This window comes from Streptomyces griseus subsp. griseus (genome assembly GCF_003610995.1).
Classification (GTDB): domain Bacteria; phylum Actinomycetota; class Actinomycetes; order Streptomycetales; family Streptomycetaceae; genus Streptomyces.
This window is the reverse complement of record NZ_CP032543.1, coordinates 5,783,077-5,840,102: the sequence shown is the minus strand read 5'-3', so window position 1 is coordinate 5,840,102 and position 57,026 is coordinate 5,783,077. Positions and strand designations below refer to the sequence as shown.

Here is a 57,026-nt window from a genome sequence, read left to right as displayed (position 1 = left end):
TTGATGGCCCGGGAGCGGAACATGTGGCGGCGTTTGGCCTGGTCGCGCTCGTCGGCGAGCAGGCGGTTCCAGTGCCGCACCATGCCGATCTGGCTCAGGGTGAAGGCGACGAACACCCCGACGATGTAGAGCTGGATGAGGTGGGTGGAGTCGGCGTCGTAGACCCAGACCAGTGCGATGGCGGCTCCGGCCAGCAGCAGGATGCCGTTGGAGAAGGCGAGGCGGTCGCCGCGGGTGTGCAGCTGGCGTGGCAGGAAGCGGTCCTGGGCGAGGATCGATCCGAGCAGCGGGAAGCCGTTGTACGCGGTGTTCGCGGCCAGGAAGAGGACCAGCGCGGTGGCCGCGGCGAGGATCATGAAGAGGAACGAGCCGTGGCCGAAGACGGCCTCGGCGACCTGGGCGATGACCGGGTCCTGGGTGTAGGTCGGGCCGACCGGTACGCCGTCGCGGATCAGGTCGACGGCCGGGTTCTCGGCCATCTTGACGTTGGTGGCCATGGCCAGGCCGATGATCCCGCAGAACATGGTGACCGCGAGGAGGCCCATCAGGGCGAGGGTGGTCGCGGCGTTCTTACTCTTCGGCTTCCGGAAGGCCGGCACGCCGTTGCTGATCGCCTCGACACCGGTCAGGGCGGCGCAGCCGGAGGAGAAGGCGCGGAGCAGGAGGAAGACGAGGGCGAAACCGGCGAGGCCCGGGTGCTCGGGCTTGATCTCGAGGTCGGCGGTGGGGGCGTTCATGGTGTCGCCGAGGATCAGCCCGCGGAACGCGCCCCAGAGGATCATCAGGAAGACACCCACCACGAAGAGGTAGGTGGGGATGGCGAAGAGCTTCCCGGACTCCTTGACTCCTCGCAGGTTCATCAGGGTGAGCAGGACGATGGCGCCGATGGCCATGGGGATCTTGTGCTCGATGACGAACGGGATCGCGGAGCCGAGGTTCTCGATGCCCGAGGAGATCGACACGGCGACGGTGAGGACGTAGTCGACGAGCAGGGCGCTCGCGACGGTCAGTCCGGCCTTGGGGCCGAGGTTGGTCGCCGTGACCTCGTAGTCACCGCCACCGCTCGGGTAGGCGCGGACGTTCTGCCGGTTGGAGGCGACCACCGTGAACATGAGGATGGCGACGGCGAGCGCGATCCACGGGCTGAAGTGGTACGCCGACACGCCCGCGATGGACAGCACCAGGAGAACTTCTCCTGGTGCGTACGCCACCGAGGACAGCGGGTCGGATGCGAAGACGGGGAGCGCGATGCGCTTGGGGAGGAGCGTCTCCCCCAGCTTGTCGCTGCGCAGCGCCCGGCCGATCAGAATCCTTTTGGGCACGTCGGTCAGTTTGGACACGTCGAGGATCGTAAGCGGCCACCGTGCCGGTCACGCGCGCCTGATCGGCGTGACACCCCTGTTCTCCTGCGGTAGGAGCAGAACCCGACCGTAATCCTTAACGCAATCCTTGCGACTGGCGCAGCGCTTTTACTCCCCCTTTGCCCATGTGTCCGGGGCAACGCACACTCGGAGGAAACAGCCGTCCCCCAGCGGCATAAGCTCATCCCCGGGCAGCGCCGAAGTCGTTGCCCCGTTGTTTGCCCGGCAAGCTGAGAGAGAAGTGTGAGCAGCGTGTTTTCGCAGGTCGGCCGGATGACCAGGACGGCGAGGTAGGCGAGCGGTGCACATCGTCATCATGGGTTGCGGGCGCGTCGGAGCCGCTCTCGCGCAGACCCTGGAGCAGCAGGGCCACACGGTCGCGGTGATCGACCAGGACCCGACGGCCTTCCGCCGTCTCGGATCCGGGTTCGGCGGTCGCCGGGTCACCGGGGTCGGCTTCGACCAGGACACCCTCCGCGAGGCGGGCATCGAGGAGGCCGGGGCGTTCGCCGCGGTCAGCAGCGGTGACAACTCCAACATCATCGCGGCCCGGGTGGCCCGCGAGATGTTCTCCATCGAGAACGTCGCGGCCCGTATCTACGACCCGAAGCGGGCCGAGGTGTACCAGCGGCTCGGCATCCCCACCGTGGCCACGGTCCGCTGGACGGCGGACCAGATGCTGCGACGGCTGCTGCCCTCGGGCGCGGAGCCGCTGTGGCGCGATCCGAGCGGAGGTGTGCAGCTCGCCGAGGTGCACACGACACCGTCGTGGATCGGCCACCGGATCAGCACGCTCCAGGAGCAGACCGGCGTGCGCGTGGCCTTCCTCACCCGGTTGGGCGAGGCCATTCTGCCGACGTCGCAGACCGTCCTGCAGGAGGGCGACCTGGTCCACGTGATGATGCGTACGGACGAGATCGCCAAGGTCGAAGAGGCCTTCGCCGAGGGTCCCGAGGAGGACGGTCACTGATGCGTGTGTCGATTGCCGGGGCCGGCGCGGTGGGCCGTTCCATCGCCGCCGAGCTGCTGGAGAACGGGCACGAGGTGCTGCTCATCGACAAGGCGCCCAGCGCCATCTCGGTGGAGCGGGTGCCGTCGGCCGAGTGGCTGCTCGCGGACGCCTGCGAGATCACCTCGCTGGACGAGGCGGCGCTCCAGCGCTGCAACGTGGTGATCGCGGCGACGGGCGACGACAAGGTGAACCTGGTCGTCTCGCTGCTCGCGAAGACCGAGTACGGCGTGCCGCGGGTGGTGGCGCGGGTCAACCACCCGAAGAACGAGTGGCTGTTCAACGAGTCCTGGGGCGTCGATGTCGCGGTCTCGACCCCGCGGCTGATGTCGGCCCTGGTGGAGGAGGCGGTGAGCGTCGGCGATCTGGTCCGGCTGCTGCGCTTCAGCCACGGCGACGCCAACCTGGTGGAGCTGACGCTGCCGCCGGAGTCGGCGCTGGCCGGCACCCGGGTCGGTGATGTGGCGTGGCCCGAGGACACCTCGCTGGTCACCATCATCCGCGGGACGCGGGTGCTGACGCCGAGCCCCGAGGAGTCCCTGGAGGCCGGTGACGAGCTGCTGTTCGTGGCGGCCCAGGCGCGCGAGGAGCAGTTGGAGGACCTGTTGTCGGTCCGCCGCGATCCGTCGTCCGACAGCTGACGCGTAAACGGCCCGACAGCTGACGCGTGAACACAGGAAGGGCCCGTCACCGCGGGACAGCGGCGACGGGCCCTTCCTGTACGTGTCCTACGCCTCCGGGTTGCGGAGGGCTCCTGCGGCCTGCTCGGCCTTGCGGTCCTTCTCGGCCTGCTCCGCGGCCTTCTCCTCGGCCTCCATCTCGGCGAAGACGTCGATGGGCGGCGGCGCCTTCGCGAGGAAGACCCAGGTCAGATAGACCGCGAGCAGGAACGGCGGGATCTTCAGCGCGACCAGCACCCAGCCGAACTGGGTGGTGTCGCCCCACCAGTACAGCGGGAAGAGGATCGCGCACTTGGCGAGGAGGATGAGGCCCCAGGCGTAACTCGCCTTGGTGTACGCCTTCTTGCGGCCGGGGTTACGCGTCCGCCAGGAGAGGTTCTCCTTGAAGACCGGGCCCAGGATCAGCCCGATCAGCGGCACCCCCGCGGCGGCGGTGACGAGGTAGGCCGTGGCCAGCCCCAGGGTGTAGAGCATGCCCGGCAGGTAGAAGTCCTTGGCGTTGCCCGTCATCATCGCGAAGACGACACCGAAGGCGACCCCGAAGACGCCGCTGAAGGCGTGCTTCACGGTGTCCCGGCGGATCAGCCGTACGGCGACCAGGGCCAGGGAGACCGCCAGGGCCGCGATGGCCGAGATGTGCAGGTTCTTGTTGATGGTGAAGATCGTGACGAAGAGCAGCCCGGGCAGGACTGTCTCCACCATGCCGCGCACACCGCCGAAGGCCTCGAAGAGGGCGGCTTCGGTGACCGCCTTCGACGCGGCGTCCTGCTGGGCGGCGTGCCTTCCGCCGGCGCTCTGCCGGTCGGTGGGGTGGGGCTGGTCCGTTTCGGACGTCGGCTTGTCGAGAGACGTCACCGGCTACTCCTTGCCGAGCGGTCGGAGTTCGTATGTGGGGTTGAACAGCACCCGGCGCCCGTGGCTCATGGCGACCCGGCCCGAGGCGATGATCCTGCGGCCCGGCTCTATGCCGACGATGGAGCGACGGCCCAGCCAGACCACGTCCAGCGGCTCGGTGCCGTCGAAGAGCTCCGCCTCCAGGGCGGGCACTCCGGCCCGGGGACGGAGGGTGACGGTCCGCAACGTACCAGCCACCTTGACTATCTGGCGGTCGGAGCACTCGGATATCCGCGTGCATCCGGTGGCCTGGGTGTCCTCCCGCAGCTCCTGGGACTCCAGGTCCTCCTGGGAGCTGGAGAGCCGGTCGAGCATACGGCGGAAGCGCCCGGAAGGCCTCTCCGCCCTGCCGGCCTTCTCGTGTCGGGGAACAGCACTCATACCCGAAGGGTACCGGTCCCGCGGGCTCCGTACGGAGCCGTGGGCGGACCACTCGAAAGGGTGAGCCGGCGGGCTGCGTACGAGGGGTTCACGGGGGTCAGCCGCGCTCGAAGCGGTAGCCCATCCCGGGCTCGGTGACGAAGTGGCGGGGGTGTGAGGGGTCCGCCTCCAGCTTGCGCCGGAGCTGGGCCATGTAGACCCGCAGATAGTTGGTCTCGGTGCCGTAGGAGGGCCCCCAGACCTCCTGGAGGAGCTGTTTCTGGCTGACCAGGCGGCCGCCGTTGCGGACGAGGACCTCCAGCAGGTGCCACTCGGTGGGGGTGAGCCGTACGTCGCGGCCGTCGCGGTGCACCTTCTTGGCCGCCAGGTCGACGGTGAAGCCGGCCGTCTCCACGATCGCGAGGTCCTCGCCGATGTCCTGGCCGACCGGTTCCGAGCGGCGTACGGAGGCGCGCAGGCGGGCCAGCAGCTCGTCCATGCCGAACGGCTTGGTGACGTAGTCGTCGGCTCCCGCGTCCAGCGCCTCCACCTTCTCGTCGGAGGTGTGGCGCGCGGAGAGGACGAGGATCGGGACCCGGGTCCAGCCGCGCAGGCCCTTGATCACCTCGACCCCGTCCATGTCGGGCAGCCCGAGGTCCAGGAGCACGACGTCGGGGTGGCGGGCGGCGGCGAGCTGGAGGGCGGTCGCCCCGTCGGGGGCGGCGTCGACCTCGTACTTGCGGGCCTTCAGGTTGATCACGAGGGCGCGTACGATCTGCGGCTCGTCGTCGACCACAAGCACCCGGGTCATCGCGGACCTGCCTTTCTGCGGGAGGGGCTGTACGGGGAGGGGGGCGGGCTTCACACGGGCGGGACGCCCCGGGGGCGCGGGACCCTCGTGAGGGGCGGGGTCGTGCGCGGCGGGTCCGTCATGAGGTGGTCCCGGCCGGGAGCACCGTCCGGTCCCGGGCCTGCTCCCGGCCCGGTGCGGCCGTCAGGGTCAGGACCATGGTGAGCCCGCCGCCCGGCGTGTCCTCGGCGTCCAGGGTGCCGCCCATGGCCTCGGCGAAGCCCCGGGAGACCGCGAGGCCGAGGCCCACCCCGGCGCCGCGCGGGGCGTCACCGTACCGCTGGAAGGGCTCGAAGATCCGCTCCTTGGCCTCGTCGGGGACGCCGCGTCCCCGGTCGACGACCCGGAGCTCGACGCGTTCGCCGTGCGCGCTGGCGGCCACCGCGATGGGCTCACTGCCGGGGCTGTACTTGACGGCGTTCTCGACGACGTTGGCGACGACCCGCTCCAGCAGCCCCGGGTCGACGGCGACCATGGGCAGCGTCTCGGGGATGTCCAGGTCGACGCTGCCCTCGGGGACCCCGCCGAGCGCCATCGGCACCACCTCGTCGAGGTCGATCTCGCGGATCAGCGGCGTCACGGTGCCGGTCTGGAGTCGGGACATGTCCAGCAGGTTGCCCACCAGGTGGTCGAGGCGGTCGGCGCCGTTCTCGATGCCTTCGAGGAGCTCGGCCTCGTCCTCCGGCGACCAGGCGACGTCGTCGGAGCGCAGCGAGCTGACGGCGGCCTTGATCCCGGCGAGCGGGGTGCGCAGGTCGTGGCTGACGGCGGCGAGCAGCGCGGTCCTGATCCGGTTGCCCTCGGCGAGCCTGCGGGCCCGGTCGGCCTCCGAGACCAGGCGCTGGCGGTCCAGGACGACGGCCGCCTGGGCGGCGAAGGCGCCGAGCACCCGGCGGTCCTCGGCGGGCAGCACCCGGCCCGACAGCGCGAGCGCCATGTTGTCGCCGACCGGCATGTCCACGTCCGCGTCGTCGGGCCGGGCGACCGGGGCGGGCCCGACGAATCCGGCGCAGGTCCACGGGTCGACGTCGCTGGCCCGCTCCAGCAGGGCGACGGACTCCATCGCGAAGGTCTCGCGGACCCGCTCCAGCAGCGCGTCCAGGGCGGTCTCCCCGCGCAGCACGCTGCCCGCCAGGAAGGAGAGGATCTCCGACTCGGCGCGCAGCCGGGCGGCCTGGTGGGTACGGCGGGCCGCCAGGTCCACCACCGAGGAGACCGCCACCGCCACCGCGAAGAAGATCACGATGGCGACGAAGTTCTCCGGGTCCTGCACGGTGAGGGTCTGGGTCGGCGGGGTGAACCAGTAGTTCAGGAGCATCACGCCGACGGCGGCCGAGGCGAGGGCGGGCCGCAACCCGCCGAGCAGGGCCGCGGCGACGGTCAGGAAGAGGAAGAGCAGGACGTCGTTGGCGAGGCCGGGGCCGTTCTCCAGGCTCCGCAGCAGGAGCGAGAGCAGGAGCGGACCGGCGACGCCGACCAGCCAGCCCGAGATGATCCTGGCCCGCCCGAGCCGGGCGCCGCGCGCGATGGGCAGACCGCGGCCCTTGGCGACCTCCTCGTGGGTGACGATGTGGACGTCCAGGTCGGGTCCGGACTCCCGGGCGACGGTGGCGCCGACCCCGGGGCCGTAGATGTACTGCCAGGTCTTGCGGCGGCTGGAGCCCAGCACGATCTGGGTGGCGTTGACCCCGCGGGCGAACTCCAGGAGGGCGGCGGGGATGTCGTCGCCGATGACGTGGTGGAACGTTCCGCCGACGTCCTCGACCAGGGTGCGCTGGACGGCGAGCTCCTTGGGCGACGCGGAGGTCAGTCCGTCGCTGCGCGCGATGTAGACGGCGAGGATCTCGCTGCCGGAGCCCTTGGCGGCCATCCGGGAGGCGCGGCGGATGAGCGTGCGGCCCTCGGGGCCGCCGGTGAGGCCGACGACGATACGTTCGCGGGCCTGCCAGGGGGTGCGGATGTTGTGCTCGCCCCGGTACTGCTGGAGGTACTCGTCGACCCGGTCGGCGGTCCACAGGAGGGCCAGCTCGCGCAGGGCGGTCAGGTTGCCGGGGCGGAAGTAGTTCGAGAGGGCGGCGTCCAGCTTGTCGGGCTGGTAGATGTTGCCGTGCGCCATCCGGCGGCGCAGCGCCTGGGGCGACATGTCGACCAGCTCGATCTGGTCGGCCCGGCGCACCACCTCGTCCGGGACGGTCTCCTGCTGGCGTACGCCGGTGATCGACTCCACGACGTCGCCCAGCGACTCCAGGTGCTGGATGTTGACCGTGGATATGACGTCGATCCCGGCCCTGAGCAGCTCCTCGACGTCCTGCCAGCGCTTGGCGTTGCGGGAGCCGGGCACGTTGGTGTGGGCCAGTTCGTCCACCAGGGCGACGGCGGGCGCGCGCTCCAGGACGGCGTCGACGTCCATCTCGGTGAAGACGGCGGAGCGGTAGTCGATCTCCGAACGCGGGATCTGCTCCAGGCCGTGCAGCATCACCTCGGTGCGCGGCCGGTCGTGGTGCTCCACGAGGGCCACCACGCAATCGGTGCCGCGCTCGACCCTGCGGTGGCCCTCGGCCAGCATCGCGTACGTCTTGCCGACGCCCGGTGCCGCGCCGAGGTAGATCCGGAGTGTGCCGCGTCCCATGGCCCCATTGTCTTCTTCCTGCGGCCGTCCGTGCCGGTGGCCGATGGCGCCGGGTGCGGCTGCCGCTCACGACGCTACTCCGCGAATCCGTGGCTCCGGCACCTGGGAGCGCAGGTGAGGGCCGTATTGACGCAACCCTGATGGCGTCGGCGCAACGCTGAGGGCGTTGACGGAACCCGGACGGCGTTGCGCAGCCCCGATGGCGTCGACGCGCCCCTGACGCGGACCTGCCCCTCTCGGGGAGGTCCGCGTCAGGGGCCGGATCAGCGGGCGTCCGTCAGCTCCCGCAGGGCGATGTTGAGCCGCAGGACGTTCACCCGGGGCTCTCCGACGAAGCCCAGCGTCCGCCCCTCGGTGTGGTGCGCGACCAGCTCGGTCACCTGGTCGGGGTCCAGGTGGTTGCGTGCGGCGACCCGGCGGACCTGGAGCTCGGCGTAGGCCGGGGAGATGTGCGGGTCGAGACCGGACCCGGAGGAGGTGACGGCGTCCGGAGGGACGTCCTGGGGGCGGACACGGTGGCCCGGTACGGAGTTGTCGGCGACCACGGCCTCCTTGGCGGCCTTCACCCGGCCGATCAGCTCCTCGTTGTCGCCGGAGAGGTTGGTGGCCCCGGAGACGAGGAGGTCGTAGCGGGTGTTGACGCTGTTGGTGGCGAGCCCGGCGGAGGGGCGGGGCTGGAACCAGCGCAGGTCGGGTGCGGGCGCCTCGCCGGTCCTGTCCGCCGGAAGGTCGTAGCGCCGGCCGATGAGCTCCGAGCCGACGGTCCGGCCGCCGGCGGTGATCTCCGAGCCGTTGGCCCGGCCGGGAAAGAGCGCCTGGGCCGCTCCGGTGACGGCCAGCGGGTAGAGGGCGCCGCAGACCAGGGTGAGGACGAGCAGGGCGCGCAGCCCGGCTCCGAGCAGCCGGGTGGTGGTGCCGGCGTGGGTGTGGGTCATGGCGGATCAGCCGATTCCAGGGATGAGGGAGATGAGCAGGTCGAGGAGTTTGATGCCGATGAACGGGGCGATCAGGCCGCCGAGCCCGTACAGGCCGAGGTTGCGCCGCAGCATCGTGTCGGCGGAAGCGGGCCGGTAACGGACGCCCTTCAGGGCCAGCGGTACGAGCACCATGATGATCAGCGCGTTGAAGACGACGGCCGAGAGGATCGCGGACTCCGGAGAGGCCAGGCGCATGATGTTGAGCCGGTCCAGCGAGGGGTAGGCCACGGCGAACATGGCCGGGATGATCGCGAAGTACTTCGCGACGTCGTTGGCGATGGAGAACGTGGTCAGGGCGCCCCGGGTGATCAGGAGCTGCTTGCCGATCCGGACGATCTCGATGAGCTTGGTGGGGTCGGAGTCCAGGTCGACCATGTTCCCGGCCTCCTTGGCGGCGGAGGTGCCGGTGTTCATCGCGACGCCGACGTCGGCCTGGGCGAGCGCGGGGGCGTCGTTGGTGCCGTCGCCGGTCATGGCGACCAGCCGTCCGCCGGCCTGCTCCCGCTTGATGAGGGCCATCTTGTCCTCGGGGGTGGCCTCGGCCAGGAAGTCGTCGACGCCCGCCTCATCGGCGACGGCCCGCGCGGTCAGCGGGTTGTCGCCGGTGATCATGACCGTACGGATGCCCATCCGGCGCAGTTCGGCGAACCGTTCCGGCATCCCTTCCTTCACCACGTCCTTGAGGTGGACGACGCCCAGGACCCGGGGCCCGCGCGCGTCCTCGACGGCCACCAGCAGCGGCGTACCGCCCGCCGCCGCGATCCGGTCCGCGATCTCGCCCGCGTCACCGGGCACCTCGCCGCCCCGCTCCCGTACCCAGGCGGTCACGGACCGGGCGGCGCCCTTGCGGACCCGGTGGCCGTCCAGGTCCACCCCGGACATCCGGGTCCGCGCGGTGAAGGTGATCCACTCCGCACCGTCGGCCGCCGCCTCCCGCCCGTACGGCCCGTGGCGCGCCTCCGCGAGGGCGACGACCGACCGGCCCTCCGGGGTCTCGTCGGCGAGCGAGGACAGGCGTGCGGCCCCGGCGAGCTCCTCCTCGCCCACCCCCGCCACCGGGACGAACGCGGCCGCCTGCCGGTTGCCGAGGGTGATGGTGCCGGTCTTGTCGAGGAGCAGCGTCGACACGTCGCCCGCCGCCTCGACCGCGCGGCCCGACATGGCCAGCACGTTGCGCTGGACGAGTCGGTCCATGCCCGCGATGCCGATGGCGGAGAGCAGTGCGCCGATGGTGGTGGGGATCAGGCAGACCAGCAGGGCCGTCAGCACGATCATCGACTGCTCGGCGCCCGCGTACACGGCGAAGGGCTGGAGCGAGACGACGGCCAGGAGGAAGACGATCGAGAGGGACGCCAGCAGGATGTTCAGGGCGATCTCGTTGGGCGTCCGCTGCCGTGCCGCGCCTTCCACCAGGCCGATCATCCGGTCGATGAACGTCTCCCCCGGCTTGGTGGTGATCTTGATGACGACGCGGTCCGAGAGCACCTTCGTGCCGCCGGTGACGGCCGAGCGGTCGCCGCCGGACTCCCGGATGACCGGTGCCGATTCGCCGGTGATGGCGGATTCGTCGACGGAGGCGACGCCTTCGACCACGTCGCCGTCCCCGGGGACGGTGTCCCCGGCCTCGCAGACCACCAGGTCCCCGATGCGCAGCTCCGTTCCGGCGACCCGTTCCTCACCCGAGCCGGAGCCGGAGCCGGAACCGGAACGGGTGCCGGTGACGCGGCGGGCGACGGTGTCGGTCCTGGCCCGGCGCAGGGTCTCGGCCTGCGCCCTCCCCCGCCCCTCCGCGACCGCCTCCGCCAGATTGGCGAAGAGCGTGGTGAGCCAGAGCCAGCCGGTGATCGCCCAGCCGAACCAGTCGTCCGGGTCCAGCGCCGCGAGCACGGTGGTGAGCACCGAGCCGATCAGGACGACGAACATCACCGGGGACTTCACCATCACCCGGGGGTCCAGTTTCCGTACCGCGTCGGGCAGGGACCGGAGCATAAGCCGGGCGTCGAGGGTCCCGGAGCCGACGCGGGTCCCGGCGGGCCCGTGATCGGCCGGCGGTGCCTGTCGCGCCGCACGGGGGTCGGTGAGCGTGCTCATGACGCGAGCCCTTCAGCCAGCGGGCCCAGTGCCAGGGCCGGGAAGTAGGTGAGTCCGGTGACGATGAGGATCGTGGCGAGGAGCACCCCGCTGAAGAGCGGCTTATGGGTGCTGAGGGTGCCGGTGGTGGCGGGGACGGACCTCTGTTCGGCCAGTGAGCCGGCCAGGGCCAGGACGAGGACGATCGGCAGGAAGCGGCCGAGCAGCATCGCGATGCCGAGGGTGGTGTTGAACCACGGGGTGTCGGCGGCCAGCCCGGCGAAGGCGGAGCCGTTGTTGTTGGCGGCCGAGGTGTAGGCGTAGAGGATCTCGGAGAAGCCGTGCGGTCCCGTGTTCGTCATCGAGTCACGCGGGGTGGGCAGGGCCATGGCCGCGGCGGTGAGGCCGAGGACGAGCGCCGGGGTGACGAGCAGATAGCAGGCGGCGAGCTTGATCTCCCGGATGCCGATCTTCTTGCCCAGGTACTCCGGGGTCCGGCCGACCATGAGTCCGGCGATGAACACCGCGATGACCGCCATGATCAGGATGCCGTAGAGACCGGAGCCGACCCCTCCGGGGGCGATCTCGCCGAGCTGCATGCCCAGCATCGTGATGCCGCCGCCGAATCCGGTGTACGAGGAGTGGAAGGAGTTCACCGCTCCGGTCGAGGTCAGCGTCGTGGCGACCGCGAAGAGCGCCGAGCCGGCGATCCCGAAGCGGGTCTCCTTGCCCTCCATGGCGCCGCCCGCGATCTCGAAGGCCGGCCCCCGGTGGGCGGACTCGGTCCAGAGCATCAGCGCCGTGAAACCGATCCAGAGGACCGCCATCGTGGCGAGGAGCGCGTACCCCTGCTTCACCGAGCCCGTCATCCGGCCGAAGGTGCGGGTCAGCGCGGTCGGGATGAGCAGGATGAGGAAGACCTGGAACAGGTTGGAGAGCGGTGTGGGGTTCTCGAAGGGGTGGGCGGAGTTGGCGTTGAAGTAGCCGCCGCCGTTGGTGCCCAGCTCCTTGATGACCTCCTGCGAGGCGACCGCGCCGCCGTTCCCCTGCTGGGGCGGACCGAGGAACTGGCCGACGCCGTGGATGCCGGAGAAGTTCTGGATGACCCCGCAGGCGACCAGGACCAGGGCGCCGGCCACGGATATCGGCAGCAGGACGCGCACGGTGCCGCGCACCAGGTCGGTCCAGAAGTTGCCGAGCTCCCCGGTGCGGGTCCGGGCGAAGCCGCGGACAAGGGCCACGGCGACGGCCATGCCGACGGCGGCGGAGACGAAGTTCTGCACGGCCAGGCCGCCGGTCTGCACGAGGTGGCCCATGGCCTGTTCACCGGCGTACGACTGCCAGTTGGTGTTGGTGACGAAGGAGGCGGCGGTGTTGAACGCCTGGTCGGGGTCGATCGAGGCGAAGCCCAGGGAGCCGGGCAGGACCCCCTGCGCCCGCTGGAGCGCGTAGAGGAACAGAACGCCGACGAAGGAGAAGGCGAGGACCGCGCGCAGATAGGCGGGCCAGCGCATCTCGACGGACGGGTCGGCGCCGATGGCCCGGTAGATCCACCTCTCGGCCCGCAGGTGGCGGGTGGAGGTGTAGACCCGGGCCATGTGGTCGCCGAGGGGACGGTAGGCCAGACCCAGTGCCGCGACGAGGGCGAGCAGCTGGAGCAGACCGGCGAGGAAGGGGCTCATCTCGGGCTCAGAACCTCTCCGGGTGGAGGAGGGCGAGGACGAGGTAGCCCAGCAGGGCGACGGCCACGATCAGGCCGGTGATGTTCTCGGCGGTCACAGCCTGCCCACCGCTCGGGCGATGAGGGCCACCAGCGCGAAGACCGCGATCGTGGTGGCGACGAAGGCCAGATCGGCCATCGTGTGCTCCTAGGGAGGTTCGGTTTCTCGGACCCCCCGAGCAAACCGTCGAGAACGGCTCCCACCAGCGGCGTTGACAGACTCCTTACGGCAGCGGCCCGGCTCTTGATGTTCCTCGTACGTGCCCGATACGCGCCCCATACGCGCCCTCGGCGGGCGGGCCCGGGCGGCGGACGCGGAAAGGCCGGTGGGCCGCACCCCGGGAAGGGGTGCGGCCCACCGGCCGTGACGCTGTGGTGACGTACCGCGGCGGATCCGGTCAGGATCCGCCCGACGGGCCTGGGGCCTGTCGGCAGACGGCAGTTCGCCGACCGGCCCTAGCGGACCTCGGTGATCTCCGGTCCGCGCTGGAGCTGGCCCATGCCGCCGGAGAACTTCGAGCCCTCCTGCTCCTCCTGCTGGATGCCCTCGGGCACCATCTGGGCGTCGTTGGGGAGCTTGAGGACGATCGGGTCGCGGGGGGCCATCGGGCCCTCGCCGCGGACCACCACGGTGTCCCGGAAGATCGTCTCCAGCAGACCCGCCGCCTCCGGCTGGACCGCGCCCTGGCCGGAGATGACCCCGCGCAGGAACCAGCGGGGGCCGTCGACGCCGACGAAGCGCACGAGCTGCACCCCGTTGGTGCCGTCCGGGAGCTGTACGGGGACCTGCGCGCGCAGCTCCCAGCCCAGCGGGCCCTCGACCTCGTCGATGACGCCGCCCTGCTGGGTGATGCCGGAGGCGATCTCCTCGCGGACCTCGCCCCAGATGCCCTGCCGCTTGGGGGCCGCGAAGGCCTGCAGCTGGACCGCGCTGTCGCGGAGCACGACGGTGGCGGCGACGATCGCGTCCCCGGCCACCTCTACGCGCAGCTCCATGCCCTCGACCCCGGGCACGAAGATGCCGCCCAGGTCGACCCGGCCCTCGCCGGGCTGGGAGACCTCGGTGAGGTCCCAGGGTCCGTCGGGCCGGGGGGCCGGCGGAAGGTTCGACCGGCGGGTGCCTGCGGCGGCCCCGTCGGTGCCCTCGTCGGCGACCTGCTCGGTCTCGCGCACCTCGTCCGCCTCGTCCTCGGCGGAACCACTCTTCTTGCGACGTCCGAACACGTCACTGTCCTTCCCGGTCGGATACGACCGAAGCGTAGCTGTTCCCACCGTGGGTGATCCCGCCCTCGGCGACGTCCACCGACGCATGACCGCCGGTGGACCCGAAGCCCCCTTCGGCCCGCGCCGAGCCGGGAAGTTCCGCCACCTCGTGGAAGCGCACCTTCTCGACCTGCTGGACGACCAGTTGGGCAATCCGGTCGAACCGTTCGAATCGCACGCTCTCGCGCGGATCGAGGTTGACCACGATCACCTTGATCTCCCCACGGTACCCGGCATCCACCGTCCCTGGGGCATTCACGAGGGCCACTCCGCAGCGGGCCGCGAGGCCGGAGCGGGGGTGCACGAAGGCGGCGTACCCGTCGGGCAGGGCGATCGAGACGCCGGTGGGGAGCACCACGCGCTCGCCGGGGGCGAGTTCGGCGGCCTCGGTGGTCACCAGGTCGGCCCCGGCGTCCCCCGGGTGTCCGTACGCCGGAATCGGTACGTCCGGGTCGAGGAGGCGGATCAGTACGTCGACGGGGCTGCGCATCAGGGGTTCACCTCGAAGGCTCGGGCACGCTTGACCTGGTCCGGGTCGGCCATGGCGGCCTGGATCTCGGCGGGCCGCCCGTTCTCGATGAAGTGGTCCACCTTGACCTCGATGAAGAGGGCGTCGGCCCGGACCGCGACGGGGCCCTCGGGGCCGCCGATCCGGCCGGTGGCCGTGGAGTAGATCTTCCGGCCGTGCACGGCGGTGATGCGGGCGTCCAGGTGCAGCACGGTGTCCACCGGCACGGGGCGCACGAAGTCGGTCTCCAGCCGGCCGGTCACCGCGATCGTGCGCAGCAGCCAGTTCAGCGAGCCGAGGGTCTCGTCCAGCGCGGTGGCGAGCACGCCGCCGTGGGCGAGGCCGGGGGCGCCCTGGTGGGCGGGCTTGACGGTGAACTCGGCGGTCACACTCACGCCTTCACCGGCCCGGGCCTGGAGGTGCAGGCCGTGGGGCTGTCCCTCACCGCAGCCGAAACAGTGCTCGTAGTGTGCGCCGAGGAGTTCCCCGGGGGCGGGGGCGTCAGGGTGCCGGACCGGCGCGACGGCGTCGGCCGGGGGTGTCAGAGCTGCTGATGTTCCACTCACAGGCGCTGACCTTACCCGCGCGGCGGTGTGGCGGTCGCGCCGTGCCAAGCTTGGCCCCATGCAGCCTTCCGCACCGCCCTTCGACGAACGTCTCACCGCGCCCCGTTCCTGGTGGTTCATCGCCTTCGGGGTCGGTGTCGCCTGTGCGCTGATGCTTCTGCCGCTCGGCACCCTGCCGCTCCTCGCCGGGCTGGTCGGCGGTACGGCGGCGGCCGCGGCCGCGGTGAGCAGTTACGGCTCCGCCCGGATCCGGGTGGTGGCCGGGGCACTGGTGGCCGGTGACGCCCGCATCCCGCTCTCCGCGCTCGGGGAGCCCGAGGTGCTGGACGTCGAGGAGGCGCGCGCCTGGCGCACGCACAAGGCGGACGCGCGCGCCTTCATGCTGCTGCGCAGCTATGTGGGGACGGCGGTGCGGGTGGAGGTCACGGACCCCGAGGACCCGACTCCGTACGTCTTCCTCTCCACCCGGGACCCGAAGGGCTGGCGGCGGCGCTGACGGCCGTACCGGCGGCCTGAGGCGCTCCGCAGGGGACGGCCGGGGGCTTCAGGCGCCCTCGATCTCCTTGGGCAGCACGACCGGTACGGCGGGCCGCTCCAGCGGGGGCAGCTCGGCGAGGCGGTCCCAGGGGATCTGCTGCTTGCGCAGGTCGCTCCTGATGCGGTCGGCGAGCTTGCGGGTGTCGCGGCGGTTCATCGTGGCGCCGACGGCGGCGCCGATCATGAACGGGATCAGGTTGGGCAGATTGCGGGCCATGCGCTTGGTGATCTGCTGGCGCAGCTCGCGCTTCATCTGGCCGCCCAGGGCCGCGTTGAGCGTGGTGGGCCGGGTGACGTCGATACCGCGCTCCTCGGTCCACGACGTCAGATACGCGGTGGAGCGCTGGGCGAGATGGCCCGGCGGGCGGAGGCCGTAGACCTCGTGGAGCTCGGCGACGAGCTTCATCTCCACCGCGGCGACGCCGGTGACCTCGGCCGCCAGCTCGGCGAGCATGGCGGGCGGTACGGGCAGCATGGCGGCCGCTCCGATGCCCGCGCCGACGGTGGCGGTGGCCCGGCTCGCGCCCGCCACGAGCTTGTCGGCGAGCTCCTCGGGACCGAGGCCCGGGAACTGCTCGCGCAGGGTGGCGAGATCGCGCACCGGGACGCGGGAGCTGTTTCGATGATCCGGTCGGCCAGCTGGCCGGCCAGGGCACGGGCGCTCTCCCCGCTCCTGCGCACCCCCCGTTTCACTGCGTGCAGGCGGCCTGCCCCGGTCGTGGGCTCCGCCTGGTCCTGCTCCGTGCTCCGGTCCGGCGGACCCGCCGCCCCCGCCACTTCGAGCGAGGCCGGACGGCCCCGCTCGTCGTCGGAGATGCCGGAAACACCGGAGGGGTCCGGCAGAGCGGCGGACCGCTCGGCAGACGGGCTGACGCCTGCCGCCGGGCCTGTGCCGCCCTCGTTCGCCTCCGGTCCGTGCCGACGCCAGGGGCGCCGCTTCCGGAACGGTGTGTCGCCTGCCACGGCCGACCCGGCCTCAGTCGCAGTCGCGGCAGATGGGCTGGCCGTTCTTCTCGCGGGCCAGCTGGCTGCGGTGGTGCACCAGGAAGCAGCTCATGCAGGTGAACTCGTCGGCCTGCTTGGGCAGGACCCGGACGGCCAACTCCTCGTTGGAGAGGTCCGCGCCGGGCAGTTCGAGGCCTTCGGCGGCGTCGAACTCGTCGACGTCGACCGCGGAGGCCGTCTTGTCGCTCCGACGAGCCTTGAGCTCTTCGAGGCTGTCCTGGTCCACGTCGTCGTCGGTCTTGCGTGGGGTGTCGTAATCCGTTGCCATGTCGCTCTCCCCCTCTTGGGTTTCTGCGGGTGTCTCAGCGCACGTAACGCGTGAGAGGCCGGACTTGTGCCCGACCTGAGGCGGAGATTTTGCCTCACATCAAGGTCTGTTACTCAATCGACACCCAACCGGCCGCCTCGGCGAGGCTCGGCTTGGGTGGCGATGGGGACCGTACACGGTCCCGACTGCGCAGTTCACAGGCGCCACCCCGTGTACTTCCCGTGATAACCCCCTCCGAAAACCCGGACGATTACCGGCTTTCCGAACGACGTGCGATCACGGAGCGTAGATGGCCCGAAAACGGGCGCTGTGATCGATCACACACGACTCGCCCGGGAACGGGTCCTGAAAATTCCGCCCAAAGCGAACATGAAGATTCGGTGCAGAGTCACACCGCGCAGCCTCTCAGACCGGCAGGGTGACGCGCATCACGAGACCGCCGCCTTCGCGGGGCTCCGCGATGATACGGCCTCCGTGGGCCCGCGCGACGGACCGTGCGATCGACAGGCCGAGTCCGACCCCCTTGTCGCTGCCCGTGCGCTCCGTACGCAGCCGCCGGAACGGCTCGAAGAGGTTGTCGATCTCGTACGCCGGCACCACAGGACCTGTGTTCGAGACCACCAGCAGGGCCTGGCCGGGCTGGAGGGAGGTGGTGACCTCCACCCAGCCGTCCTCGGCCACGTTGTACCGCACGGCGTTCTGTACGAGGTTCAGCGCGATCCGCTCCAGCAGGACCCCGTTGCCCTGGACGACGGCACCGGCGCGCTCACCGCGGATCTCCACGTTCCGCTCCACCGCCTCCGCGTGGGCCTGGTCGATGGCGCGGTCGGCGACCTCGGCGAGGTCGACCGGTTTGCGCTCCACGATCTGGTTGTCGCTGCGGGCCAGCAGCAGCAGCCCCTCGACCAGCTGCTCACTGCGCTCGTTGGTGGCCAGCAGCGTCTTGCCGAGCTGCTGGAGCTCCGGTGGCGCCTGTGGATCGGAGAGATGGACCTCCAGCAGCGTGCGGTTGATCGCCAGCGGGGTGCGCAGCTCGTGCGAGGCGTTGCCGACGAACCGCTGCTGCGCGGTGAACGCCAGCTCCAGCCGGTCCAGCATGTCGTCGAAGGTGTCCGACAGCTCCTTCAGCTCGTCGTCCGGGCCGTCCAGCTCGATCCGCCGGGTGAGGTCCGTGCCCGCGACCCGGCGCGCGGTCCGGGTGATCCGGCCGAGTGGGGACAGGACGCGCCCCGCCATGGCGTAGCCGAAGGCGAACGCGATGATGCTGAGCCCGACCAGAGCCAGCAGGGAGCGGTTGAGCAGCGTCTCCAGCGCCTCCTTGCGCTGGTTGTTGACGCAGGCGTTCATCGCCGCGTTGAAGGCCTCCGGGGAGGGCGTCGTCGGCAGGTCGCAGATCTCGCTGGCGACCCGTCCGCTGACGATCTCGAAGGGCAGCTTGCTGCCCACGCCGAGGGCCTGCGCGGCCAGCATGTAGATGATCGAGAGCAGCAGGATGCCCGCGATCAGGAACATCCCGCCGTACAGCAGCGTGAGCCTTATCCGGATGGTCGGGCGCAGCCAGGGGTACGGGGGGTCCTGCTGCTTGGGCTCCCAGGTGGGCTTCGGAGGTGCCGTGGGGGGCGGTGGGGTGGCGGCCATGGTCCTCAGATCCGGTATCCGGAGCCCGGCACGGTGACGATGACGGGCGGTTCGCCGAGCTTGCGGCGGAGCGTCATGACCGTGACCCGCACCACGTTGGTGAAGGGGTCGGTGTTCTCGTCCCAGGCCTTCTCCAGGAGCTGTTCGGCCGAGACGACGGCGCCCTCGCTGCGCATGAGGACCTCCAGCACCGCGAACTCCTTCGGGGCGAGCTGGATCTCCACCTCGTCCCGGAAGACCTCACGGCGGTTCGGGTCGAGTTTGATGCCGGCCCGTTCCAGGACGGGCGGCAGCGCCACCGTCGTACGGCGGCCCAGCGCCCGGACCCGGGCGGTCAGCTCGCTGAAGGCGAAGGGTTTGGGGAGGTAGTCGTCGGCGCCCAGCTCCAGGCCCTCGACGCGGTCGCTGACGTCGCCGGAGGCGGTGAGCATGAGCACCCGGGTAGGCATGCCGAGCTCCACGATCTTGCGGCAGACGTCGTCGCCGTGCACCAGCGGGAGGTCCCGGTCCAGCACGACGACGTCGTAGTCGTTGACCCCGATGCGCTCCAGCGCCGCGGCACCGTCGTAGACGACGTCGACGGCCATGGCCTCCCGGCGCAGTCCGGTGGCCACCGCATCGGCGAGCAGCTGCTCGTCCTCGACGACGAGTACGCGCACAGCGCAGTCCTTCCCTAGGTCCATCTACGGGTTCACACAGCGAACGGCCCCCAGGGGAGGCCGACTGTGTGCGTCCATCCTGCCCGCAACGCGTATAAACCGGCGGTAAGACGGCGCTCTGGGTGACCGGGCCCCGGGAAGGCGGCGGAATTACCGGTCAGTTGAGGTTTCTCTGAGACTGCGCATGGGGATGAGGGGTTCACACCCGCGATCACGCCCGGCCCGTGGCATTCCACGGCCCCTCTCCGTCCACCCCGGAGAAGCGGCGAGATCACCCGCCCCTCCGGCTCCCCGCCGGAGGAATCCCGGGCACACCCCCGTGCCACCGACCCACGATGAGGGGGCGCATCATGGACGCTTTCACCGCAGGTCTGCTGCAACGCATCAAGAGCACCGAGTCCGACCTCACGCGGGCTCGCGAGGACGGAGACGACTTCCTGGCGGATGTCGAGCAGGGCGAGCTGGACGACCTGCACCGCCTCGCGGCCGAGCACGGCGTGGAAATCGGCGCCACAAGCGTCTGAGCCGTAGGACAGAGGGCCCCGGATGCCTCACCGGCATCCGGGGCCCTCTGCTGTGTCCTGCGGCCCCACAGCTCCCACCAGGGCCTTCGGCGTCAGTCGTGCCAGGCACCCAGCTCGTCGAGGGCGGCCTGCAGCGGCTCGAAGACGCCGGGGGGCGCGGCCACCGCGAGGTCGCCGTCGGCCGGCAGCCCGGGGCGGCCGCCGGTCAGCGCGCCCGCCTCCCGGGCGATCAGGTCGCCCGCGGCCAGGTCCCAGGGGTGCAGCCCGCGCTCGTAGTAGCCGTCCAGCCGCCCCGCCGCCACATCGCAGAGGTCGACGGCCGCCGAACCGCTGCGCCGGATGTCCCGGAGCCTGGGGATCAGCCGCTGGACGACGTCCGCCTGGTGGCTGCGGACCTTGCTGACGTAGTTGAAGCCGGTCGAGACGAGGGCCTGGTCCAGCGGCGGCGCGGGGCGGCAGCGCAGCGCCGTGCCGTTCGCGTACGCACCGCCGCCCAGGACCGCCTGGTACGTCTCCCGGCGCATGGGGGCCTCGACGACGCCCACGACCCGCTCGCCGTCGCGCTCGGCCGCGATGGAGACCGCCCAGGTCGGCAGGCCGTAGAGGTAGTTCACGGTGCCGTCCAGCGGGTCGATCACCCAGCGGATGCCGGTGGAGCCCGGAGAGCTGGCCCCCTCCTCGCCGAGGAAGCCGTCGTCGGGGCGGAAGTCGGAGAGGTAGCCGGTGATCAGCTTCTCGGCGGCGATGTCCATCTCGGTGACCACATCGATGGGGCTGGACTTGGTCGCGGCCACCCCCAGGTCGGCGGGGCGGCCGTCGCGCAGCAGGGCTCCGGCGCGCCGGGCGGCCTCCAGGGCGAGGTCCAGCAGCTCGGACAGGGCGGGGTCGGTCACGGGGGCTCCCAGGGGACTCGACGAGAACAGGGCTTTACGCGTACGGGCAGGGGTTCTGCGCGTACGGCAGCGGCTTTACGCGTACGGGCTGTCGGCGCCCGCCGCCGCGGGCTTGGGGGCCCTGGCCGGGCAGCAGCCGACCGGGCAGAGGTCGTGGGACGGACCGAGGGATCCCAGCGCGCAGGGCTTCACCTCACGCCCCCGCTCATGCGCCGCGCGCTCCAGGAGCAGGTCCCGTACGGCGGCGGCGAAGCGCGGGTCGTCGCCCACCGTCGCGGACCGGCGGACCGGCAGCCCCAGCTCGGCGGCGCTCGCGGTGGCCTCGGTGTCGAGGTCGTACAGGACCTCCATGTGGTCGGAGACGAAGCCGATCGGCGCCATCACGACCGCGGGGACACCCTCGCCGTGCAGGGTCTCCAGGTGGTCGCAGATGTCGGGCTCCAGCCACGGGATGTGCGGGGCGCCGCTGCGGGACTGGTAGACGAGCTGCCAGGGGTGGTCGACGCCGGTCGCCTCACGCACCGCCGCCACGATCAGCCGGGCGACGTCCAGGTGCTCGGCGACGTACGCCCCGCCCTCGCCGTGCGCCTCCACGGGCCCCGAGGCGTCGGCGGCCGAGGTCGGGATGGAGTGCGTGGTGAAGGCGAGGTGGGCGCCCGCGCGCACGTCCTCGGGGAGGTCGGCCAGCGAGGCGAGCACCCCGTCGACCATCGGCTCCACGAAGCCGGGGTGGTTGAAGTAGTGGCGCAGCTTGTCCACCCGCGGCACGTCGAGGCCCTCCGCCTCCAGCGCGGCCAGCGACTCGGCGAGGTTCTCGCGGTACTGGCGGCAGCCCGAGTACGAGGCGTACGCGCTGGTGGCGAGGACGGCGATCCGGCGGTGCCCGTCGGCGGTCATCTCGCGCAGGGTGTCGGTCAGGTACGGCGCCCAGTTGCGGTTGCCCCAGTAGACCGGCAGGTCCAGGCCGTGGTCGGCGAGGTCCTTGCGGAGGGCGTCCAGCAGCGCGCGGTTCTGGGCGTTGATCGGGCTGACCCCACCGAAGAGGAAGTAGTGCTGCCCGACCTCCTTGAGGCGTTCCTCGGGGATGCCCCGGCCGCGGGTCACGTTCGCGAGGAACGGGACCACGTCGTCCGGGCCCTCGGGACCGCCGAAGGAGAGCAGCAGCAGGGCGTCGTAGGGAGCGGGATCGCGCAGATCGGACATGGCATCGATCCTGCCACCCGCCACCGACAGCGCGGCAACCGACATCCGACGCCCCGTCGGCAAGAGCCGGAACCCCTGACGGACGTACGCCCGTTCCGCGCCCCCGGACACTCCCGGATCCGGTGTCCGGCGGCTCCGCCCGGCCGTAAGCTGTATCAGCCCGCTACACGCATGACAGGCACGACCGGAGTACCCCCTTGCCCAGCCCCTACCGCGCCATCTTCGCCGCCCCCGGCTCCAAGGGGTTCTCCGCCGCAGGCTTCTTCGGCCGGATGCCGCTGTCCATGATGGGCATCGGCGTCGTGACCATGATCTCCCAGCTCACCGGCCGCTACGGGCTGGCCGGGGCGCTCACCGCGACCCTCGCCATGGCGGCCGCGGTCTTCGGCCCGCAGATCTCGCGCCTGGTCGACCGGTACGGGCAGCGCAGGGTGCTGCGCCCCACCACCCTGGCCTCGGTGGCGGCGGTGGCGGGGCTGCTGATCTGCGCCCAGCAGGGGGCGCCGGACTGGACGCTGTTCGTCTTCGCGGCGGGTGCGGGCTGTGTGCCGAGCGTGGGGTCGATGGTGCGGGCCCGCTGGGCGGCGATCTACCGGGGTTCCAGCCGAGAGCTGCACACGGCGTACTCCTGGGAGTCGATCGTCGACGAGGTGTGCTTCATCTTCGGGCCGATCATCTCGATCGGGCTCTCCACCGCCTGGTTCCCGGAGGCCGGTCCGCTGATCGCCGCCGCCTTCCTGCTGGTCGGGGTCTTCTGGCTGACCGCCCAGCGCGCCACCGAGCCGATCCCGCACCCCAAGTCCCAGCACACCGGCGGCTCGGCGCTGCGCTCGCCCGGCCTCCAGGTCCTGGTGATCACCTTCGTGGCGACGGGCGCGATCTTCGGCGCCGTCGACGTGGTGACCGTGGCCTTCGCCGAGGAGAGCGGCCGCAAGGCCGCGGCCTCCCTCGTGCTGGCCGTCTACGCGCTCGGTTCGTGCCTGGCGGGAGCCGTCTTCGGGCTGCTGCACCTGAAGGGGAAGCCCGCCAGAAGGTGGCTGGTGGGTGTCTGCGCGATGGCCGTGAGTATGATCCCCCTCCAACTGGCCGGGAACCTCACGTTGCTGGCCGTGGCGCTCTTTGTCGCGGGCCTCGCCATCGCACCGACGATGGTCACCACCATGGCCCTCGTCGAAGCGCACGTACCGCGCACCAAGCTGACCGAGGGCATGACCTGGACCAGTACCGGGCTCGCGGTCGGAGTGGCGCTCGGCTCCTCGGCCGCCGGCTGGGTGGTCGACGCCGCCGGAGCGAAGGCGGGGTACGCGGTGCCCGCCGTGGCGGGAGCGCTCGCGGCGGCGGTGGCGGTCCTGGGGTATCGCCGGCTGGCCAAGCCGGCTCCTACGGGAGGGCGCGGGGAAGATGACCGACACCTACGCACGGACGACGACGAACGCGTGGCGTAACTGGGCGGGGACCGTCACCGCCCGGCCCGCCAGGACCGAGTCCCCCGCGTCCGTGGACGAGCTCGTCGACGTACTCCGCCGGGCGCACGCGGACGGCCTCACGGTGAAGCCCGTCGGCACCGGCCACTCCTTCACGGCCACCGCCGCCACCGACGGCGTGCTGATACGCCCGGACCTGCTCACCGGCATCCGGGACATCGACCGCAAGGCGATGACCGTCACGGTGGAGGCGGGCACTCCGCTCAAGCGCCTCAACACCGCGCTCGCCCGTGAGGGGCTCTCGCTCACGAACATGGGCGACATCATGGAGCAGACGATCGCCGGGGCGACCTCCACCGGGACGCACGGCACCGGCCGCGACTCGGCGTCGATATCCGCCCAGATCCGCGCCCTGGAGCTGGTCACCGCCGACGGCACCGTGCTGGTCTGCTCGGAGCAGGAGAACCCGGAGGTGTTCGCCGCCGCCCGGGTCGGCCTCGGCGCCCTCGGGGTGATCACCGCGGTCACCCTCGCCGTGGAGCCGGTCTTCCTGCTGACCGCCCGTGAGGAGCCGATGACCTTCGACCGGGTCACGGGCGACTTCGACCAGCTGGTCGCCGAGAACGAGCACTTCGAGTTCTACTGGTTCCCACACACCGGCAACTGCAACACCAAGCGCAACAACCGCAGCGCGGGTCCGGCCGCCCCGCCCGGCCGGGTGAGCAGCTGGATCGACGACGAGCTGCTCTCCAACGGGGTCTTCCAGGTGGCCTGTTCCCTCGGGCGGGCGGTCCCGGCGACCATCCCCTCCATCGCCAAGCTCTCCAGCCGCGCGCTCTCGGCCCGGACCTACACCGACATCCCGTACAAGGTGTTCACCAGCCCGCGCCGGGTGAAGTTCGTGGAGATGGAGTACGCCGTTCCGCGCGAGCGGGCCGTGGCGGCGCTGCGGGAGCTGAAGGCGATGGTGGAGCGCTCACCGCTGAAGGTCAGCTTCCCGGTCGAGGTGCGCACCGCGCCCGCCGACGACATGGCCCTCTCGACCGCTTCCGGCCGGGACAGCGCGTACATCGCCGTGCACCTCTACAAGGGGACGCCGCACCGCTCGTACTTCACCGCGGTGGAGCGGATCATGACCGCGCACTCCGGCCGCCCGCACTGGGGCAAGATCCACACCCGGGACGCGGCCTATCTGGCGGAGGTCTACCCGCGGTTCGGCGAGTTCACCGCCGTACGCGACCGACTCGACCCGGACCGGATGTTCGGCAACGACTACCTGCGGCGCGTCCTCGGCGACTGAGCCCCTGGCAAGGCGTCGGCCCCCTCGCGTCTTCCGTCGCAAGGGGGCCGACGCGCTTCCGCGGTACGGCGGTCACTCGGTGGTGCCGTCGGCGGGCGGGGCCTGCTCGCCCTGGCCCGCGGCGCCGCCGTTGCCCGGGGCGGTCGTCGGATCCGGTGCGCCGGTCCCGCCGCCGGGGGTGGAGGGGGTCGGCGTCGGGGCGGGCGTGGTCTGCCCGTCGCCGGAGGTGGACGGGGCCGGCGTGGGGGTGGTGGTCCCGGTGCCCGGGTTGTCGCCGCCCGTTCCCGTACCGGGGTCGGGGCTCGTACCGCTGCCGTCGCCGCCCGGGTCGGTGGCGGGGGCGGATCCGGTGCCGCTGCCCGGCGTCTTCTGCTGCTCGTCCCCTCCCCCGTCCTGGCCGGTGTCGCCGGAGGGCGTGGGATCGGCCGGGCCGGGGTCGCGGTCGCCGCCGCCGCGTACGACGGAGCTGAGGGTGGTGCCCTTGCCGCCGCTCAGGTCGTTGCCCGAGATCATCTCGAAGACGGTGATCCCGGCCATGGAGACGGCGAAGACCGCGGCGGCCGCGAGCGCGGGGCGCTTCCAGCCGCGCAGCCGGGTGCCGTGGGTGGTGCCCTCGGTGAACGCGTCGTCGGTCGCGGCCGGTGCTTCCGCCGCCTGAGACAGGACCTGCGTACGGTCTCCGAACTGCGGGAGCATCTGCGTACGGTCCGGGTCGGGCCGCAGCAGTTGGGTGCGCTCCGGGTCGGCGACCGGCCGCAGCAACTGCGTGCTCTCCGCGTCCGGGACCGCGTCGGAGGCCCCCTCCGGGACCACCTCCGGCACCCCGCCCGGGTCGACCGTGGGCAGCACCGTGGTGGCGTCGTCCGTCGCGGCCGCCGCAGGCTCCGGTTGCGGACGCCGCTCGGCGGCTCTGTGCGCCGAGGGGGTCGTCTCCTTCGTGTGCACCGTCACCTGGCGGCCCTCCGGGTGGGTCACCTGGACCGTCACCTCGCGGATCTGCTCGCCGGTGCGGCGGAAGAAGTGCTGGAAGACGGAGCCCCCGCAGGTGGCGACGACGCTCATCACGCCCGCCCCGGCGATGGTGCCGTAGACCCCCAGCTGCGAAGCCGCCACGGCTGCCGCGACCGCGGCCACCGCGCTCCCGGCGACCTGCGGCAGACTCAGATCGATGCGCCTTTCCTTGGGTTCTATGTCACTTTCCGGCTTCTGAACCATTACCAGCCCCTGCTTGACATCTCTCCCACCATGCAACAGGAAGGGACAAATGAGCGAAGTGGATAGTTCCGTTTCCGGCGATTGTGTGAAGCACAACACGCATCAGGGGCATTTCGCGGAGAACCGGGTAGGCCAACTCCCGTGCCACCCGAGAAGTTCGGCGGCGCGCCGGTCCACCCAAGTGGCCCGAATGGAGTACCGTACGAGCCCTGGGGCGGACTCCCACATGGGGATCCGCAGCTACGGGAGAGGGGCCGGCAGCGGCACTCGAACCGGCAGCGCCAAGCGATTGCACGGGTGCTTGCTGAACAGAGCGGCCAAATCGGTCACTTTGGGGCGCAAGAGGCAACCGTGTCATGGCGGCGTTCCAGGACGAGCGCCCGACACGCCGGGCAACATGGCAAGGTTGTGGCAGGCTGCACCCGGGCAGGTCACACTCGACTAGCGGAAGCAGCGACGCACGTGACGTCGGCAGGCACCACCCGGGAGGTCCCCATGCCCGAACTGCGTGTCGTGGCCGTCTCCAACGACGGCACACGACTGGTGCTCAAGGCTGCGGACAGCACGGAATACACGCTTCCGATCGACGAGCGGCTGCGCGCCGCCGTGCGCAACGACCGCGCCCGGCTCGGCCAGATCGAGATCGAGGTGGAGAGCCACCTCCGCCCCCGCGACATCCAGGCCCGCATACGGGCCGGTGCCTCCGCGGAGGAGGTCGCCCAGTTCGCCGGCATCCCGGTCGACCGTGTACGCCGCTTCGAGGGCCCCGTGCTCGCGGAGCGCGCCTTCATGGCCGAGCGGGCCCGGAAGACTCCCGTGCGCCGTCCCGGCGAGAACACCGGCCCCCAGCTCGGCGAGGCGGTGCAGGAGCGGCTCCTGCTGCGCGGCGCCGACAAGGAAACCGTCCAGTGGGACTCCTGGCGCCGTGACGACGGCACCTGGGAGGTCCTGCTCGTCTACCGGGTCGCGGGTGAACCGCACTCGGCGAGCTGGACGTACGACCCGCCCAGACGGCTCGTCCAGGCCGTCGACGACGAGGCACGCTCGCTGATCGGCGAGAGCGACGGCGCGGCGCCCGAGCCGAGCTTCCCGTTCGTGCCCCGGATCGCCCGGCTGCCGCGCGACCGGCCGCTGGACCGCGCTCTCGACCGGCAGATCGAACGGCCCGCACCGGTCGCCGAGCCGGAGGAGTACGTGAGCAGCGCCTCGGCCGGTGAGCGGGACTCGCTGACCAGCCTGCTGGAGGCGGTGCCGAGCTTCCGGGGCGACATGGTCGTGCCGGAGCGGCCCACGCAGCCCGAGCCACCCGCGCTCGAACCGGCCGCCGAGGAGGAGACCGAGGCGGACGAGCCGCCCGCGGCCGCCGCTTCGGCCGGTGCCGGTGCGGCGTACGCGGATGTGCTGATGCCCCGGGCGGTGGCCGGTCACCGCGACCGGCTGACCGGGACGACGGACCGTCAGGCGGAGGCGGACGGGGTCCGGCCGGGCCGCCGGGCGGCCGTGCCGAGCTGGGACGAGATCGTCTTCGGCACCCGCCGCAAGAAGCAGGACTGACCGGGAGTGCCGGTCGGCAGGAGAGGGGCCCGTACGCCATGGCGTACGGGCCCCTCTCCGTCGTCGCGCTTATCAGGCCGGCTCGGGGCCGGTGGCGACCGGGCGGGCGGGGTCGGCGGACCACTCGGACCAGGAGCCGGGGTAGAGCGCGGCGGGGATGCCGGCGATCTCCAGGGCGAGCACCTCATGGGCGCCGGAGACCCCCGATCCGCAGTAGACGCCGACGGCCCCGCCGCTCTTCCCCGCCCCGAGCGCGGTGAACCGCTCGGCGAGCTGTCCGGCCGGAAGGTAGCGGCCGTCCTCGGTGACGTTCGCCGTGGTCGGGGCGGAGACGGCACCGGGGATGTGGCCGCCGACGCGGTCGATCGGCTCGACATCGCCCCGGTAGCGCTCGGCCGCCCGTGCGTCCAGGAGCAGCCCCGTCCGGGCGAGCGCGGCGGCCGCGTCCGCGTCCAGGGTGGGCAGGGCGCCGGGCTTCGGCCGGAAATCACCCTCGGCCGGGCGCGGGATCTCGGTGGTGAGGTCGCCGGTCCACGCGGCGAGGCCGCCGTCCAGGACCCGTACGTCGGGGTGACCCGTCCAGCGCAGCAGCCACCAGGCGCGTGCGGCGGCCCAGCCCTGTCCGCCGTCGTAGACCACGACCGGGGTGTCCTGGCCGACCCCGGCGCGGCGCATCACGGCGCCGAAGGCCTCCGGGTCCGGGAGGGGGTGGCGGCCGCCGCTGCCCGCCGGTCCGGCCAGTTCCGTATCGAGGTCGACGAAGACGGCGCCGGGCAGATGGCCGGCCTCGTAGTCGGGGCGGCCGTGCGGACCACCCAGCTGCCAGCGGACGTCCAGGAGCACCGGGGGTCGCGGTCCCGCCGACTCGCTCGCGTATGCGGTTGCGGTGATGATGGGCTTCATGGGTGCCATCCTCGCGCAGAGGCCGTGGCGCCCGTACCAGCGCACGGGCGGACCTACCGCACCAAAGCGGTCTTCGCCCGCCGAGAACCCGGAGAACGCGGCGCGGCCGGGGCCGTGCCGGTGCCGGGTGGTGCGAGCATCTGCACGGGGTGTGCGGACCGCGTCCTGACCCGGGACGGCCGTACCGCCCCGTTCCCCCCGTACGGCCACCACAACGGTCCGAGGAGAGACAAGACGATGACCGAGGCTGCTGCCCGGCGCACGCCCGGAACACCTTGCTGGGTGAGTCTGATCGTGCACGGCCTGAGCGCGACCCAGGAGTTCTACGGAGCCCTGTTCGGCTGGGAGTTCCGGCCGGGCCCCGACCAGCTGGGCCCCTATGTCCGCGGACTCCTCGACGGCAAGGAGGTCGCGGGCATCGGTCAGCTGCCGCCCGACCGGCACCTCCCGATCGCCTGGACCACCTACCTGGCGACGGACGACGCGGACCTGACGGCCGAGGCGATCCGCTCCTGCGGCGGCACGGTCGCGGTCGGGCCGATCGACGCGGGTGAGGCGGGGCGGCTCGCCATCGCATCGGACCCGGGCGGGGCGGTCTTCGGCGTCTGGCAGGGCTCGGAGCACATCGGCACGATGAAGGCGGGCGTCCCCGGCACCCCCGTCTGGAACGAGCTGGTGACGCGGGAGACCTCGATGGTCGCGAAGTTCTACCAGACGGTCTTCGGTTACGAGACCGAGGCGGTGGTCTCCGCCGACTTCGACTACCAGACCCTGCACCTGGCGGGCGTCCCGGTGGCCGCCCTGCACGGGGCCGGCCAGTCGCTGCCGCGCGACCGGGGGCCGCACTGGATGACGTACTTCGAGGTCGCCGACGTGGACGAGTCCGCGGCGCGGGTGGTGGAGCTGGGCGGGCACGTCCTCCAGCCGCCGCGTGAGGGGGCCGGCGGCCGGCTGGCGACGGTGGCCGATCCGGAGGGCGCCGCCTTCACGATCGTACAGTCGTCCAAGGGCTGAACCGCCGGCTCTCGTACGGTCGTCCGAGGGCTGGAGTCCCTTCGGGGCGGCTAGCTCTCGGCGGCGACCGGGAGCACGTCCGGGGAGAGCGTGCCGGCGCGGGCCGTCTCCGCGGTGAGCCGACGGCGGTGGTGGCGGCGGCACAGCACCTCGTAACCGACCTCGCCCGCCTGCCGGTTGACATCGCCGACGACGACCTGGGCGCCCTCGACGACCATCTCGCCGTCCACCGTACGGGCGTTGTGGGTGGCGCGGGCGCCGCACCAGCAGAGCGCCTCGACCTGGAGCGCCTCTATCCGGTCGGCCAGTTCGATCAGCCGCTGGGAGCCGGGGAAGAGCTTGGTGCGGAAGTCCGTGGTGATGCCGAACGCGAAGACGTCCAGGCCCAGATCGTCGACGACCCGGGCCAACTGGTCGATCTGGACCGGGGCGAGGAACTGCGCCTCGTCCACGATGACGTAGTCGACCCGGCCACCGCGGCTGACCCGGTCGACGATGTGCGCGTAGACGTCCATGCCCTCGTCGGCCTCGACGGCGTCCGTCACCAGGCCGAGCCGGGAGGAGAGCTTGCCCTCGCCCGCCCGGTCGTCGCGAGTGAAGATCACGCCCTGGAGGCCCCGCGCGGAGCGGTTGTGACCGATCTGCAGGGCCAGCGTGCTCTTTCCGCAGTCCATGGTTCCGGAGAAGAACACCAGCTCGGGCATGAGGGGACGAGCACCTTTCAGAACAGCGGAGGGGGAAACGCGGTTACGAGCGTACTTCGAGCAGCGGGACGAGCTGTTCGACGGGGGTCAGGGAGCCGTGCATGCCGACCATCGCCGACTCGTGCGGCTCGTTGACGGACGCCGTGATGACGACGTCGTCGTGGGCGGCGGCGACCACATCGCCGATCCGGCCGTACACTCGCTCGTCGATGACGGGCCCGAACCAGCCCGCCGCGATCGCCTCGTCCCTGCTCGCCACCCAGAACTGCTCGCCGAGCACCTCGCGCCAGACGGCCAGGACGTCGCCCTGGGCCCCGGGCACCGCGTAGACATGGCGGGCGCGGCCCTCGCCGCCGAGCAGGGCGACGCCCGCGCGCAGCTCCCAGTCCTCGTCGAAGTCGATCCGGGACTGCTCGTCGAACGGGATGTCGATCATGCCGTGGTCGGCGGTGATGTAGAGCGCGGAGCGCGGCGGCAGCTGCTCGGCGAGGCGCTGGGCGAGCCCGTCGACGTACATCAACTGGCCGCGCCAGGCGTCGGAGTCGACGCCGAAGCGGTGGCCCTTGCCGTCGACCTCGCTGTAGTACGTGTAGACGAGCGAGCGGTCACCGGCGGCGAGGCGCTGGGCGGCGACGTCCATCCGGTCCTCGCCGGAGAGCCGGCCGAGGAAGGATCCGCCGCTGAGCGCGACCTTGGTGAGCGGGGTCTGCTCGAAGTCCGGGGAGGAGACCTGCGCGGTGTGCACGCCCGCCGCGTCGGCGAGCCGGAAGACCGTGGGGTAGGGCTGCCAGACCTTCGGCGCGGTGAACGGCTTCCAGCGGAGCTGGTTCATCAGCGCGCCGGTCTCCGGGTTGCGCACGGTGTAGCCGGGCAGACCGTGCTCGCCGGGCGGCAGCCCCGTACCGACCGAGGCGAGCGAGGTCGCGGTGGTGGAGGGGAAGCCCGCGGTGATCGGCTGCCCGGTGTTGCCGCGCGAGGTGGGCAGCAGGGAGTGCAGGAAGGGCGCCTCGTCCGGGTGGGAGCTGATCTGCTCCCAGCCGAGGCCGTCGATCAGGAAGACGCAGTTGCGGTCGGCGGGCGTCAGTTCGGAGATGGTGGCGGTGAGGCCCGCCACCCCCTGCCCGGCCGCGAGCGTCGGCAGCAGGTCGGCGAGCGAGCCGCTGCCGTACGCGGGGACGGGGGCGGTGTCGAGAGCGAGCGGGACCGGGTCCGGCCAGGCGGGCTGGACCATCACCGGCCGGTCGCCGCGGTGGCGGCCGTGGCCTCGGAGAGCGACTGGGCGAAGGCGAGGGTCTGGCGGACGGCGTCGGGGCCGTCGCCGGCCTCGCTGACGCGCAGGCTCAGGTCGTCGGCGGTGGAGCTGCCCGTGTAGCCGTGGTCGGCCTCGCAGTTGGCGTCACCGCAGGCGGCGGGCTCCAGGTCGATCCGGGAGACCGCGCCCCAGCCGATGGTGAGGACGACCTCGCGGGGCAGCGTGCCCGCGACGTACTTCTCCGGGTTGGCCACCACGCGGCTGACCACGACGGAGGAGATCCGGTCCAGCTTGACCGACTCCGTGGAGGTGGTGGCGTACGGCGTCGGGGAGCTGGTGTCGGCGGCCTGCTCGTCGGTGTGGCTGACGATGAACCGGTGCTCGGTCAGCACGAGGACCGTGGCATGGCGGCGGACCTCGTTGGAGTCGAACGTGGTCTCCTGATGGACCAGGTACGAGGCGACCGGCTCCCCGCCGACGGCGGCCTCGACCGCCTCGGCCACGAGGGCCGGGTAGTAGCCGCTGCGCTCGATCGCCGCGCGCAGCCCCTGGGTCGTCGTACCGGTCTTTGCCATGTGCACCATCCTACGGGGGGCCGGTGGCTGCCTGGGACCTGTCAGTAGTTCGGGAGGCGGCGCGGGCCCAGGTCGCCGCGCGGGGGCGGCGGGGCCAGCCGGACGCTCGCGCCGAGGACGGTGAGGCCGTGGGGGGCCACGACGACCGGTTCCAGCGCCACGGAGACCACTTCGGGGTGGTCGTCGACCAGCCGGGAGAGCCGCAGCAGCAGCTCCTCCAGCGCCGGGGTGTCGACCGGGGCCGAGCCGCGCCAGCCGAAGAGGACCGGGGCCGCCTTGATCGACCGGATCAGCTCGGCGGCGTCGCGGTCGGTGACCGGGACCAGCCGGTGCCCGGTGTCGCCGAGCAGCTCGGAGGGGGCGCCCGCCAGACCGAAGGAGAGGACGGCCCCGGCGGCTGCGTCGATGGAGGCCCGTACGACCGTGTCCACACCGCGCGGGGCCATGGACTGGACGACCGGGAGGAGTTCGGCGGGTTTGCCGAGGAGCTCGGTGAACTCTCCGTACGCCCGGCGCAGCGCGTCCTCGTCCGCGAGGTCCAGCCGTACGCCGCCGAGGTCGGCGCGGTGGCGCAGGTGGGGTGCGGTGGTCTTCAGCGCCACCGGGTAACCGAGGCGGGCGGCCGCGGCGACGGCTGCCCCGGGGTCCGGGGCGGGGAGCGTGGGGCGTACCGGGATGCCGTAGCGGCCGAGCAGCTCGCGGGCCTCGTCGTGGGCGAGGGTGCGGCCGCGCGGGTCGGGGTGGGGCCGAGCAGGGTGTCGATCAGGGCGGCGGCGCCGGGCTCGTCGGTGGTCTCGTCCAGGAACTCGGGCACCTTGCCGGGCGTGGCGGCCTGGCGCCGCCACTGGGCGTACTTCACCGCTTCGGACATCGCCCGTACGGCCCGCTCGGCGGCGGGATAGGCGGGGATGCGGCCGGGGCGGACCGGCGGCTCGCCTCCTTCGGCCTCTCCGGCTCCCTGGGGCGCGGTCTCCGTGGGGGTGGGCGCTCCGGACGCGCCGGAGGGCTGGGCGGCGAGCGTCGTGGGCCGGGTGCGGGGTGCGGCCGTGCTGCTCGCGGCGGCCAGGGCCTCCGCGAGGCCGCCGATCTCCACATGGACGACGGCGACGGGCTTGGCGGGGCTTCCGGCCGCGGCGCCGTGCAGGGCGGCGGCCAGCACCTCGCCGTCACCGGTCTCGGCCTCGCCGTTCTCCCCCACCCACGGGATGGCGGTGACGACCACGGCGTCGCAGCTCCCGTCGGCGAGCGCCTCGGCCAGCGCGTCCTTGAAGTCCTGTGGGGAGGCGGCCGTGGTGAGGTCGATCGGCGGGCGCGGGCGGAGCCCCTCGGCGAGGCAGGCGTCGTACGTGAGGAGGCCGAGGGACTCGGAGTTGCCGAGGATCGCGACCCGGGGTCCGGCCGGGAGCGGCTGCCCGGCCAGGAGCAGCCCGGCGTCCACCATCTCGGTCACCGTGTCGACCCGGATCACGCCCGCCTGCCGCATCAGGGCGGAGACGGTGGCGTCGGGGATGCGGCTGACGGGGACGGCGTGGCCGGGCGGGTTGGTGCCGCTGTGCCGGGCGCCCTTCACCACGACGACGGGCTTCAGGGCGGCGGTGCGGCGGGCGAGGCGGGTGAACTTGCGGGGGTTGCCGAGTGATTCGAGGTAGAGGAGGGCGACGTCGGTGTCCGGGTCCTCGAACGAGTACTGGAGGAAGTCGTTGCCGGAGACATCGGCCCGGTTGCCCGCAGAGATGAACGAGGAGAGCCCCGCGCCGCGCCGGTGGAGTCCGGAGAGGAGGGCGATGCCGATCGCGCCGGACTGGGTGAACAGGCCGATCCGGCCACGGGCGGGCGACTCGGGGGCGAGGGAGGCGTTGAGCCGGACGGACTCGGCGGTGTTGATGATGCCGAAGGCGTTGGGGCCGATGATCCGCATGCCGTACGAGCGGGCCTGGCGGACCAGTTCGCGCTGGAGCTCGCGGCCGGCCGAGCCCCGCTCGGCGTAACCGGCGGAGAGGACGACGAGGCCCTGGACGCCGTGTTCGCCGCAGTCGGCGACGGCTTCGGGGACCCGGTGGGCGGGGACCGCGATGACGGCGAGGTCGACCCGCTCGTCGATCTCGCCGAGCGAGCGGTGGGCGGGGACGCCGTCGAGGGTGGCCGGCCCCTCGTCGAAGGCGCGGTTCACGGCGTAGGTGCGGCCGGTGAAGCCTGCGGCGAGGAGGTTGCGCAGGACCGTGCGGCCCACTCCCCCGGGTGTGCGGCCGGTACCGATCACCGCGACGGAGCCGGGGGCGAGGAGGCGCTGGACCGAGCGGGCCTCGGCGCGCTGCTCACGGCCGCGCTGGACGGCGAGGGACTTCTCGGTGGGTTCGAGGTCGAGGGTGAGGTGGACGGAGCCGTCCTCGAAGCTGCGCCGCTGGGTGTAGCCGGCGTCCCGGAACACCTTGATCATCTTGTTGTTGGCGGGCAGCACCTCGGCGGCGAAGCGCCGGATACCCCGCTCGCGGGCGACGGCGGCGATGTGTTCGAGCAGCGCCGAGGCGACTCCACGGCCCTGGTGGGCGTCCTGGACGAGGAAGGCGACCTCGGCCTCGTCGGCGGGGGCGGAGGCGGGCCTGCCCTGTCCGTTGATGCGGTCGAAGCGGACGGTGCCGATGAACTCACCGCCGATCGTGACGGCCAGCCCCACCCGGTCGACGTAGTCGTGATGGGTGAAGCGGTGCACGTCCCGGTCGGAGAGGCGGGGGTACGGGGCGAAGAACCGGTAATACTTCGACTCGTCGGAGACCTGCTCGTAGAAGCTGACCAGCCGCTCGGCATCGTCCGTGGTGATCGGCCTGATGCGCGCGGTGCCACCGTCGCGGAGCACCACGTCCGCTTCCCAGTGGTCGGGGTACGCGTGATGCGGGCTCAGCTCCGGCTCGGGCTCCATGGACAAAGCCTACGGCTGACATCCCGGTCGCGGAGGGATCGGTACCGGGGCAGTCTGAGGACGGCCGGGACAGGAGCTCGTCGGAGGGGAGGCCGGGCACGGCAGTACGCACCGCATGAGAGACTGGTCTAGACAACCGTTGATATGTGAAGGGCAGAACCATGGCTGAGCGCCGCGTAAACGTCGGTTGGGCCGAGGGCCTGCACGCCCGCCCCGCTTCCATCTTCGTCCGTGCCGCCACGGCTTCCGGCGTCCCCGTGACGATCGCCAAGGCCGACGGCAACCCGGTCAACGCCGCCTCCATGCTCGCGGTGCTGGGTCTGGGCGCGCAGGGTGGCGAGGAGATCGTGCTCGCGTCCGACGCGGACGGCGCCGAGGCCGCCCTGGACCGTCTGGCGAAGCTGGTCGCCGAGGGTCTGGAAGAGCTTCCCGAGACCGTCTGACGATCCCCGGGGCCGTTCAACGGCGACGGACTTCGAGCCGTGGTTCCCCTGAGGGGGGCCACGGCTCTTTCGTTATTCACGATGCCGATACGCCGATCGGCCACCACTTACCCGCACGGCCGATGACCACTTAATTCGGGCAGCACGAATAAAGCCCTCGGCAATTACTTCTCTTTGTATACGGCGTCCTTGTTAATGGCGGACACCCGCGATGTTTACGCCGTGTTGCGAAGAACTCACCCGGGGCGGCGGCGCCGCGCGCCGACCGGGGCGGTCCGGGCGGCGCAGCCGGTGCGCCCCGGCGGCCCGTTCCGCATGCTGGGCGGTGAGCGCCCTGGCCCGTTCCGCGTCGCCGCGCGCCACCGCGTCCACGATGGCCCCGTGCTCGGCCCAGGAGTCGACCGGGCGGGCCGGCTGCTCCACGGCGTACATCCAGGCGACCTTGTGTCTGAGCTGGGTGAGCAGGGCGATGAGGCCGGGGCTGCCGGAGGCCTGGGCCAGGGTCTCGTGGAACCAGCCGCCCAGCGACCGCAGATCCTCCCCCTCGCCCCGCCGGGCCCGCTCCTGGCCCAGCCTGACCAGCCCGCGGAGCACCTTGAGGTGGGCCTCCGTACGGCGCTGGGCGGCCCGGGCGGCGCCGAGCGGCTCCAGGAGCATCCGCACCTCCAGCAGGTCGGCGGCCTCCTGCTCGGTGGGCTCGGCGACACAGGCCCCGGCGTGCCTGCGGGTGACGACGAAGCCCTCGGACTCCAGGGTGCGCAGCGCCTCGCGCACCGGGACGCGGGAGACGCCGTACCGCCGTGCCAGCAGCTCCTCGGTGAGGCGGCTGCCGCGCTCGTAGACACCGGAGACGATGTCGTCACGGATCGCCGTGCATACCGAATGCGCGGGAATGCGCATGTCCGAACCTCCGCCTTAATCCCCGCGAAACGCGGCCGGCCGACGCCTGTTCCGTGACTCTATTGCAATCTGCCGGAATTTCCGATGGCAGGCCGGAATTGATGGATATCTTCTGGCCAGGGGCGGGGAGTGGCGGGGCGCCGTACGAGGCTTTCCCGGCGCATGCCGAAGGCCCCGGTGGGAAACCGGGGCCTTCGTCGGTCAGGGGTCGCGCGCGGTGAGGTCAGACGTTCACGCCGTGCGAGCGCAGGTAGGCGACCGGGTCCATGTCCGAGCCGTACTCCGGGGTGGTCCGGGCCTCGAAGTGGAGGTGCGGGCCGGTGGAGTTGCCGGTGGAGCCGGAGACGCCGATCTGCTGGCCGGAGGTGACGCTCTGGCCGACGGAGACGCCGATCGAGGAGAGGTGGCCGTACTGGGTGTACGTGCCGTCCGTCATCCGGAGCACGATGTTGTTGCCGTACGCGCCGCCCCAGCCGGCCTCGACGACCGTACCGGCGCCGACCGCGACGACGGAGCTGCCGGAGGCGGCGCGGAAGTCCACGCCGGAGTGGCTGCCGGAGGACCAGAGGGCGCCGCCGGACTTGTAGCCGGTGGTGACGTACGAGCCGGCGACCGGGAGGTGGAAGGCGTTGAGGCGGGCGCGCTCGGCGGCGCGGGCGGCCCGGGCCTTCTCCTCGCGGACCTCCTGGGCGCGGGCCTCGGCCTTGCGCCGGGCCTCCGCCTTCGCCTTGGCCTTCGCCGCCTTGGCCTTGGCTTCCGCGGCCGCCTTGGCCTTCGCCTCGGCGACGGCCTGGGCCTGCTGGTGCTGCGCCTGGGCCTGGGCGTCGATCTGCTCGGCGAGTGTGGCGTCGAGGGCGATGGCCTGGGTGAGTCCGGTCTCGGCGGCCTTGGGGGCCTCGGAGTCGGCTGCGGCTGCCGGGGAGGCCAGGGAGCCGAGGACGCCGGTGGTGGCCAGGGCCGCGACGCCGGCGACCTGGGCGCTGCGGCGCGTCAGGCGGCTCGGGGCACGGTGCTTCCCGGTGGCACGGGTGAACGCCATGGAGGGGCTGATCCTTTCCTTCCTTCTCGCCTACCGGGTTAGCTGACGGGTTCGGAGCAGGAAGGTCTCCTACGGAGCTCCGTGCCGGGTCACGGCACGGGGATCCGATTCACCCCAGGGACTGCGTGGGTCCCCGGCTCCCCAGGCTCGCGCCTGACGGGGACTCGGCGATGGCTGCCCGGCGCCGCGGGTGCGGCATACGGGTGACGGACAGCCGGGCCGACGCTAGACAAGGCGACTTCCCATCACCAAACGGGCAGGGGGATTTGTCGCGCATCCCACAGGACATAGAGCAGCCGAAACCAATAAGAGGCATGAAAAGCCCTTAACGGACAAAAAGGAGGACCCCAGCGGCTGACGCTCCGCCGGGGTCCTCTCAGTGCTGGTGTGTGCCGACGCGGCGTCAGCCGCTGACGACGGTCACCTCTCCGATGCCGAGCGCCTTCACCGGCTCCGCGATCTGTGCCGCGTCGCCCACGAGGACCGTGACCAGCCGGTCCACCGGGAAGGCGTTGACCACGGCCGCGGTCGCCTCCACGGTGCCCGTCTCGGCGAGGCGGGCGTACAGCTGGGCCTGGTAGTCGTCGGGGAGGTGCTGCTCCACCTGGTCGGCCAGGGTGCTGGCGACCGAGGCGGCCGTCTCGAACTTCAGCGGGGCGACGCCCACCAGGTTCTGCACGGCCGTCTCACGCTCGGCGTCGGTCAGCCCCTCGGCCGCCAGCGTCCGCAGGACCTTCCAGAGGTCCTCCAGCGCCGGTCCGGTGGACTCGGTGTCCACCGAGCCGCTGATCGCGAGCATCGCCGCGCCGCCCGAGTCGGGGCCGGTGGAGCGCAGGACCTGGGCGAAGGCGCGGACGCCGTAGGTGTAGCCCTTCTCCTCGCGCAGCACCCGGTCGAGACGGGAGGTGAGCGTGCCGCCCAGGCAGTAGCTGCCGAGGACCTGGGCCGGCCACACGCGCTCGTGCCGGTCGGCGCCGATGCGGCCGATCAGCAGCTGGGTCTGGACCGCGCCGGGGCGGTCCACGATGACCACGCGGCCGGTGTCGTCGGCGGTGATCGGCGGGACCGGGCGGGCCTGGGCCGTGTTGCCCGACCAGTCGCCGAGGGTGTCGGCGAGCAGGGCGTCCAGGTCGATGCCGGTCAGGTCGCCGACGATGACCGCCGTCGCGGTGGCCGGGCGGACGTGGGCGTCGAAGAAGGCGCGTACGGCGGCGGCGTCGATCCGCCGCACGGTCTCCTCGGTGCCGAGCCGCGGGCGGGACATCCGGGCGGTGGCCGGGAAGAGCTCCTTGGAGAGCTGCTTGGCGGCGCGCCGGGACGGGTTGGCCTGCTCGTGCGGGATCTCGTCGAGGCGGTTGCCGACGAGCCGCTCGATCTCGCTCTCGGCGAAGGCCGGGGCGCGCAGGGCCTCGGCGACCAGGCCGAGCGCCTTGCCCAGCCGGGAGGCCGGGACCTCCAGGGAGACCCGGACGCCGGGGTGGTCGGCGTGCGCGTCCAGAGTGGCGCCGCACCGCTCCAGCTCGGCGGCGAACTCCTCGGCGGTGTGCTTGTCGGTGCCCTCGGAGAGCGCGCGCGACATGATCGTGGCCACGCCGTCCAGACCCTCGGGCTCGGCGTCCAGCGGCGCGTCCAGGAAGATCTCCACGGCCACGACCTGCTGGCCGGGGCGGTGGCAGCGCAGCACGGTCAGCCCGTTGGGCAGGGCGCCGCGCTCGGGCGCGGGGAAGGCCCACGGCCGGGCGGTGCCCGGGGTCGGCTGCGGGTGGTACTGCATGGCTACTCCAGTCACGGCGGCGTCGCTCACTTGTCCGCCCCCTCGGGCGCGTCGGTGGCCTCTTGGGCATCCTCGGCCGGCTCGATGGGCTCGTAGACCAGCACCGCCCGGTTGTCGGGGCGCAGGGCCGCCCGGGCCGCCGCGCGCACCTCCTCGGCGGTGATGTCCAGGACGCGTCCCACGGCGCTCAGGGCGAGCTGCGGGTCACCGAACAGGACCGCGTAGCGGCACAGTTCGTCCGCGCGGCCCGCGACCGTCCCCAGCCGGTCCAGCCACTCGCGCTCCAACTGCGCCTGGGCCCGCTCCATCTCCTCCGGCGTGGGGCCTTCCTCGGCGAACCGGGCCAGCTCCTCGTCGACGGCGGCCTCGATCGTCTCCACCTCGACACCGCCGGAGGTCTTCACGTCCAGCCAGCCCAGCGAGGGCGCCCCGGCGAGCCGCAGCAGCCCGAAGCCCGCCGCCACCGCCGTACGGTCGCGGCGGACCAGGCGGTTGTGCAGCCGGGAGGATTCACCGCCGCCGAGCACGGTGAGCGCCAGGTCGGCCGCGTCACAGGCGCGCGTGCCGTCGTGCGGCAGGCGGTAGGCGGCCATCAGCGCACGCGCCGGGACCTCCTCGTGGACCACTTCGCGCAGCTGCTCGCCGATGATCTCGGGCAGGGTGCCGTCGCGCGGCGGCTGCTTGCCGTCGTGGGAGGGGATGGAGCCGAAATACTTCTCGACCCAGGCGAGGGTCTGCTCGGGGTCGATGTCCCCGACGATGGAGAGCACCGCGTTGTTGGGCGCGTAGTACGTACGGAAGAACGCGCGGGCGTCCTCCAGCGTGGCCGCGTCCAGGTCGGCCATGGAGCCGATCGGGGTGTGGTGGTACGGGTGGCCCTCGGGGTAGGCGAGGGCGGTGAGCTTCTCGAACGCGGTGCCGTAGGGCACGTTGTCGTAGCGCTGGCGCCGTTCGTTCTTGACGACGTCGCGCTGGTTCTCCATGGACTCCTCGTCGAGGGCGGCGAGAAGGGAGCCCATACGGTCGGCTTCCAGCCAGAGAGCCAGCTCCACCTGATGGGTGGGCATGGTCTCGAAGTAGTTGGTCCGCTCGAAGCTGGTCGTCCCGTTGAGCGAGCCACCGGCCCCCTGGACGAGCTCGAAGTGACCGTTCCCCTTGACCTGTCCGGAGCCCTGGAACATCAGGTGCTCGAAGAGGTGAGCCAGACCGGTGCGTCCCTTGACCTCGTGGCGTGAACCGACGTCGTACCAGAGGCAGACCGCGGCGACCGGGGTCAGATGGTCCTCGGAGAGCACCACACGCAGGCCGTTGGCCAGGCGGTGCTCGGTCGCTGTCAAGCCGCCGGAGCCGGCCTGTGCGGTGGCCGTGTGACCCATGGGCATGTACGTCCCTTCGATCGCGATACTGGACTTCCTGCCAGACCTGCCACTCTAAGCAAGCGCACCGGCACCTGGCGAAGTTCCCGTCCACGGAAGTTTCCGTCGATGGTGTCGCGGGCCGCGCCGCCCCGGACCCGCTTCGGACGGGTCGAGGTCCGCGTTGTCAGTGCGGCGGTCCACAATGGTCCGCATCAGTACCCCTGGTTGTCCGATCAGAATCCCTGAATCCGAGAAGGAGTCGCAGCCGCGATGGCCCGCCGTAGCACGAAGACCCCGCCGCCGGACGACTTCGAGGAGAAGATCCTCGACATCGACGTCGTCGACGAAATGCAGGGCTCCTTCCTCGAGTACGCGTACTCGGTGATCTACTCCAGGGCCCTGCCCGACGCCCGCGACGGCATGAAGCCGGTGCACCGGCGGATCGTGTCCCAGATGAACGAGATGGGACTGCGCCCCGACCGCGGCTATGTGAAGTGCGCGCGCGTCGTCGGCGAGGTCATGGGCAAGCTGCACCCCCACGGTGACGCGTCGATCTACGACGCGCTGGTGCGGATGGCGCAGCCCTTCTCGATGCGGCTGCCCCTGGTCGACGGCCACGGCAACTTCGGTTCCCTCGGCAACGACGACCCGCCGGCCGCCATGCGGTACACCGAGTGCCGGATGGCCGACGCCACGTCGCTGATGACCGAGGCGATCGACGAGGACACCGTCGATTTCCAGTCGAACTACGACGGCCAGGAGCGCGAGCCGGTCGTCCTCCCGGCGGCCTACCCCAACCTCCTGGTCAACGGGGTCTCGGGGATCGCGGTCGGCATGGCGACCAACATGCCCCCGCACAACCTGGGCGAGGTCATCGCCGCCGCCCGCCACCTCATCAAGCACCCGGGCGCCGACGTCGAGACGCTGATGCGTTTCGTCCCCGGCCCCGACCTGCCCACCGGCGGCCGCATCGTCGGCCTCAACGGCATCAAGGACGCGTACACGGGAGGCCGCGGCACGTTCAAGATCCGCGCCACCGTCGCCGTGGAGGACGTGACGGCGCGCCGCAAGGGCCTCGTCGTCACCGAACTGCCCTTCACCGTCGGCCCGGAAAAGGTGATCGCCAAGATCAAGGACCTGGTCTCGGCGAAGAAGCTCCAGGGCATCGCCGACGTCAAGGACCTCACCGACCGGGCGCACGGCCTGCGGCTGGTCATCGAGGTGAAGAACGGCTTCGTGCCCGAGGCGGTGCTGGAGCAGCTCTACAAGCTGACGCCGATGGAGGAGTCCTTCGGCATCAACAACGTGGCACTGGTCGACGGGCAGCCGCTCACGCTCGGCCTCAAGGAGCTGCTGGAGGTCTATCTCGACCACCGCTTCGAGGTGGTGCGCCGGCGCAGCGAGTTCCGCCGCACCAAGCGCCGCGACCGATTGCACCTGGTCGAGGGGCTGATCGTCGCCCTCCTCGACATCGACGAGGTCATCCGGATCATCCGGGACAGCGACAACTCGGCGCAGGCGAAGGAGCGCCTGATGGCGCACTTCTCGCTGAGCGAGATCCAGACGCAGTACATCCTGGACACCCCGCTGCGCCGGCTCACCCGCTTCGACCGGATCGAGTTGGAGAGCGAGCGCGACAAGCTCAACGGCGAGATCGAGGCGCTGACCGCGATCCTGGAGTCGGACGCGGAGCTGCGGAAGCTGGTCTCCACGGAGCTGGCCGCGGTGGCGAAGAAGTTCGGCACGGACCGGCGTACGGTGCTGCTGGAGTCGGCGGGTTCGCAGATCGCCTCCGTGCCGCTGGAGGTCGCCGACGACCCGTGCCGGGTGCTGCTCTCCTCGACGGGGCTGCTGGCCCGTACGGCCAGCGCGGAGCCGGTGGAGATCTCCGAGGACGCCCGGCGGACCAAGCACGATGTGATCCTCTCGGCGGTCGCGGCGACGGCGCGCGGCGATGTGGGGGCGGTGACCTCCACCGGTCGGCTGCTGCGGCTCGCGGTGATCGACCTGCCGCAGCTGCCGGACACGCACGCCGAGCCCAACCTCTCGGGCGGGGCGATGGTTTCGGAGTTCCTCAGCCTGGAGGCGGACGAGGAGCTGATCTGCCTCACGACGCTGGACGAGGGCTCGCCCGGGCTGGCGATCGGGACGCTCCAGGGTGTGGTGAAGCGGGTCGTGCCGGACTATCCGGCCAACAAGGACGAGCTGGAGGTCATCACCCTCAAGGACGGTGACCGCGTCGTGGGCGCGACCGAGCTGCGTACGGGCGAGGAGGACCTGGTCTTCATCACCTCCGACGCCCAGCTGCTGCGCTACCCGGCGGCGTCGGTGCGTCCGCAGGGGCGGGCCGCCGGGGGCATGGCGGGCGTCAAGCTGGGGGCGGGGGCCGAGGTGCTGTCGTTCACGGCGGTGGACCCGGCGGCGGACGCGATCGTGTTCACGGTGGCCGGTTCGCACGGGACGCTGGACGACTCGGTGCTGACGTCGAAGCTCACCCCGTTCGACCAGTATCCGCGCAAGGGCCGGGCGACCGGCGGAGTGCGCTGCCAGCGGTTCCTGAAGGGTGAGGACGTCCTGGTCTTCGCCTGGGCGGGCGCCACCCCGGCCCGCGCCGCCCAGCAGAACGGCACCCCGGCGAAGCTGCCGGAGCCGGACCCGCGCCGCGACGGTTCGGGCACGCCGCTGCTCCAGCCGGTGGCGGTGATCGCGGGGCCGCCGCTGTAGGCGGGTCCCGGACCGTACGGGAGCGGCCCGGGGGCATCACGCCTCCGCGGCCGCTTCCTCCACGTCCATGGGTACGCCTTCGGGTTCCGGTGCCTGTTGTACGTAGCGGAGCACACCCCACATGGCGCGTTCGGCCTCCGGGGTGTCGAGGCCGTCGGCGGAGGTCCGCGACGGCTCCGGATTCTCCAGCGGCTCGGCCCGGCAGCCGGTCAGCCCGGCCCGCAGCGCCTCGGTGTCGATCCCGGCGCCGATCATCACGAGCTGGGTGAGCCGCTGTTCGCCCCGCGCCCACGGCTGCGGCACGAACCGCAGGAACCGGCCGACCGCGTGCAGCGCGTACTTGTTGTCCCGGTCCCCCGCGCCGAAGTCCGCGAACCCCTTGATCCGGTAGAGGCCTTCGGGCCGGGAGTCCAGGAACGCGATGAAGCGGCGCGGGTCCATGGGGACGTCCGAGGTGAAGTCGGCGCTCTCGTACGCCGCGTGCAGATGGTCCCCGTGATCGCCGCCGCCCTCCTCCCGCAGCAGATCCTCGAAGGTGAGCTGACGGGCCTTCTCCTCACCGTCCGGCCGCAGCGCGGGATCGAAGAGCAGCTCGGGGTCGATCCGGCCGTGCACGGCGGAGATCACGGCGGCGGGCCCGCTCAGCTCCGCGACCGTCGCGCGCAGCCGCTCCTGCTCGGCCTCCCCCACCCGGTCGGTCTTGTTGAGGACGACGAGGTCCGCGACGGCGAGGTGGCGGTCGATCTCCGGATGGCGCTCCCGGGTCCCGTCGAACTCTGCGGCGTCGACGACCTCGACCAGACCCCCGTACAGGATGTGCGGGTTCTCGCTGGCCAGCAGCATCCGTACGAGTTCCTGGGGTTCGGCGAGACCGCTCGCCTCGATGACGATCAGGTCCAGCCCGGCGGAGGGGCGGGAGAGCGTCTCCAGGAAGGTGTCGAGTTCGCTCGCGTCGACCGCGCAGCACAGGCAGCCGTTGCCCAGGGAGACCGTCGACCCGACCTGGCCCGCGACGGTCATGGCGTCGATCTCGATGGCCCCGAAGTCGTTGACGATCACGCCGATCCGGGTGCCCGCGCGGTTGCGGAGGAGGTGGTTCAGGAGTGTGGTCTTGCCTGATCCGAGAAAGCCCGCCAGGACGACGACCGGGATCTGCTGGGTACGGGGCGGGGTCAACGGGGGCCTTCCTCGGATGGGCGGTCAGGGTGCGGGGACCGGCTGCGGCGGGGGTGTGCCGATGTAGCGGGCCGCCGGGCGGATGATCTTCGAGTCCTCCGCCTGCTCCAGGATATTGGCGCTCCATCCGATCACCCGCGCGGCACAGAAGGTGGGCGTGAACATGGCGCGCGGCAGCCCGCAGAGCTCCATGACGACCCCGGCGTAGAACTCCACGTTGGTGTGCAGCTCCCGCCCCGGCTTGAGCTCGGCGAGGATGGCCTCCACCTGCTGTTCGACCTCGGTGGCGAAGTCGACGAGCGGTCCGCCGAAGCCCTGCGCGATCGACTTGAGCATCCGGGAGCGCGGGTCCTCGGTGCGGTAGACGGGGTGGCCGAAGCCCATGATGCGGCGGCCGGAGAGGACCTGCTCGCGGATCCAGCCGTCGATGCGGTCCGGGGTGCCGATGGCGTCCAGGGTGTCCAGCGCCCGGCTGGGGGCTCCGCCGTGCAGCGGTCCGGAGAGCGCGCCCACGGCGGCGACCAGACAGGCGGCGACGTCGGCGCCGGTGGAGGCGACGACCCGGGCGGTGAAGGTGGAGGCGTTGAAGCCGTGGTCGACGGTGGAGATCAGATACCGCTCCACGGCCCGCACCCGCTCGGGCTCCGCCTCCGCACCGGTGAGCATGTAGAGGTAGTTGGCCGCGTACGGCAGGTCCGCGCGGGGTTCGACGGGTTCGAGGCCCTCACCGAGGCGGTGCAGGGCGGTGAGGATCGTGGGTACGGCGGCGCAGGCGGCCAGCGCGTCCGCGCGGCGGCGGTCGGCGTTCAGGTCGTAGACGGGCCGGTATCCGCCGGCGGCGCCGAGCAGCGACAGAGCCGTACGGAGCCCGGCGAGCGGTCCTGAGACGGCGCCCGCGCGGGCGACGGCGGGCAGGGCCTCGCGTACCTCGGCGGGGAGCGCGCGCAGTTTCGCCGTACGGGCGGTGAAGTCGGCGGCCGCCGCCCGGTCGGGCAGCTCGCCGTGGAACATCAGGTACCAGACGTCCTCGAAGCTGCGGGTCTCCGCGAGTTCGATCGCCGAGAACTGACGGTAGTGGTAGAAGCCCTCACGCCCGCGGACATCGCCGAGGGCGGTGTCCGTGACGACGACGCCGGCGAGACCGCGGGGGACGGCGGGGACGACAGGGGTGGTGGTCATGGCCGATCTCTCCTCCGTGCATGCAACATTGATTCGACTGTCCATGCTTGACGATAAGTCTGTCAATGTTGACTGAATCAATATGAAGAGCGATGGATACGGTGGCACCCATGACGGATCAACCAGAGCCCGGCCGACCGGACACACCGCGGCTGACCACCCGCGAGGCGGCGGAGCTGCTGGGGGTGAAGCCCGAGACGGTGTACGCGTACGTCAGCCGGGGCCAGCTCAGCAGCGTGCGGGCGGCCGGCGGCCGGGGCAGCACCTTCGACCCCGACGAGGTGCGGGCACTGGCCCGGCGCTCGGGGCGGCGCGAGCCGTCACCGGCCGGGGGCGATCTCGTGTTCCGTACCGGCATCACGCTCATCGAGGAGGACCGGTGCTACTTCCGCGGGGTCGACGCCACGGAGCTGGCCCGGCGGCACTGCTTCGAGGAGGTCGCGGAGTGGCTGTGGACCGGTGAGCTGCGGCCGGGCGTCCGCTTCGAGGCGCCCCCGGAGACCCTGGCGGCCGCCCGCCGGGCGGTCGGCGCGCTGCCCGCGCACAGCGGGTCGACGGACCGGCTGCGGGTGGCGGTGACCGCTGCCGCCGCCACGGATCCGCTGCGGTTCGACCTGTCGCCCGGGGCGGTGCTGAGCAGTGCGCGGAGCCTGATCCCGACGCTCGTGAGGGCGCTGCCGGTGCTCGGCGGCGCGCCGGAGACCGAGGAGGGCCCCCTGGCCCTGCGGCTGTGGCCCCGGCTGACCGCGCGGCCGGTGGACGCCCGGGCCCTCGCCGTCCTGGACGCGGCGCTGACCCTGCTGATCGACCACGACCTGGCCGCCTCCACCCTGGCCGCCCGGGTCGCCGCCTCGGCGCACGCCCATCCGTACGCCGTGGTCTCCGCCGGCCTCGGGGTCCTGGAAGGCCCGCTGCACGGCGCCGCCAGCGGGCCGGCCCACCGCATGCTCCAGGAGGCCGTGGACCGGGGCAGCGCGGTCCCCGTGGTCGCCGACCACCTGCGGACCGGGGGCCGGGTGCCGGGCCTCGGTCACCGGCTCTACCGGGGTGAGGACCCCCGGGCCCGCGCCCTGTTCGCCCTGCTGGAGGACGTACCGCAGGCGGCCGGGGCGCTGGCGGCGGCCCGGGAGGTGGTCGCCACGACGGCCCGCCACGCGCCGCTGCACGCCAACATCGACCTGGCGCTCGCCGTCCTCTCCGTGGCCTGCGGGATGACGGCGGAGGCGGGCGAGACGGTGTTCGCGGTCTCCCGAACGGCGGGCTGGATCGCGCACGCGCTGGAGGAGTACGGCGAGCGCCCGCTGCGGATCCGGCCGAGCGGGCAGTACACCGGCCCCCGGCCGCCGCAGCCCACACCGTGAGCCCAGGTCTGGACCATTGCAAATTAGCTACGGATCAGAGGGAATTCTCGCGCGGCGGCTGGGCGGTGGAGCCGCGCACCACCAGTTCGGGCTCGAAGAGCAGCTCGTCCGAGGGCACGGTCCGCCCGCCGATCTGCACCGAGAGCAGCTCCACGGCCGCGCGCCCCATGGCCTCGATGGGCTGGCGGACGGTGGTCAGCGGGGGCTCGGTGCAGTTCATGAACGCCGAGTCGTCGTACCCCACGACCGAGACGTCGCCGGGCACCGAGAGCCCCCGGCGGCGGGCGGCCCGGACCGCGCCCAGGGCCAGTGGGTCGCTGGCGCAGATGATGCCGGTGACGCCCCGCTCCAGCAGGCGCATGGCGGCGGCCTGCCCGCCCTCCAGCGAGAACATCGCCCGCGCCACCCACTCGTCGGGGACGGATGTGCCGGTCTCCTCCGCGAGCACCCGGGCAGCGGCGAGCTTGCGCTGCGAGGGCACATGGTCGGAGGGGCCGAGGACGAGGCCGATGCGCTCGTGGCCGAGCGAGACGAGGTGGCGCCAGGCCTGTTCGACGGCGACCGAGTCGTCGCAGGAGACACCGGGGAAGCCGAGCCGGTCGATGGCCGCGTTGATCAGGACGACGGGGATCTTGCGGTCGGCGAGCACCTTGTAGTGGTCGTGCGGGGCGTCCTCCTGGTGGTAGAGGCCGCCCGCGAAGACCACGCCGGAGACCTGCTGCTGGAGAAGGAGTTCGACGTAGTCGGCCTCCGAGACGCCGCCCTTGGTCTGCGTGCAGAGCACCGGCGTGAGCCCCTGCTGGGCGAGCGCGCCACCGACCACTTCGGCGAAGGCCGGGAAGATCGGGTTCTGCAGCTCGGGCAGGACGAGCCCGACCAGCCGGGCCCGCTCCCCCCGCAACTGGGTGGGCCGCTCGTAGCCGAGGACGTCCAGCGCGGAGAGGACGGCCTGCCTGGTGGCGTCGGAGACGCCCGGCTTGCCGTTCAGCACCCGGCTGACCGTCGCCTCGCTGACTCCCACCTTCTGGGCCACTTGAGCAAGTCGTCGCGTCATGAGCGCAAGATTAGCGCAAGAAGTGCAAGTGGATTGCGCTCCTGACGAACTCCCCGCAACGCCCCCAGAACGCCCGTACGAGAACGCTCACAGAACCCGCGCCGCCAGGCAAGGGGTGGACCGCCCGGGTTTCGGGGCGATCTCCGCCGGACCCCGGGATTTCCGCCGGGCCCCCGGGCCCTTTACCGTCTCTACGATGAACGCCCCACCGACCTCCGGCCGGGGACCGCGCCGGTTCGGCTGGCCGCAGCGGGTCTTCTCGCAGGTCCTGCTGGTGCAGCTGGCCATCATCACGGGCGTCACCGTGCTGGTCACCGGCCTGTTCCTGGCCCCCCTCAGCGCCCAGTTGGACGACGAGGCGATGCGCCGCGCCCTGGCCATCGCCCAGAGCACGGCCGCCCGGCCCGGCATCGCCGAGGATCTGCGCACCACGGAGCCGTCCGCGCTCGGCCCCGTACAGACCGCCGCCGAGGAGATCAGGCGGGCCACCGGCGCGGAGTACGTCGTCGTGATGGACCGCCGGGGCGTGCGCTGGTCGCACCCGGAGGCCGACCGGATCGGCGAGGTGGTCTCCACCGACCCCGGGGACGCGCTCCGGGGCCGGGAGGTCATGGAGATCGACAGCGGGACGCTGGGCCGCTCGGCCCGGGGCAAGGTGCCGTTGCACGGCCCCGGGGACGAGGTGGTCGGCGCGGTCTCGGTCGGGATCGAGTACGACAGCGTCCGGGCCCGCCTCCTCGGCGCGATCCCGGGGCTTCTCGCGTACGCCGGAACGGCCCTGGCCGTCGGCGCGCTCGCCGCGTATCTGATCTCCCGCCGGCTCCAACGCCAGACCCATGACCTGGCCTTCTCCGACATCTCCGCGCTGCTGACCGAGCGCGAGGCGATGCTGCACTCCATCCGCGAAGGGGTCGTCGCCCTCGACGGGACGGGCCGGATCCGGCTGCTGAACGACGAGGCGCAGCGGCTGCTGGGGCTCGGCCCCGGGGCGGCGGGACGGCCGCTGGAGGAGGTGCTGGACCCCGGCCGGACGGTGGACGTGCTGGCGGGGCGGGTGATGGGCGACGACCTGCTGGCCGTCCAGGGCAACCGGGTGCTGCTGGCCAACCGGATGGAGACGGACGACGGCGGGGCCGTGGTCACCCTGCGCGACCGGACCGAGCTCGAACACCTCGGCCGTGAACTCGACTCCACCACCGGGCTGATCGACGCGCTGCGCGCCCAGGACCACGAGCACGCCAACCGGCTGCACACCCTGCTGGGGCTGCTGGAGCTGGAGATGCACGAGGACGCCATGGAGTTCGTGACGGAGGTGGCGGGCGTCCACCGGGCGACGGCGGAGCAGGTCACGGAGAAGGTGCGGGACCCGCTGCTGGCCGCGCTGCTGGTCGGCAAGGCGACGGTGGCCGCCGAGCGCGGTGTCTCGCTGCGGCTGGCGCCCGGCACGCTCCTGCCGGACCGGGTGGTGGACCCGCGCGGCCTGGTCACGGTGGTCGGCAACCTCGTCGACAACGCCATGGACGCGGCGGCCGGGTCGGCGGACGCCCGGATCGAGGTCGGGCTGCGGGCCGAGGGCCGTACGGTGGAGCTGCGGGTACGGGACAGCGGCCCCGGGATCGCCCCGGAGCGGCACGCGTCGATCTTCACCGAGGGCTGGTCCACCAAGGACCTCCCGGCACACGGCAAGCGGGGCCTCGGCCTCCCCCTGGTCCGCCGGCTCGCGGAGCGCCAGGGCGGCAGCGTGTCGGTCACGGCGGCGGACGGCGGGGGCGCGGTGTTCACGGCCGTCCTGCCGGAGGCGCTGGCCGCGCCGGAACCGGCTGACGAGGCCCTGACGGGAGGTGAACGGTGATCCAGGTCCTGATCGTGGACGACGACGTCCGGGTGGCGGCGATCAACGGCGCGTACGTCGCCAAGGTCGCCGGATTCCGGGTGGCCGCGCAGGCCCACTCGGCGGCGCGGGCCCTGGCCGTGGTCGAGGAGGTACCGGTGGACCTGATCCTGCTGGACCACTACCTCCCGGACCGCAACGGCCTCGCCGTCGTACGGGAGCTGCGCCGGCTGGGCCGCCAGGTCGACGTGATCATGGTGACCGCCGCCCGTGACGTGGCGACCGTGCAGGACGCGATGCGGCACGGCGCGCTCCAGTACCTGGTCAAGCCGTTCACGTACGCCGGTCTGCGCTCGAAGCTGGAGGCGTACGCGGCGCTGCGCCACACCCTCGACGGCGGCGGCCAGGCCGAACAGGCGGAGGTGGACCGGCTGTTCGGCGCCCTGTGGGCGGCGGGCGAGCCGGAGCTGCCCAAGGGCCACTCCCCCACCACCGCCGAGCTGGTCCGGCGGGCGCTGCGCGACGCGGACGGCCCGCTCTCCGCACAGGAGATCGCGGAGCGCGCGGGGATGAGCCGGCAGACGGCGCAGCGCTATCTGAAGCTGCTGGAGCGGACGGGGAAGGTCCGGCTGACGCTGCGGTACGGGGAGACGGGCCGGCCGGAACACCGGTACGCCTGGACCTCGGCGTGAGCGCGCGGGTTCTACGCCGCCCCCGCCCCCGTCAGCGCCCGGACCTCGCTCTCGGCGTGCCTGGCCTCGTCCGGCTTCTCGCGCGAGGTGACCGTACCGAGCCACCCCGCCAGGAAGCCGAGCGGGATCGAGACCAGCCCCGGGTTCTCCAGCGGGAAGAGCTGGAAGTCGACGCCCGGGAACAGCGATGCGGGGCTGCCCGAGACGACGGGTGAGACCAGGACCAGGACGACGGCCGGGACGAGGCCGCCGTACACGGCCCAGACCGCGCCCCGGGTGGTGAAGTTCCGCCAGAACAGCGAGTAGAGCAGGGCCGGGAGGTTCGCCGAAGCCGCCACCGCGAAGGCGAGGCCGACGAGGAACGCCACGTTGAGGTTCTGGGCGAGCAGGCCGAGCGCGATGGCGACCGCCCCGACCCCGGCTGCGGCGACGCGGGCGACGGCCACCTCGCCGTACTGCCTGCGGCCCGGGCGGCGGAGCGACGCGTACAGGTCGTGGGCGACGGAGGCCGAGGAGGCGAGCGTGATGCCCGCGACGACGGCCAGGATCGTGGCGAAGGCGATCGCGGCGACGACGGCGAAGAGAACCGTTCCGCCGGTGGAGCCCTCGCCGCCGCCGAGGTCGAGGGCCAGCAGCGGTACTGCGGTGTTGCCGGCGGCGTTCGAGGAGCGGACCTCGGCGGAGCCGACCAGGGCGGCCGCGCCGAAGCCGAGCACGATCGTCATCAGGTAGAAGCTGCCGATGAGGCCGATGGACCAGACGACGGACCGGCGGGCCGCGCGGGCGGTGGGCACGGTGTAGAAGCGCGACAGGATGTGCGGCAGCCCCGCCGTACCGAGGACGAGGGCGACGCCCAGGCTGATGAAGTCGAAGCGCGCGGTCCAGTCGCCGCCGTAGCGCAGGCCGGGGGCGAGGAAGTCCTTTCCGTGGCCGCTGCGTTCGGCGGCGGTGTTGAGCAGGCTGTTGATGTCCCCCCGGAAGTGGACGAGGACGAGCACGGTGAGGGCGACCGCCCCGCCCATCAGCAGCACGGCCTTGACGATCTGGATCCAGGTGGTGGCGCGCATCCCGCCGAACGAGACGTAGACGACCATCAGGGCGCCGACGCCGACCACGGTCCAGGACCGGGCCGCGTCGCTCGTCCCGCCGAGCAGGAGGGCCACCAGGGAGCCCGCGCCGACCATCTGGGCGACGAGGTAGAGCACGGAGACGGTGACCGAGGAGGTGCCGAGGGCGGTACGGACCGGGCGCTCGGCCATCCGGGCGGCGACCACGTCGGCGAGGGTGAACCGGCCGCAGTTGCGCACGAGTTCGGCCACCAGCAGCAGGACGACCAGCCAGGCGACCAGGAAGCCGACCGAGTAGAGCATGCCGTCGTAGCCGAAGAGGGCGATCAGCCCGGAGATACCGAGGAAGGAGGCCGCCGACATGTAGTCGCCGGCGATGGCGAATCCGTTCTCCATGGGCGAGAACAGGCGCCCTCCGGCGTAGAACTCCTCGGCGGAGCCCTGCCGGTCGCGGCTGACCCAGGTGGTGATGAAGAGGGTCACCGCGATGAACGCGCAGAACAGCAGCAGGGCGAGTGTCTGGTGGTCGCCTCTCAACGTCCCCGCCCTCCCGTCACCGGCTGTGCGGCTCCCCGTGTCATCTCCTGGGTGTTCCACCGCAGTTCGAGGGCCGCCCGGTCCCTGCGCAACCGCGCGTGGCGTGCGTACGCCCAGGTCAGGAGGAAGGTGGTGAGGAACTGGCCGAGCCCCGCCACCATCGCCACGTTGACCGCGCCGGCGACCGGGCGGGCCATCAGCGCGGGCGCGGTGGTGGCCGCGACGACGTACGCGAGATACCAGAGGAGGAAGGCGAGGGCGGCGGGTGCGACGAAGCGGCGGTAGCGGCGGCGGACCTCGCGGAAGGCCTCGCTGCGGTGCACCTCCAGATAGATCTCGGCCGCGCTGGGCGCGGGCGGCGGCTCACCGGGGCCGGGCGCGCCGTCCGCCGCCTCGCCTCCCGTGCCGTCCGCCCCGTCCCAGCCCGCGGCCGACGCCTCGTACCACGGGTCGTCGAGCCGCACTCCCGCGGCCGTCGGCCCTGCTTCCTTCTCCACCGGGCAACTCCCTTGTCCACGGACCTTTTCGGCCGCGTGGCCCACCATGAGCGGTAAGGGAAGGTCCCGGACGCGTCCTTCGCCCGAATTCACCTCTTCAGGTGACAGGAGTCCCGAACGCGAGCGGCCCCCGCCCTTCCGGCAGTCCGGGAGGGCGGGGGCCTCAGGCGTCGGTACGGCGGTGCTACGCGTCGATGCGGGAGCGGTCCAGGGTCGCCGCCGAGCTGGTGATGAACTCCTTGCGGGGCGCGACCTCGTTGCCCATCAGGAGGTCGAAGACCTGCTCGGAGGATTCCAGGTCCCCGATGTTGATCCGGCGCAGCGTGCGGTGGCGCGGGTCCATCGTGGTCTCGGCCAGCTGGTCGGCGTCCATCTCGCCCAGGCCCTTGTAGCGCTGGATGGACTCCTTGATCCGGACGTTCTTGCGCTGGAACTCCAGCAGCGTCTGGCGCAGCTCGTTGTCCGAGTACGTGTACACGTACTTGTCCTGGCCCTTCTTGGGCTGGACCAGCTCGATCCGGTGCAGCGGGGGCACTGCGGCGAAGACGCGTCCGGCCTCGACCATCGGGCGCATGTAGCGCTGGAAGAGGGTCAGCAGCAGGGTGCGGATGTGGGAGCCGTCCACATCGGCGTCGGTCATCATGATGACCTTGCCGTAGCGGGCGGCGTCGATGTCGAAGGTCCGGCCGGACCCGGCTCCTATGACCTGGATGATGGCGCCGCACTCGGCGTTCTTCAGCATGTCCGAGACGGACGACTTCTGGACGTTGAGGATCTTGCCGCGGATCGGCAGGAGCGCCTGGAACTCGCTGTTCCGGGCGAGCTTGGCGGTGCCGAGCGCCGAGTCGCCCTCGACGATGAAGAGCTCGCTGCGCTCCACGTCGTCGCTGCGGCAGTCGGCGAGCTTCGCGGGGAGCGAGGAGGATTCCAGGGCGGTCTTGCGGCGCTGGGCGTCCTTGTGCTGGCGGGCCGCGATCCGCGTACGGGCGGCGGCGACAGCCTTCTCCAGGACGGCCCGGGCCTGCGCCTTGGCGTCCCGCTTGGTGGAGGTCAGGAACGCCTTGAGCTCCTTGGCGACCACGGCCGCGACGATCCGGTTGGCCGCCGAGGTGCCGAGCACCTCCTTGGTCTGCCCCTCGAACTGCGGCTCCGCCAGCCGTACGGTGACGACGGCGGTGAGCCCTTCGAGGGCGTCGTCCTTCACCACGTCGTCCTCGGCGACCCGCAGCATCTTCGCGGAGCGGAGCGCCTCGTTCACCGTCTTGGTGAGGGAGCGCTCGAAGCCGCTGACGTGGGTGCCGCCCTTGGGGGTCGCGATGATGTTGACGAAGGACCGGACGGTGGTGTCGTAGCCGGTGCCCCAGCGCAGCGCGATGTCGACGCCGAGCTCGCGGGTGACCTCGGTCGCGGTCATGTGGCCGCGGTCGTCGAGGACCGGGACGGTCTCCTTGAAGGTGCCGGTGCCGGTCAGCCGCTGGACGTCGCAGACGGCCTTGTCCTGCGCCAGGTACTCGCAGAACTCGCTGATGCCGCCGTCGAAGCGGAACGTCTCCTCGGTCTTGCCCTCGCCGTCGAGGCCGCGCTCGTCGCGGACGACGATGGTGAGGCCGGGGACGAGGAAGGCGGTCTGGCGGGCCCGCTGGTAGAGGGTCTCCAGGTTGAGCTTGGCGTCCTTGAGGAAGATCTGCCGGTCCGCCCAGTACCTGACCCGGGTACCGGTACGGGTCTTGGGGACCCGCTTCCCCTTACGGAGGCCGTTGGCCGGGTCGAAGGGGCTGTCGGGGCCCTGCTCGGTGAACATGCCGGGGACGCCGCGGCGGAAGCTGATGGAGTGGGTCGCGCTGTTGCGGTCGACCTCGACGTCGAGGCGGGCGGAGAGGGCGTTGACCACGGAGGCGCCGACGCCATGGAGGCCGCCGGAGGCCGCGTAGGAGCCGCCGCCGAACTTGCCGCCCGCGTGCAGCTTGGTCATGACGACCTCGATGCCGGAGAGACCGGTCTTGGGCTCCACGTCCACGGGGATGCCGCGGCCGTTGTCCCGGACCTCGACGGAGGCGTCGTCGTGGAGGATGACCTCGATGTGGTCGCAGTGGCCACCCAGGGCCTCGTCGACGGAGTTGTCGATGATCTCCCAGAGGCAGTGCATGAGCCCGCGGCTGTCGGTGGACCCGATGTACATCCCGGGGCGCTTGCGGACCGCCTCAAGTCCTTCGAGGACGAGGAGGTGCCGCGCGGTGTAGTTGGAGCTGTCCCGGTCGCCGCCTGCTGCGGTCAGCATCTCGGTGGACGGCACGGACGTTTCGGCGGTCACGCGGTTCGCTCCTCGCTGAATTTCATCTGGGCCCTTGGTGGGTATCACGGTCGGCTTCGGTTGCCGCTGAGAGCCTACAGAGGCCTGGTAGAGCGGTTGTAACGCCACCCTCGGGGAATCCTCATGCTAGACGAGCCCCATCCGGGCTCGCATGGATGTTCGATCATTCGTCGGAGTGACGTGCACATCACGTTCCCTTCGAGGCATGAACCATTTAGGCTCCGGGCACGTCCTCATGAACACACCGGCAAGCCGGCCGGAGGGACCCACCCCCAAGACAAGCAATGCGAAACCGTAGCGCTCCGCATACGGCACATTCGCCGCCAACCGGCAACTGACAGCCATCCCGAGAAGAAGTTTCGAAGAAAAGCCACGAGCGGGAACGTTTTCGGCCTGGTTGGATGTTGACCCTGGTACGACAGCTCGTCGAGCTAGAGAAGAGGCGACGTGACTACTGTTCTGACCCCCGCGAGCCCGCTGACCGCAGCAGACCGCTGTGACCGTTGCGGCGCCCAGGCCTATCTGCGCGTCGTCCTGATCAGCGGCGGTGAACTGCTCTTCTGCGCCCACCACGGGCGCAAGTTCGAGCCGGAACTCAAGAAGATCGCCGCGGAAATACAGGATGAGACGGATCGGCTCACCGCCGTACAGGCGACTGCTGCCGACGAGGAACAACACTGACACCTCGCATCCACGACGAGCCAGGGGCCGGTCCAGGACCGGCCGACGGGCGGCACCCCCACCAGGGGGCGCCGCCCGTTCTCGTACGTCGGCGGGTCTGCGGGCCCGCTCAGATACGGCCCTCGGCCCACTTCAGGGCCGCCGAGACCCGGGTGTACACCCCGGGACTGCCCGCGCGCCCGCAGCCGCTCCCCCAGGAGACCAGGCCGATGAGCCGCCCACGGGCCACCAGCGGCCCGCCGCTGTCGCCCTGGCACGCGTCCCGCCCACCGGCCGGGTGGCCCGCACAGAGCATCCCTGAGGCGTCGTACGCGCCTTCCTGGCCGCCCGGGTAGGCCCGGGCGCAGTCGCTGTCCGGCAGGACCTGGACCCGGGCGGAGCGCAGCACGGAGGCGTACGTACCGCTGCCGGTCGTGTCCCCCCACCCGTAGACCGCCGCCGCCGTCCCGGCCCGGTACGCCTCGTCCCCGGCCCGGGCCATCGGGATGACGCTGCCCTGCGGCAGGGCCCGGGCCAGGGTCAGCACCGCGAGGTCCCCGGCGTTGGTGGCGGGGTCGTACGCCGGGTTGACCCAGACGCTCCGGACCGGGATCTCCTGACCGGTCCCGTCACTCAACCGGTCCCTCCCGGCGATGACGCGCAGGTCCCTGACCCGGCTCACCGGTCCGCCGAGCGCCTCTTCACCCAGACAGTGGGCGACCGTCAGGACCTTCGTCGGCGCCACGACGACACCGCCGCAGAACTGCCCGGCGCGCGCCCCGCCGAACCGGTCACGACTGGACAGGGCCACCGCCCAGGGGCTGTCCGCCACGGGGGTGGCCTGCCCGCCGACGACGATGCTGTCGGCGGCGGCCGGGAGCGGCGCGGCGAGCGGCAGCGCGGCGGCTGCCGTCAGGGCGAGGACCCCGGTCAGGGCACGGACGACGGGACGGGGCATGAAGGCTCCTGACACTGAGGTGGAAACGTTTCACCCAGCGTGATCCAGCCCGTCCCCCCGCGCACCCGCGGACACGCCGGAGGGCCCGGATCCCTGGGGATCCGGGCCCTCCGGCGGTGAATCTTCCGCCCTGTGTTCTAGTCCAGGTAGTCGCGCAGGACCTGCGAACGCGACGGGTGACGGAGCTTCGACATCGTCTTCGACTCGATCTGCCGGATGCGCTCACGCGTCACGCCGTAGACCTTGCCGATCTCGTCCAGCGTCTTCGGCTGGCCGTCGGTGAGACCGAAGCGCATCGAGACCACGCCGGCCTCACGCTCGGAGAGCGTGTCCAGGACCGAGTGCAGCTGCTCCTGGAGGAGCGTGAAGCTGACCGCGTCCGCCGGGACGACGGCCTCGGAGTCCTCGATCAGGTCACCGAACTCGCTGTCCCCGTCCTCACCGAGCGGGGTGTGGAGCGAGATCGGCTCACGGCCGTACTTCTGGACCTCGATGACCTTCTCGGGGGTCATGTCGAGCTCCTTGGCCAGCTCCTCCGGGGTGGGCTCACGGCCCAGGTCCTGGAGCATCTGACGCTGCACCCGCGCGAGCTTGTTGATGACCTCGACCATGTGCACCGGGATACGGATGGTGCGGGCCTGGTCGGCCATGGCGCGGGTGATCGCCTGACGGATCCACCAGGTGGCGTACGTGGAGAACTTGTAGCCCTTGGTGTAGTCGAACTTCTCGACCGCGCGGATGAGACCGAGGTTGCCCTCCTGGATCAGGTCCAGGAAGAGCATGCCGCGGCCGGTGTAGCGCTTGGCCAGGGAGACCACCAGGCGGAGGTTGGCCTCCAGGAGGTGGTTCTTGGCGCGGCGGCCGTCCTCGGCGATGATCTCCAGCTCGCGCTTGAGCTTCGGCGCGAGCTTGTCGGCGTTGGCCAGCTTGTCCTCGGCGAAGAGACCTGCCTCGATGCGCTTGGCGAGCTCCACCTCCTGCTCGGCGTTGAGG

Annotated in this window: 47 protein-coding genes, 3 pseudogenes and 1 riboswitch (2 of these 51 only partly in view); of the genes and pseudogenes, 14 read left to right on the top strand and 36 right to left on the bottom strand. The window is 71.9% G+C overall.

Annotated elements, in window-relative coordinates:
• Nucleotides 1–1,340: the 5' portion of an APC family permease gene (locus D6270_RS26380; protein ID WP_109163188.1), read on the bottom strand. The gene continues 712 nt to the left of window position 1, outside the view; the window shows 1,340 of its 2,052 coding nt (coding positions 1–1,340); it begins with the start codon at nt 1,338–1,340; the stop codon falls past the left edge of the window.
• A 322-nt stretch (nt 1,341–1,662) separates the two neighbouring features.
• Between D6270_RS26380 and D6270_RS26375 the strand changes: the two genes are divergently transcribed.
• The gene (locus tag D6270_RS26375; protein WP_109163189.1) at nt 1,663–2,331 is read left to right on the top strand and encodes a potassium channel family protein; all 669 of its coding nucleotides are present in this window, start codon (nt 1,663–1,665) and stop codon (nt 2,329–2,331) included.
• Complete coding sequence (locus D6270_RS26370; protein WP_109163190.1) at nt 2,331–3,011, top strand: potassium channel family protein; 681 nt, start codon at nt 2,331–2,333, stop codon at nt 3,009–3,011. Before D6270_RS26375 ends, D6270_RS26370 begins: the two co-directional genes overlap by 1 nt.
• Before the next feature lie 87 nt (nt 3,012–3,098).
• Here the strand turns inward: D6270_RS26370 and D6270_RS26365 are convergent, their stop codons facing one another.
• The 11 genes from D6270_RS26365 to D6270_RS26315 form a co-directional block, all read right to left on the bottom strand.
• Nucleotides 3,099–3,905: a DUF3159 domain-containing protein gene (locus tag D6270_RS26365; RefSeq protein WP_109163191.1), complete on the bottom strand. Its 807-nt coding sequence runs from the start codon at nt 3,903–3,905 to the stop codon at nt 3,099–3,101.
• 3 nt (nt 3,906–3,908) lie between these two features.
• Nucleotides 3,909–4,325, bottom strand: coding sequence for an OB-fold nucleic acid binding domain-containing protein (locus D6270_RS26360; protein WP_078533286.1), 417 nt, complete (start codon nt 4,323–4,325; stop codon nt 3,909–3,911).
• 97 nt (nt 4,326–4,422) lie between these two features.
• Entirely contained in the window at nt 4,423–5,115 is a 693-nt protein-coding gene (locus D6270_RS26355; RefSeq protein ID WP_109163192.1) for a response regulator, read from the bottom strand.
• Nucleotides 5,116–5,233: 118 nt separating this feature from the next.
• Nucleotides 5,234–7,783, bottom strand: a complete 2,550-nt coding sequence (locus D6270_RS26350; RefSeq protein ID WP_109163193.1) for a DUF4118 domain-containing protein — start codon at nt 7,781–7,783, stop codon at nt 5,234–5,236.
• Nucleotides 7,784–8,046: 263 nt separating this feature from the next.
• Nucleotides 8,047–8,718, bottom strand: a complete 672-nt coding sequence (locus D6270_RS26345; protein ID WP_109163194.1) for a potassium-transporting ATPase subunit C — start codon at nt 8,716–8,718, stop codon at nt 8,047–8,049.
• 6 nt (nt 8,719–8,724) lie between these two features.
• A complete protein-coding gene (gene kdpB, locus D6270_RS26340; protein ID WP_109163195.1) occupies nt 8,725–10,851 on the bottom strand; it encodes a potassium-transporting ATPase subunit KdpB in 2,127 nt (708 codons plus the stop codon).
• The gene (kdpA, locus tag D6270_RS26335; RefSeq protein ID WP_109163196.1) at nt 10,848–12,512 is read right to left on the bottom strand and encodes a potassium-transporting ATPase subunit KdpA; all 1,665 of its coding nucleotides are present in this window, start codon (nt 12,510–12,512) and stop codon (nt 10,848–10,850) included. Before kdpA ends, kdpB begins: the two co-directional genes overlap by 4 nt.
• A gap of 7 nt (nt 12,513–12,519) precedes the next feature.
• Complete coding sequence (gene kdpF, locus D6270_RS26330) at nt 12,520–12,609, bottom strand: K(+)-transporting ATPase subunit F (RefSeq protein WP_109163197.1); 90 nt, start codon at nt 12,607–12,609, stop codon at nt 12,520–12,522.
• 397 nt (nt 12,610–13,006) lie between these two features.
• The gene (locus tag D6270_RS26325) at nt 13,007–13,774 is read right to left on the bottom strand and encodes a DUF3710 domain-containing protein (protein ID WP_109163198.1); all 768 of its coding nucleotides are present in this window, start codon (nt 13,772–13,774) and stop codon (nt 13,007–13,009) included.
• Nucleotide 13,775: 1 nt separating this feature from the next.
• Nucleotides 13,776–14,303, bottom strand: a complete 528-nt coding sequence (gene dut / locus D6270_RS26320) for a dUTP diphosphatase (protein WP_018488271.1) — start codon at nt 14,301–14,303, stop codon at nt 13,776–13,778.
• Nucleotides 14,303–14,887: a PaaI family thioesterase gene (locus D6270_RS26315; RefSeq protein WP_015611957.1), complete on the bottom strand. Its 585-nt coding sequence runs from the start codon at nt 14,885–14,887 to the stop codon at nt 14,303–14,305. Before D6270_RS26315 ends, dut begins: the two co-directional genes overlap by 1 nt.
• A gap of 58 nt (nt 14,888–14,945) precedes the next feature.
• Here D6270_RS26315 and D6270_RS26310 point away from each other — a divergent pair.
• A pseudogene (locus D6270_RS26310) lies at nt 14,946–15,403 on the top strand (DUF3093 domain-containing protein).
• A gap of 28 nt (nt 15,404–15,431) precedes the next feature.
• Here D6270_RS26310 and D6270_RS26305 read toward each other — a convergent pair.
• From D6270_RS26305 to D6270_RS26290, 4 genes and pseudogenes are all read right to left on the bottom strand, one after another.
• Nucleotides 15,432–16,387, bottom strand: a pseudogene (locus D6270_RS26305) (hypothetical protein).
• A 13-nt stretch (nt 16,388–16,400) separates the two neighbouring features.
• Nucleotides 16,401–16,697 carry a DUF4193 domain-containing protein gene (locus D6270_RS26300; RefSeq protein WP_003965732.1) on the bottom strand — a complete coding sequence of 99 codons (297 nt, stop codon included), beginning with the start codon at nt 16,695–16,697 and terminating at the stop codon, nt 16,401–16,403.
• 405 nt (nt 16,698–17,102) lie between these two features.
• Nucleotides 17,103–18,335, bottom strand: a complete 1,233-nt coding sequence (locus D6270_RS26295) for a sensor histidine kinase (protein WP_109163201.1) — start codon at nt 18,333–18,335, stop codon at nt 17,103–17,105.
• Between the two features lie 5 nt (nt 18,336–18,340).
• A complete protein-coding gene (locus tag D6270_RS26290; RefSeq protein ID WP_018516262.1) occupies nt 18,341–18,994 on the bottom strand; it encodes a response regulator transcription factor in 654 nt (217 codons plus the stop codon).
• 350 nt (nt 18,995–19,344) lie between these two features.
• Between D6270_RS26290 and D6270_RS33360 the strand changes: the two genes are divergently transcribed.
• Nucleotides 19,345–19,518 carry a hypothetical protein gene (locus tag D6270_RS33360; RefSeq protein ID WP_015611953.1) on the top strand — a complete coding sequence of 58 codons (174 nt, stop codon included), beginning with the start codon at nt 19,345–19,347 and terminating at the stop codon, nt 19,516–19,518.
• A gap of 92 nt (nt 19,519–19,610) precedes the next feature.
• Here D6270_RS33360 and D6270_RS26280 read toward each other — a convergent pair whose 3' ends face one another.
• Nucleotides 19,611–20,411, bottom strand: coding sequence for an inositol monophosphatase family protein (locus tag D6270_RS26280; RefSeq protein ID WP_109163202.1), 801 nt, complete (start codon nt 20,409–20,411; stop codon nt 19,611–19,613).
• Nucleotides 20,412–20,486: 75 nt separating this feature from the next.
• On the bottom strand, nt 20,487–21,614 hold the full coding sequence (locus D6270_RS26275; RefSeq protein WP_109163203.1) for a ferrochelatase: 1,128 nt from the start codon (nt 21,612–21,614) through the stop codon (nt 20,487–20,489).
• A 197-nt stretch (nt 21,615–21,811) separates the two neighbouring features.
• On the opposite strand from D6270_RS26275, the gene D6270_RS26270 reads away from it, so the two are divergent.
• Both D6270_RS26270 and D6270_RS26265 read left to right on the top strand, forming a co-directional pair.
• Nucleotides 21,812–23,059 carry an MFS transporter gene (locus D6270_RS26270; protein WP_109163204.1) on the top strand — a complete coding sequence of 416 codons (1,248 nt, stop codon included), beginning with the start codon at nt 21,812–21,814 and terminating at the stop codon, nt 23,057–23,059.
• A complete protein-coding gene (locus D6270_RS26265; protein WP_109163205.1) occupies nt 23,016–24,338 on the top strand; it encodes a D-arabinono-1,4-lactone oxidase in 1,323 nt (440 codons plus the stop codon). The genes D6270_RS26270 and D6270_RS26265 overlap by 44 nt, the downstream gene beginning before the upstream one ends.
• Nucleotides 24,339–24,410: 72 nt before the next feature.
• Here the strand turns inward: D6270_RS26265 and D6270_RS26260 are convergent, their stop codons facing one another.
• Complete coding sequence (locus D6270_RS26260; protein ID WP_109163206.1) at nt 24,411–25,553, bottom strand: hypothetical protein; 1,143 nt, start codon at nt 25,551–25,553, stop codon at nt 24,411–24,413.
• A 495-nt stretch (nt 25,554–26,048) separates the two neighbouring features.
• On the opposite strand from D6270_RS26260, the gene sepH reads away from it, so the two are divergent.
• Nucleotides 26,049–27,107, top strand: a complete 1,059-nt coding sequence (gene sepH, locus D6270_RS26255) for a septation protein SepH (protein ID WP_109167267.1) — start codon at nt 26,049–26,051, stop codon at nt 27,105–27,107.
• A 72-nt stretch (nt 27,108–27,179) separates the two neighbouring features.
• On the opposite strand, the gene D6270_RS26250 is transcribed toward sepH, so the two are convergent.
• Entirely contained in the window at nt 27,180–28,010 is an 831-nt protein-coding gene (locus D6270_RS26250; RefSeq protein WP_109163207.1) for a sulfurtransferase, read from the bottom strand.
• Between the two features lie 237 nt (nt 28,011–28,247).
• Between D6270_RS26250 and D6270_RS26245 the strand changes: the two genes are divergently transcribed.
• Entirely contained in the window at nt 28,248–29,024 is a 777-nt protein-coding gene (locus tag D6270_RS26245) for a VOC family protein (RefSeq protein ID WP_109163208.1), read from the top strand.
• Nucleotides 29,025–29,074: 50 nt separating this feature from the next.
• Here D6270_RS26245 and D6270_RS26240 read toward each other — a convergent pair whose 3' ends face one another.
• From D6270_RS26240 to D6270_RS26225, 4 genes and pseudogenes are all read right to left on the bottom strand, one after another.
• Entirely contained in the window at nt 29,075–29,728 is a 654-nt protein-coding gene (locus tag D6270_RS26240; RefSeq protein ID WP_093692290.1) for a thymidine kinase, read from the bottom strand.
• Between the two features lie 43 nt (nt 29,729–29,771).
• Nucleotides 29,772–30,959 (bottom strand): alkaline phosphatase family protein, encoded by a 1,188-nt coding sequence (locus D6270_RS26235; protein WP_109163209.1) that lies wholly within the window; start codon nt 30,957–30,959, stop codon nt 29,772–29,774.
• A complete protein-coding gene (locus D6270_RS26230) occupies nt 30,959–31,555 on the bottom strand; it encodes a DUF5998 family protein (protein ID WP_109163210.1) in 597 nt (198 codons plus the stop codon). Before D6270_RS26230 ends, D6270_RS26235 begins: the two co-directional genes overlap by 1 nt.
• A gap of 41 nt (nt 31,556–31,596) precedes the next feature.
• Nucleotides 31,597–34,472: pseudogene (locus D6270_RS26225) on the bottom strand (GNAT family N-acetyltransferase).
• Nucleotides 34,473–34,633: 161 nt separating this feature from the next.
• Between D6270_RS26225 and D6270_RS26220 the strand changes: the two are divergent.
• Complete coding sequence (locus tag D6270_RS26220; protein WP_030118648.1) at nt 34,634–34,915, top strand: HPr family phosphocarrier protein; 282 nt, start codon at nt 34,634–34,636, stop codon at nt 34,913–34,915.
• 192 nt (nt 34,916–35,107) lie between these two features.
• On the opposite strand, the gene D6270_RS26215 is transcribed toward D6270_RS26220, so the two are convergent.
• The 4 genes from D6270_RS26215 to D6270_RS26200 form a co-directional block, all read right to left on the bottom strand.
• Nucleotides 35,108–35,815: a GntR family transcriptional regulator gene (locus tag D6270_RS26215; protein ID WP_109163212.1), complete on the bottom strand. Its 708-nt coding sequence runs from the start codon at nt 35,813–35,815 to the stop codon at nt 35,108–35,110.
• 223 nt (nt 35,816–36,038) lie between these two features.
• Nucleotides 36,039–36,854 carry a M23 family metallopeptidase gene (locus D6270_RS26210; RefSeq protein ID WP_109163213.1) on the bottom strand — a complete coding sequence of 272 codons (816 nt, stop codon included), beginning with the start codon at nt 36,852–36,854 and terminating at the stop codon, nt 36,039–36,041.
• A gap of 13 nt (nt 36,855–36,867) precedes the next feature.
• A riboswitch (cyclic di-AMP (ydaO/yuaA leader) is annotated at nt 36,868–37,034 on the bottom strand.
• A gap of 223 nt (nt 37,035–37,257) precedes the next feature.
• Nucleotides 37,258–38,628 carry a M16 family metallopeptidase gene (locus tag D6270_RS26205; RefSeq protein WP_109163214.1) on the bottom strand — a complete coding sequence of 457 codons (1,371 nt, stop codon included), beginning with the start codon at nt 38,626–38,628 and terminating at the stop codon, nt 37,258–37,260.
• Nucleotides 38,629–38,654: 26 nt separating this feature from the next.
• Nucleotides 38,655–40,010, bottom strand: a complete 1,356-nt coding sequence (locus D6270_RS26200; RefSeq protein WP_109163215.1) for a M16 family metallopeptidase — start codon at nt 40,008–40,010, stop codon at nt 38,655–38,657.
• Nucleotides 40,011–40,256: 246 nt separating this feature from the next.
• Here D6270_RS26200 and D6270_RS26195 point away from each other — a divergent pair, with 246 nt between their 5' ends.
• A complete protein-coding gene (locus D6270_RS26195; protein ID WP_109163216.1) occupies nt 40,257–42,710 on the top strand; it encodes a DNA gyrase/topoisomerase IV subunit A in 2,454 nt (817 codons plus the stop codon).
• A 36-nt stretch (nt 42,711–42,746) separates the two neighbouring features.
• Here the strand turns inward: D6270_RS26195 and D6270_RS26190 are convergent, their stop codons facing one another.
• Both D6270_RS26190 and D6270_RS26185 read right to left on the bottom strand, forming a co-directional pair.
• Nucleotides 42,747–43,886, bottom strand: coding sequence for a CobW family GTP-binding protein (locus tag D6270_RS26190; protein WP_109163217.1), 1,140 nt, complete (start codon nt 43,884–43,886; stop codon nt 42,747–42,749).
• Between the two features lie 24 nt (nt 43,887–43,910).
• Nucleotides 43,911–45,065 carry a citrate synthase gene (locus D6270_RS26185; protein WP_109163218.1) on the bottom strand — a complete coding sequence of 385 codons (1,155 nt, stop codon included), beginning with the start codon at nt 45,063–45,065 and terminating at the stop codon, nt 43,911–43,913.
• Nucleotides 45,066–45,175: 110 nt separating this feature from the next.
• On the opposite strand from D6270_RS26185, the gene D6270_RS26180 reads away from it, so the two are divergent.
• Nucleotides 45,176–46,426, top strand: a complete 1,251-nt coding sequence (locus D6270_RS26180; RefSeq protein WP_109163219.1) for a citrate synthase — start codon at nt 45,176–45,178, stop codon at nt 46,424–46,426.
• A gap of 34 nt (nt 46,427–46,460) precedes the next feature.
• Here the strand turns inward: D6270_RS26180 and D6270_RS26175 are convergent, their stop codons facing one another.
• Nucleotides 46,461–47,480, bottom strand: coding sequence for a LacI family DNA-binding transcriptional regulator (locus D6270_RS26175; RefSeq protein WP_109163220.1), 1,020 nt, complete (start codon nt 47,478–47,480; stop codon nt 46,461–46,463).
• A gap of 196 nt (nt 47,481–47,676) precedes the next feature.
• On the opposite strand from D6270_RS26175, the gene D6270_RS26170 reads away from it, so the two are divergent.
• A complete protein-coding gene (locus tag D6270_RS26170) occupies nt 47,677–49,332 on the top strand; it encodes an ATP-binding protein (RefSeq protein ID WP_109163221.1) in 1,656 nt (551 codons plus the stop codon).
• The gene (locus D6270_RS26165) at nt 49,329–50,003 is read left to right on the top strand and encodes a response regulator (RefSeq protein WP_109163222.1); all 675 of its coding nucleotides are present in this window, start codon (nt 49,329–49,331) and stop codon (nt 50,001–50,003) included. The genes D6270_RS26170 and D6270_RS26165 overlap by 4 nt, the downstream gene beginning before the upstream one ends.
• An 11-nt stretch (nt 50,004–50,014) precedes the next feature.
• Here the strand turns inward: D6270_RS26165 and D6270_RS26160 are convergent, their stop codons facing one another.
• The 3 genes from D6270_RS26160 to D6270_RS26150 all read right to left on the bottom strand — a co-directional run bounded on the left by D6270_RS26160 (nt 50,015) and on the right by D6270_RS26150 (nt 54,415).
• Complete coding sequence (locus D6270_RS26160) at nt 50,015–51,607, bottom strand: monocarboxylic acid transporter (protein WP_109163223.1); 1,593 nt, start codon at nt 51,605–51,607, stop codon at nt 50,015–50,017.
• A complete protein-coding gene (locus D6270_RS26155; protein ID WP_109163224.1) occupies nt 51,604–52,071 on the bottom strand; it encodes a DUF485 domain-containing protein in 468 nt (155 codons plus the stop codon). The genes D6270_RS26160 and D6270_RS26155 overlap by 4 nt, the downstream gene beginning before the upstream one ends.
• 217 nt (nt 52,072–52,288) lie before the next feature.
• A complete protein-coding gene (locus tag D6270_RS26150) occupies nt 52,289–54,415 on the bottom strand; it encodes a DNA gyrase/topoisomerase IV subunit B (protein WP_109163225.1) in 2,127 nt (708 codons plus the stop codon).
• A gap of 447 nt (nt 54,416–54,862) precedes the next feature.
• On the opposite strand from D6270_RS26150, the gene D6270_RS26145 reads away from it, so the two are divergent.
• Complete coding sequence (locus D6270_RS26145) at nt 54,863–55,096, top strand: DUF7455 domain-containing protein (protein WP_073803639.1); 234 nt, start codon at nt 54,863–54,865, stop codon at nt 55,094–55,096.
• Between the two features lie 109 nt (nt 55,097–55,205).
• Here D6270_RS26145 and D6270_RS26140 read toward each other — a convergent pair whose 3' ends face one another.
• Nucleotides 55,206–56,033, bottom strand: a complete 828-nt coding sequence (locus D6270_RS26140; RefSeq protein WP_109163226.1) for a serine protease — start codon at nt 56,031–56,033, stop codon at nt 55,206–55,208.
• A gap of 137 nt (nt 56,034–56,170) precedes the next feature.
• Nucleotides 56,171–57,026 carry the 3' portion of an RNA polymerase sigma factor gene (locus D6270_RS26135; RefSeq protein WP_018516292.1) on the bottom strand. Its footprint extends 692 nt past the window's final position, so 856 of the gene's 1,548 nt are visible here — the last part of the coding sequence; its start codon lies beyond the right edge, outside the window; it ends in the stop codon at nt 56,171–56,173.

Coding starts and splice junctions, on each gene's coding strand:
- kdpA (WP_109163196.1), bottom strand. CDS start 12,512: ATGAGCCCCTTCCTCGCCGGTCTGCTCCAGCTGCTCGCCCTCGTCGCG.
- D6270_RS26275 (WP_109163203.1), bottom strand. CDS start 21,614: ATGTCCGATCTGCGCGATCCCGCTCCCTACGACGCCCTGCTGCTGCTC.
- D6270_RS26245 (WP_109163208.1), top strand. CDS start 28,248: ATGACCGAGGCTGCTGCCCGGCGCACGCCCGGAACACCTTGCTGGGTG.
- D6270_RS26235 (WP_109163209.1), bottom strand. CDS start 30,959: ATGGTCCAGCCCGCCTGGCCGGACCCGGTCCCGCTCGCTCTCGACACC.
- D6270_RS26140 (WP_109163226.1), bottom strand. CDS start 56,033: ATGCCCCGTCCCGTCGTCCGTGCCCTGACCGGGGTCCTCGCCCTGACG.
- D6270_RS26250 (WP_109163207.1), bottom strand. CDS start 28,010: ATGAAGCCCATCATCACCGCAACCGCATACGCGAGCGAGTCGGCGGGA.
- D6270_RS26175 (WP_109163220.1), bottom strand. CDS start 47,480: ATGACGCGACGACTTGCTCAAGTGGCCCAGAAGGTGGGAGTCAGCGAG.
- D6270_RS26360 (WP_078533286.1), bottom strand. CDS start 4,325: ATGAGTGCTGTTCCCCGACACGAGAAGGCCGGCAGGGCGGAGAGGCCT.
- D6270_RS26300 (WP_003965732.1), bottom strand. CDS start 16,697: ATGGCAACGGATTACGACACCCCACGCAAGACCGACGACGACGTGGAC.
- D6270_RS26185 (WP_109163218.1), bottom strand. CDS start 45,065: ATGACCACCACCCCTGTCGTCCCCGCCGTCCCCCGCGGTCTCGCCGGC.
- D6270_RS26230 (WP_109163210.1), bottom strand. CDS start 31,555: ATGGCAAAGACCGGTACGACGACCCAGGGGCTGCGCGCGGCGATCGAG.
- D6270_RS26345 (WP_109163194.1), bottom strand. CDS start 8,718: ATGACCCACACCCACGCCGGCACCACCACCCGGCTGCTCGGAGCCGGG.
- dut (WP_018488271.1), bottom strand. CDS start 14,303: ATGCGCAGCCCCGTCGACGTACTGATCCGCCTCCTCGACCCGGACGTA.
- D6270_RS26260 (WP_109163206.1), bottom strand. CDS start 25,553: ATGGTTCAGAAGCCGGAAAGTGACATAGAACCCAAGGAAAGGCGCATC.
- D6270_RS26220 (WP_030118648.1), top strand. CDS start 34,634: ATGGCTGAGCGCCGCGTAAACGTCGGTTGGGCCGAGGGCCTGCACGCC.
- D6270_RS26170 (WP_109163221.1), top strand. CDS start 47,677: ATGAACGCCCCACCGACCTCCGGCCGGGGACCGCGCCGGTTCGGCTGG.
- D6270_RS33360 (WP_015611953.1), top strand. CDS start 19,345: ATGGACGCTTTCACCGCAGGTCTGCTGCAACGCATCAAGAGCACCGAG.
- D6270_RS26195 (WP_109163216.1), top strand. CDS start 40,257: ATGGCCCGCCGTAGCACGAAGACCCCGCCGCCGGACGACTTCGAGGAG.
- D6270_RS26210 (WP_109163213.1), bottom strand. CDS start 36,854: ATGGCGTTCACCCGTGCCACCGGGAAGCACCGTGCCCCGAGCCGCCTG.
- D6270_RS26240 (WP_093692290.1), bottom strand. CDS start 29,728: ATGCCCGAGCTGGTGTTCTTCTCCGGAACCATGGACTGCGGAAAGAGC.
- D6270_RS26265 (WP_109163205.1), top strand. CDS start 23,016: ATGACCGACACCTACGCACGGACGACGACGAACGCGTGGCGTAACTGG.
- D6270_RS26205 (WP_109163214.1), bottom strand. CDS start 38,628: ATGCAGTACCACCCGCAGCCGACCCCGGGCACCGCCCGGCCGTGGGCC.
- sepH (WP_109167267.1), top strand. CDS start 26,049: ATGCCCGAACTGCGTGTCGTGGCCGTCTCCAACGACGGCACACGACTG.
- D6270_RS26370 (WP_109163190.1), top strand. CDS start 2,331: ATGCGTGTGTCGATTGCCGGGGCCGGCGCGGTGGGCCGTTCCATCGCC.
- D6270_RS26215 (WP_109163212.1), bottom strand. CDS start 35,815: ATGCGCATTCCCGCGCATTCGGTATGCACGGCGATCCGTGACGACATC.
- D6270_RS26350 (WP_109163193.1), bottom strand. CDS start 7,783: ATGGGACGCGGCACACTCCGGATCTACCTCGGCGCGGCACCGGGCGTC.
- D6270_RS26180 (WP_109163219.1), top strand. CDS start 45,176: ATGACGGATCAACCAGAGCCCGGCCGACCGGACACACCGCGGCTGACC.
- D6270_RS26355 (WP_109163192.1), bottom strand. CDS start 5,115: ATGACCCGGGTGCTTGTGGTCGACGACGAGCCGCAGATCGTACGCGCC.
- kdpB (WP_109163195.1), bottom strand. CDS start 10,851: ATGAGCACGCTCACCGACCCCCGTGCGGCGCGACAGGCACCGCCGGCC.
- D6270_RS26200 (WP_109163215.1), bottom strand. CDS start 40,010: ATGCCCATGGGTCACACGGCCACCGCACAGGCCGGCTCCGGCGGCTTG.
- D6270_RS26295 (WP_109163201.1), bottom strand. CDS start 18,335: ATGGCCGCCACCCCACCGCCCCCCACGGCACCTCCGAAGCCCACCTGG.